Annotated in this window: 48 protein-coding genes and 1 pseudogene (1 of these 49 running past the window's edge); 27 read left to right on the forward strand and 22 right to left on the reverse strand. The window is 69.9% G+C overall.

Annotation, left to right across the window (positions count from 1 at the left end):
- Positions 1-192 precede the first annotated feature (192 nt).
- Together ACWCRB_RS21745 and ACWCRB_RS21750 are read left to right on the forward strand one after the other, a co-directional pair.
- Entirely contained in the window at positions 193-516 is a 324-nt protein-coding gene (locus ACWCRB_RS21745) for a nuclear transport factor 2 family protein (RefSeq protein ID WP_450402145.1), read from the forward strand.
- A gap of 58 nt (positions 517-574) precedes the next feature.
- Positions 575-1,597 (forward strand): aldo/keto reductase, encoded by a 1,023-nt coding sequence (locus tag ACWCRB_RS21750; RefSeq protein ID WP_450997599.1) that lies wholly within the window; start codon positions 575-577, stop codon positions 1,595-1,597.
- A gap of 73 nt (positions 1,598-1,670) precedes the next feature.
- Here the strand turns inward: ACWCRB_RS21750 and ACWCRB_RS21755 are convergent, their stop codons facing one another.
- From ACWCRB_RS21755 to ACWCRB_RS21770, 4 genes are all read right to left on the reverse strand, one after another.
- On the reverse strand, positions 1,671-2,360 hold the full coding sequence (locus tag ACWCRB_RS21755) for an ABC transporter ATP-binding protein (RefSeq protein ID WP_450997600.1): 690 nt from the start codon (positions 2,358-2,360) through the stop codon (positions 1,671-1,673).
- 52 nt (positions 2,361-2,412) lie between these two features.
- A complete protein-coding gene (locus ACWCRB_RS21760; protein ID WP_450997601.1) occupies positions 2,413-3,915 on the reverse strand; it encodes an ABC transporter permease in 1,503 nt (500 codons plus the stop codon).
- A 459-nt stretch (positions 3,916-4,374) separates the two neighbouring features.
- Positions 4,375-5,127 (reverse strand): SDR family oxidoreductase, encoded by a 753-nt coding sequence (locus ACWCRB_RS21765; RefSeq protein WP_369030774.1) that lies wholly within the window; start codon positions 5,125-5,127, stop codon positions 4,375-4,377.
- Positions 5,127-6,128, reverse strand: a complete 1,002-nt coding sequence (locus tag ACWCRB_RS21770) for a Gfo/Idh/MocA family protein (RefSeq protein ID WP_450997602.1) — start codon at positions 6,126-6,128, stop codon at positions 5,127-5,129. The genes ACWCRB_RS21765 and ACWCRB_RS21770 overlap by 1 nt, the downstream gene beginning before the upstream one ends.
- A gap of 134 nt (positions 6,129-6,262) precedes the next feature.
- Between ACWCRB_RS21770 and ACWCRB_RS21775 the strand changes: the two genes are divergently transcribed.
- Together ACWCRB_RS21775 and ACWCRB_RS21780 are read left to right on the forward strand one after the other, a co-directional pair.
- Positions 6,263-7,588: a multidrug effflux MFS transporter gene (locus ACWCRB_RS21775; protein WP_450997603.1), complete on the forward strand. Its 1,326-nt coding sequence runs from the start codon at positions 6,263-6,265 to the stop codon at positions 7,586-7,588.
- Positions 7,540-8,724, forward strand: a complete 1,185-nt coding sequence (locus ACWCRB_RS21780; RefSeq protein ID WP_450997604.1) for a serine hydrolase domain-containing protein — start codon at positions 7,540-7,542, stop codon at positions 8,722-8,724. The genes ACWCRB_RS21775 and ACWCRB_RS21780 overlap by 49 nt, the downstream gene beginning before the upstream one ends.
- A gap of 12 nt (positions 8,725-8,736) precedes the next feature.
- Here the strand turns inward: ACWCRB_RS21780 and ACWCRB_RS21785 are convergent.
- The 3 genes and pseudogenes from ACWCRB_RS21785 to ACWCRB_RS21795 form a co-directional block, all read right to left on the reverse strand.
- Positions 8,737-9,341, reverse strand: a pseudogene (locus tag ACWCRB_RS21785) (class I SAM-dependent methyltransferase).
- A 40-nt stretch (positions 9,342-9,381) separates the two neighbouring features.
- Positions 9,382-10,719: a hypothetical protein gene (locus ACWCRB_RS21790; RefSeq protein ID WP_450997605.1), complete on the reverse strand. Its 1,338-nt coding sequence runs from the start codon at positions 10,717-10,719 to the stop codon at positions 9,382-9,384.
- 128 nt (positions 10,720-10,847) lie between these two features.
- Positions 10,848-11,216, reverse strand: a complete 369-nt coding sequence (locus tag ACWCRB_RS21795; RefSeq protein ID WP_450997606.1) for an amphi-Trp domain-containing protein — start codon at positions 11,214-11,216, stop codon at positions 10,848-10,850.
- Positions 11,217-11,397: 181 nt separating this feature from the next.
- Here ACWCRB_RS21795 and ACWCRB_RS21800 point away from each other — a divergent pair, with 181 nt between their 5' ends.
- The 13 genes from ACWCRB_RS21800 (at position 11,398) to ACWCRB_RS21860 (ending at position 34,774) form a co-directional block, all read left to right on the forward strand.
- A complete protein-coding gene (locus tag ACWCRB_RS21800; protein ID WP_450997607.1) occupies positions 11,398-11,724 on the forward strand; it encodes a carboxymuconolactone decarboxylase family protein in 327 nt (108 codons plus the stop codon).
- A 36-nt stretch (positions 11,725-11,760) separates the two neighbouring features.
- Positions 11,761-13,191 (forward strand): DUF2252 domain-containing protein, encoded by a 1,431-nt coding sequence (locus tag ACWCRB_RS21805; protein ID WP_450997608.1) that lies wholly within the window; start codon positions 11,761-11,763, stop codon positions 13,189-13,191.
- A gap of 23 nt (positions 13,192-13,214) precedes the next feature.
- Positions 13,215-15,914 carry a LuxR C-terminal-related transcriptional regulator gene (locus tag ACWCRB_RS21810; protein WP_450997609.1) on the forward strand — a complete coding sequence of 900 codons (2,700 nt, stop codon included), beginning with the start codon at positions 13,215-13,217 and terminating at the stop codon, positions 15,912-15,914.
- A gap of 366 nt (positions 15,915-16,280) precedes the next feature.
- Positions 16,281-16,799, forward strand: coding sequence for a hypothetical protein (locus ACWCRB_RS21815; RefSeq protein ID WP_450997643.1), 519 nt, complete (start codon positions 16,281-16,283; stop codon positions 16,797-16,799).
- A gap of 54 nt (positions 16,800-16,853) precedes the next feature.
- Complete coding sequence (locus tag ACWCRB_RS21820; RefSeq protein ID WP_235479603.1) at positions 16,854-17,051, forward strand: hypothetical protein; 198 nt, start codon at positions 16,854-16,856, stop codon at positions 17,049-17,051.
- Between the two features lie 133 nt (positions 17,052-17,184).
- Positions 17,185-17,649: an SHOCT domain-containing protein gene (locus ACWCRB_RS21825; protein ID WP_450997610.1), complete on the forward strand. Its 465-nt coding sequence runs from the start codon at positions 17,185-17,187 to the stop codon at positions 17,647-17,649.
- A 30-nt stretch (positions 17,650-17,679) separates the two neighbouring features.
- Positions 17,680-18,147: a DUF7144 family membrane protein gene (locus ACWCRB_RS21830; RefSeq protein ID WP_450997611.1), complete on the forward strand. Its 468-nt coding sequence runs from the start codon at positions 17,680-17,682 to the stop codon at positions 18,145-18,147.
- A gap of 97 nt (positions 18,148-18,244) precedes the next feature.
- Complete coding sequence (locus ACWCRB_RS21835; protein ID WP_450997612.1) at positions 18,245-19,624, forward strand: diacylglycerol kinase family protein; 1,380 nt, start codon at positions 18,245-18,247, stop codon at positions 19,622-19,624.
- A gap of 118 nt (positions 19,625-19,742) precedes the next feature.
- A complete protein-coding gene (locus ACWCRB_RS21840) occupies positions 19,743-21,599 on the forward strand; it encodes an endo alpha-1,4 polygalactosaminidase (protein WP_450997613.1) in 1,857 nt (618 codons plus the stop codon).
- 60 nt (positions 21,600-21,659) lie between these two features.
- Positions 21,660-22,658: a small ribosomal subunit Rsm22 family protein gene (locus ACWCRB_RS21845; RefSeq protein ID WP_450997614.1), complete on the forward strand. Its 999-nt coding sequence runs from the start codon at positions 21,660-21,662 to the stop codon at positions 22,656-22,658.
- Positions 22,659-23,098: 440 nt separating this feature from the next.
- Positions 23,099-26,638: a LamG-like jellyroll fold domain-containing protein gene (locus tag ACWCRB_RS21850; RefSeq protein WP_450997615.1), complete on the forward strand. Its 3,540-nt coding sequence runs from the start codon at positions 23,099-23,101 to the stop codon at positions 26,636-26,638.
- 71 nt (positions 26,639-26,709) lie between these two features.
- Entirely contained in the window at positions 26,710-33,606 is a 6,897-nt protein-coding gene (locus tag ACWCRB_RS21855) for a polymorphic toxin-type HINT domain-containing protein (RefSeq protein ID WP_450997616.1), read from the forward strand.
- A gap of 517 nt (positions 33,607-34,123) precedes the next feature.
- On the forward strand, positions 34,124-34,774 hold the full coding sequence (locus ACWCRB_RS21860) for an RDD family protein (protein WP_450997617.1): 651 nt from the start codon (positions 34,124-34,126) through the stop codon (positions 34,772-34,774).
- Positions 34,775-34,868: 94 nt separating this feature from the next.
- Here ACWCRB_RS21860 and ACWCRB_RS21865 read toward each other — a convergent pair whose 3' ends face one another.
- From ACWCRB_RS21865 to ACWCRB_RS21885, 5 genes are all read right to left on the reverse strand, one after another.
- Positions 34,869-35,432, reverse strand: a complete 564-nt coding sequence (locus ACWCRB_RS21865; protein ID WP_450997618.1) for a DUF1062 domain-containing protein — start codon at positions 35,430-35,432, stop codon at positions 34,869-34,871.
- 239 nt (positions 35,433-35,671) lie between these two features.
- Complete coding sequence (locus ACWCRB_RS21870; protein ID WP_450997619.1) at positions 35,672-36,328, reverse strand: DinB family protein; 657 nt, start codon at positions 36,326-36,328, stop codon at positions 35,672-35,674.
- Between the two features lie 51 nt (positions 36,329-36,379).
- Positions 36,380-37,552 carry a methyltransferase domain-containing protein gene (locus ACWCRB_RS21875; RefSeq protein ID WP_450997620.1) on the reverse strand — a complete coding sequence of 391 codons (1,173 nt, stop codon included), beginning with the start codon at positions 37,550-37,552 and terminating at the stop codon, positions 36,380-36,382.
- Entirely contained in the window at positions 37,549-37,728 is a 180-nt protein-coding gene (locus ACWCRB_RS21880) for a hypothetical protein (RefSeq protein WP_450997621.1), read from the reverse strand. The genes ACWCRB_RS21875 and ACWCRB_RS21880 overlap by 4 nt, the downstream gene beginning before the upstream one ends.
- On the reverse strand, positions 37,725-37,946 hold the full coding sequence (locus tag ACWCRB_RS21885; RefSeq protein WP_450997622.1) for a hypothetical protein: 222 nt from the start codon (positions 37,944-37,946) through the stop codon (positions 37,725-37,727). The genes ACWCRB_RS21880 and ACWCRB_RS21885 overlap by 4 nt, the downstream gene beginning before the upstream one ends.
- Positions 37,947-38,052: 106 nt before the next feature.
- Between ACWCRB_RS21885 and ACWCRB_RS21890 the strand changes: the two genes are divergently transcribed.
- On the forward strand, positions 38,053-38,880 hold the full coding sequence (locus ACWCRB_RS21890; RefSeq protein ID WP_450997623.1) for a helix-turn-helix domain-containing protein: 828 nt from the start codon (positions 38,053-38,055) through the stop codon (positions 38,878-38,880).
- Positions 38,877-39,086, forward strand: coding sequence for a DUF397 domain-containing protein (locus ACWCRB_RS21895; RefSeq protein WP_450997624.1), 210 nt, complete (start codon positions 38,877-38,879; stop codon positions 39,084-39,086). Before ACWCRB_RS21890 ends, ACWCRB_RS21895 begins: the two co-directional genes overlap by 4 nt.
- A 54-nt stretch (positions 39,087-39,140) precedes the next feature.
- On the opposite strand, the gene ACWCRB_RS21900 is transcribed toward ACWCRB_RS21895, so the two are convergent.
- Complete coding sequence (locus tag ACWCRB_RS21900; protein ID WP_450997625.1) at positions 39,141-40,172, reverse strand: ArsR/SmtB family transcription factor; 1,032 nt, start codon at positions 40,170-40,172, stop codon at positions 39,141-39,143.
- A 187-nt stretch (positions 40,173-40,359) separates the two neighbouring features.
- Here ACWCRB_RS21900 and ACWCRB_RS21905 point away from each other — a divergent pair, with 187 nt between their 5' ends.
- From ACWCRB_RS21905 to ACWCRB_RS21920, 4 genes are read left to right on the forward strand one after another with little or no spacing between them, the layout of a single operon-like run.
- Positions 40,360-41,316, forward strand: a complete 957-nt coding sequence (locus ACWCRB_RS21905; RefSeq protein ID WP_450997626.1) for a hypothetical protein — start codon at positions 40,360-40,362, stop codon at positions 41,314-41,316.
- The gene (locus tag ACWCRB_RS21910; protein WP_450997627.1) at positions 41,313-41,831 is read left to right on the forward strand and encodes a hypothetical protein; all 519 of its coding nucleotides are present in this window, start codon (positions 41,313-41,315) and stop codon (positions 41,829-41,831) included. Before ACWCRB_RS21905 ends, ACWCRB_RS21910 begins: the two co-directional genes overlap by 4 nt.
- 15 nt (positions 41,832-41,846) lie before the next feature.
- Complete coding sequence (locus ACWCRB_RS21915) at positions 41,847-44,000, forward strand: glycoside hydrolase domain-containing protein (protein WP_450997628.1); 2,154 nt, start codon at positions 41,847-41,849, stop codon at positions 43,998-44,000.
- 11 nt (positions 44,001-44,011) lie between these two features.
- Complete coding sequence (locus ACWCRB_RS21920) at positions 44,012-44,689, forward strand: hypothetical protein (protein ID WP_450997629.1); 678 nt, start codon at positions 44,012-44,014, stop codon at positions 44,687-44,689.
- Between the two features lie 439 nt (positions 44,690-45,128).
- Here the strand turns inward: ACWCRB_RS21920 and ACWCRB_RS21925 are convergent, their stop codons facing one another.
- Together ACWCRB_RS21925 and ACWCRB_RS21930 are read right to left on the reverse strand one after the other, a co-directional pair.
- A complete protein-coding gene (locus ACWCRB_RS21925; protein WP_450997630.1) occupies positions 45,129-45,548 on the reverse strand; it encodes a cytidine deaminase in 420 nt (139 codons plus the stop codon).
- Positions 45,549-45,732: 184 nt separating this feature from the next.
- Positions 45,733-45,981, reverse strand: coding sequence for a DUF6243 family protein (locus ACWCRB_RS21930; protein ID WP_450997631.1), 249 nt, complete (start codon positions 45,979-45,981; stop codon positions 45,733-45,735).
- A gap of 110 nt (positions 45,982-46,091) precedes the next feature.
- On the opposite strand from ACWCRB_RS21930, the gene ACWCRB_RS21935 reads away from it, so the two are divergent.
- Both ACWCRB_RS21935 and ACWCRB_RS21940 read left to right on the forward strand, forming a co-directional pair.
- Positions 46,092-46,733, forward strand: coding sequence for a TetR/AcrR family transcriptional regulator (locus ACWCRB_RS21935; RefSeq protein WP_450997632.1), 642 nt, complete (start codon positions 46,092-46,094; stop codon positions 46,731-46,733).
- 177 nt (positions 46,734-46,910) lie between these two features.
- Entirely contained in the window at positions 46,911-47,663 is a 753-nt protein-coding gene (locus ACWCRB_RS21940) for a bifunctional DNA primase/polymerase (protein ID WP_235479623.1), read from the forward strand.
- Between the two features lie 22 nt (positions 47,664-47,685).
- Here ACWCRB_RS21940 and ACWCRB_RS21945 read toward each other — a convergent pair whose 3' ends face one another.
- From ACWCRB_RS21945 to ACWCRB_RS21975, 7 genes are all read right to left on the reverse strand, one after another.
- Positions 47,686-48,729, reverse strand: a complete 1,044-nt coding sequence (locus tag ACWCRB_RS21945) for a hypothetical protein (protein WP_450997633.1) — start codon at positions 48,727-48,729, stop codon at positions 47,686-47,688.
- Positions 48,650-49,561 (reverse strand): iron uptake transporter permease EfeU, encoded by a 912-nt coding sequence (efeU, locus tag ACWCRB_RS21950; RefSeq protein WP_450997634.1) that lies wholly within the window; start codon positions 49,559-49,561, stop codon positions 48,650-48,652. Before efeU ends, ACWCRB_RS21945 begins: the two co-directional genes overlap by 80 nt.
- Positions 49,562-49,564: 3 nt before the next feature.
- Positions 49,565-50,854 carry an iron uptake transporter deferrochelatase/peroxidase subunit gene (gene efeB / locus ACWCRB_RS21955; protein WP_450997635.1) on the reverse strand — a complete coding sequence of 430 codons (1,290 nt, stop codon included), beginning with the start codon at positions 50,852-50,854 and terminating at the stop codon, positions 49,565-49,567.
- 24 nt (positions 50,855-50,878) lie between these two features.
- Positions 50,879-52,021: an iron uptake system protein EfeO gene (gene efeO, locus ACWCRB_RS21960; RefSeq protein WP_450997636.1), complete on the reverse strand. Its 1,143-nt coding sequence runs from the start codon at positions 52,019-52,021 to the stop codon at positions 50,879-50,881.
- Between the two features lie 220 nt (positions 52,022-52,241).
- Positions 52,242-53,066 (reverse strand): heme ABC transporter ATP-binding protein, encoded by an 825-nt coding sequence (locus tag ACWCRB_RS21965; protein ID WP_450997637.1) that lies wholly within the window; start codon positions 53,064-53,066, stop codon positions 52,242-52,244.
- 109 nt (positions 53,067-53,175) lie between these two features.
- Positions 53,176-54,261 carry a FecCD family ABC transporter permease gene (locus ACWCRB_RS21970; protein ID WP_450997638.1) on the reverse strand — a complete coding sequence of 362 codons (1,086 nt, stop codon included), beginning with the start codon at positions 54,259-54,261 and terminating at the stop codon, positions 53,176-53,178.
- Positions 54,258-55,289, reverse strand: a complete 1,032-nt coding sequence (locus ACWCRB_RS21975; RefSeq protein ID WP_450997639.1) for a heme/hemin ABC transporter substrate-binding protein — start codon at positions 55,287-55,289, stop codon at positions 54,258-54,260. The genes ACWCRB_RS21970 and ACWCRB_RS21975 overlap by 4 nt, the downstream gene beginning before the upstream one ends.
- Positions 55,290-55,451: 162 nt before the next feature.
- On the opposite strand from ACWCRB_RS21975, the gene ACWCRB_RS21980 reads away from it, so the two are divergent.
- Positions 55,452-56,918: an HtaA domain-containing protein gene (locus ACWCRB_RS21980; protein WP_450997640.1), complete on the forward strand. Its 1,467-nt coding sequence runs from the start codon at positions 55,452-55,454 to the stop codon at positions 56,916-56,918.
- Positions 56,919-56,973: 55 nt separating this feature from the next.
- Positions 56,974-57,671: the 5' portion of an HtaA domain-containing protein gene (locus tag ACWCRB_RS21985; RefSeq protein WP_450997641.1), read on the forward strand. The gene runs 832 nt beyond the window's last position; only the first 698 of its 1,530 coding nucleotides appear in the window; its start codon is at positions 56,974-56,976; its stop codon lies off the right edge, out of view.

Consider the following 57,671-nt stretch of genomic DNA (forward strand, 5'->3'; position numbering starts at 1 on the left):
ACACCCCACACAACAACCATCTCCCCCCCACTCTGTCGGTTGTTGTTGGTGTCTGTGCGGGGGGGGGGGCGCGGGGGGGGGGGGGGGGGCGGCGCCCCCCCCCCCCCCCCCAAGGATGGGACGGGTAGGGGCGGCGGGGGCGAACAACCCTTCGGGTGGCGGGCGCCCGGGTGCGGTGCCAGTCTGGCCCGCATGACGATTCAGACCGCCAAGCTCAGCGACCCGGCCGTCCGGGCCTTCGTCAGCGCCGTGAACGCCCACGACCGCGAGGCCTTCCAGGCCGTCCTGGCCCCGGACGCGACCATGTCCGACGACGGCTCGGACCGCGACCTCGCCGACTGGACCGAGCGCGAGATCTTCTCCTCCCACGGCCACATGGACGTAGCCAACGAGTCCAAGGGAGGCCACGTCCTCGTCGCCAACTACAGCAACGACACCTGGGGCGAGATGCGCACCAAGTGGACCTTCACGGTCGACGACGGCCGCATCCTGCGCTTCGAGACGGGCCAGGCCTGACACCCGTACGCCCGCCCCCTTGCGCTGAAGTGGACTCCAACTCCTAACGTCTCCCGTTATGGAGATCACGGAGACGACTGCGACCACGGAGACCTTCGCGCACCCCCGCACCCTCGGCCGCACCGGCATCGAGGTCAGCCCCCTCGGCTTCGGCTGCTGGGCGATCGGCGGTGAGTGGACGAGGCCCGACGGACAGCCCCTCGGCTGGGGCAAGGTCGACGACGACGAGTCCGTACGGGCGGTCCGGCGCGCCCTCGACCTGGGCGTCACCTTCTTCGACACGGCCGACGTCTACGGCACCGGCCACAGCGAGCGCGTCCTCGGCAGGGCCCTCGGCAAGCACCGTACGGACGTCGTGGTCGCCACCAAGTGGGGCAACCTCTTCGACGAGCGGACGCGGATCGCCGACGGCCAGGACGACAGCCCCGAGTACGTGCGCCGCGCCCTCACCGCCTCCCTCGCCCGCCTCGGCACCGACTACGTTGACCTGTACCAACTGCACCTGTCCGAGGGCGACTTGGATGCCGCAGCCCAACTCCGGGACGTCTGCGAGGAGTTGGTGGCCGAGGGGCTCATCCGCGCCTACGCCTGGAGCACCGACGACCCGGCCCGCGCCGCCCTCTTCGCCCAGGGCCCGCACTGCGCCGCCGTACAGCACTGCCTCAACGTCATGCAGGACGCCCCCGAAATGCTCGCGCTCTGCGAGGAGTTGGGGCTCGCCAGTATCAACCGCAGCCCGCTGGCCATGGGACTGCTGACAGGCAAGCGGGCCGCAGGGCAGGCCCTGGAGGCCGGGGACATCCGCAACGCACCGCCCGCCTGGCTCCCGGGCTTCACCCCCGGCACGGGCGCCGACCCGGACTGGCTGGCCCAGGTCGACGGACTCCGCTCGATCCTCACCAGCAACGACCGCACCCTCGCCCAGGGCGCCCTCGCCTGGCTCTGGGCCCGCAGCCCCCACACCATCCCCATTCCCGGCTTCCGCTCAGTGGCACAGGCCGAGGAAAACGCCGGCGCAATAAAGAAAGGGCCGCTCACCGCAGCCCAGTTGACCGAGATCAACCAACTACTAGAACGGTGAGCGACCCAACCCGCTTTTAGGGGCGCGGGGAACTGCGCGACAAGCCCCCACCGGCCCGCAGCCAAAAAACCACCTAACTGACGTACTGATCCTGCTCAGTAACAGTCAACTGACCCGCCTTGATAGTCGCCACGCGAGGCGCGCGCCGAGCGATCGACGAGTCATGCGTAACCATGATGAACGTCAACCCATGCTCCCGCCACAACCCTTCCAGCAGCGCCATGATGTCGTCCCGCGTCCCCTCGTCGAGGTTCCCCGTGGGCTCGTCCGCGAGCAACACCTTCGGCTTCTTCACCAGCGCCCGCGCGATGGCGACGCGCTGCTGCTGACCACCGGACAGCTCGGTCGGCGCATGGGACAGCCGGTCGCCGAGACCGACCGAACTCAGCGCCTCGGCCGCCCGCTCGCGCCGCTCGGCGGGCTTCACGCCGAGCGGTACGAGCGCCGTCTCGACGTTCTCCTGCGCGGTGAGCGTCGGGATGAGGTTGAACGCCTGGAAGATGATGCCGATCTTCTCGGCGCGCAGCCGCGTCAGCTTGGCCTCGCTGATCGAGCCGAGGTCGACACCGTCCAGCTCGACACTGCCCTCGGTCGGCCGGTCCAGGCCGCCGATCATCTGCAGGAGGGTGGACTTGCCGCCGCCGGTGGGGCCCTGGATGACGAGCTGGTCGCCGTCCTCGATGACGAGGTCGATGCCGCGCAGCGCCTCCACCGTCTCCTTGCCCCGCGTGTATCTCTTGGTGACACCGGTGAGCTTGTACATGAACGACTCCGTGACGTACGGGAATTGGGGGAGTTGTGAGGAGAGCCGGAGGTCAGGACACGCTGCGCAGCGCGTCCGCGGGCCGCATCCGGGATGCCCGCCAGCCGCCCATCGCCCCGGCGATCAGACCGCCGGTGATGGCGAGGCCCGCCGCGAGCGCGATCGTGGTGAGGGAGACCGGCGCCGAGAGGGCGATCTCCATCGTGTTGGCCGCGGACTGCTGACCCGGGCCGCCACCGCCGCCGGGGCCGCCACCCATGCCGCCACCGCCACCGCCGCCCGTGTTGCCGAGCTGTGCGGTCAGCTTCGGGCTGACCGCGGTCACCGCGTACGCCGCCGCGAGGCCGAGGCCGATGCCGAGCGCGCCGCCGATCAGACCGTTCACGACGGACTCGCCGACGACCTGCCGGGTCACCTTGCGCGAGGGCCAGCCCAGCGCCTTCAGCGTGCCGAACTCACGCACCCGGCGGGACACGGCCGAGGAGGTGAGCAGCGCGGCCACCAGGAACGCCGCCGCGAGGACCGCGATGGACAGCCACTTGCCGACGCTGGTCGCGAGGTTGGAGGCGGTGGAGAGGGAGCCGGAGACGGTCTCCGCGAGGTCGGCGGAGGTCGTGACGGTCGTACCCGAGATGTTCTTCTGGATCGTCGACTTGACGGTGTCGATCTGCTTCGAGTCGGTCGCCTGGACGTAGATCGTGCTGACCAGGTTCGCGGAGTCGCCGAGGGTCTGCGCCTGCTTGAGGGGCAGGTAGACGTCGGTCGTGGACTCGCTGCTCTCGGGCGTCGCGATACCGATGATCGTGTACTTCGTACCGGAGATCGTGATGGTCTTGCCGACCGTGTACTTGTTCTCCTTGGCGTACGACTTGCTGAGCACCGCGACCTTCGCGTTGGCCTGCGCCGTCGTGAACGTCTTGCCGCTGGTGATCGTCGTGGTGGCCAGCGGGCCCAGCTCCTGGTTCGTCACGTCGATGCCCATGACGGAGTAGGAGTTGACGTCGAACGAGGCGCCGCCGCCCTGCACCTGCGGCGGAGCCGTGCTGCCGGAGTTGCCGCCCTGGCCGCCACCGGGGCCGCCCTGCTGACCGGAGGACGAGGAACCCGACGACGACGAGGTGTCGGTCTTGGCCTCGCCCTGGGTGAAGGAGCCGTCGACCTTCGTGACGTTGAGGCTCAGCGCGCCCACCGCCGCCGAGACGCCCTTCTGGTCGGCGACCTTGGTGACCAGCGCCGACTTCAGGGTCTGTCCGCCCTGGGTCGTCACACGGTCGCTGCTCTGGGTGTCGTCCGAGTCGTTCGAGCTGGCGTCGAACTCGAAGTTCGGCCGGTCCGACTGGCTGTTGCCGGTCGGCGCCGTCCTGGCCTTGGTGACCGTCATGTCGGTGCCGAGGCCGTAGAGCGACTGCAGGACCTTTTCCTGTGCCTGCTGCATGCCGGCCGACACCGAGTTGACGGTGATGACCAGCGCGATACCGAGCGCCAGACCCATGGCGATGACCAGAGCCGCCTTCTTGCGCCGGCTCAGCTCACGCTTGAGATAGATGCCAAACATCCCGTTCCTCAAAGGTTCTTGGCGCCCCATGTGGGCGCTGCCACAAGCTAGGGAGGAACCTTTGTGGAGAACTGGGTAAACGGTGTGGGGGGACTGAGAAATCGGGGCCGAAACACTCACGAAGAATTAAGGCGCGTCGCACGTCGCGCGGCCCGTTTCCGTGGTGCTCATGTGCCCGAGCACACGACAGCCGCCCCATGACCCGGTGCGTACCCCGCGGTCCCACGCGAGGTCCACCCCCACCCGGATGCGCCATGGAGCGGCTGTCGCCTTCCCCCCTCGGTGTGGTCCGTTTCGTACCGCGTCGTACTGTGCGTACTACCGGAACCTCGGAGCATCAAGTGTGAAGCTCTGATGGAGAAGGCGTGTCGAGCATATGCCTGCGACCGGCCCGAACGCTACGGAGTAATCAACTCCACTTGTGCAGGTTGATACTTCGAACATGTGCATGGGTGCCGCTCAGCCGCGCCCCGCATACGGCATCGTCGTCGCCAGAACCGTAGCGAACTGCACATTTGCCTCCAATGGCAGCTCTGCCATGTGCCGTACGGTGCGCGCCACGTCAGCCACGTCCATGACGGGCTCCGGCGCCACCTCACCGTTCGCCTGCAGAGCGCCCGTTTGCATTCGCGCGGTCATGTCCGTCGCCGCGTTCCCGATGTCGATCTGCGACACCGCGATCCGGTACGGCCGTCCGTCCAGCGCCAACGCCTTGGTCAGGCCGGTCAGCGCGTGCTTGGTCGCGGTGTACGGCGCCGAGTGCGGCCGGGGTGTGTGCGCGGAGATCGACCCGTTGTTGATGATCCGGCCGCCCTGCGGATCCTGCTCCTTCAGCTGCCGGTACGCCGCCTGCGCGCACAGGAACGCCCCGTTGAGGTTGGTGTCCACGACGTGCCGCCACGCCTCGTACTCCAGGTCCTCGAACGCCACCCCGCCGGGACCGAACGTCCCCGCGTTGTTGAACAGGAGATCGAGCCGCCCGAACCGCTCCCGCACGGCCGCGAACAGGGCGGCCACGTCGTCGGGTCGGGCCACGTCGGCCCGTACGACGAGAGAGTCACCGTCCGGCGCGAGCGCCGCCGTCTCCTCCAGCCGCTCGGTACGGCGTCCCGTGAGCGCCACCGACCAGCCGGCGCCGAGCAGTTCGAGGGCGACGGCGCGCCCGATGCCGGAACCGGCGCCGGTGACGACCGCGATCCTCCCTGCGCTCATCAGGCGGCCTCGCCGGGGTAGCGGACGCCGATCTGCTCCCGGATGGTGTCCATCGTCCGCATGACGGCGAGGGTGCCGGCGAGCGGGACGAGCGGGGACTCGGTCTCGCCGGCCCGCAGAGCACGCATCACCTCGGCGGCCTCGTGCCGGAAGCTGTTGCGGGCGCCGTGGTCCGGGGCGGCGACGAACTCCTCGGGGTCACGGCCGTCGCGGTGCAGGACGAACCGGTCCGCGAAGAAGAACCCGTCGGGTACGTCGATCCGGCCCTTCGAACCGGTGACCGACGCGCCGATGGACGTACCGCCGACGATGGAGCAGTGCACCGAAGCGAGAGCGCCGCTCTCCCAGGAGAGCAGTGCTCCCGTCTGGAGATCGACGCTCTCCGCCGAGAGCACTGCTCTAGCCGAGATGCCGTCCGGCTCCCCGAGCAGCAGCTGAGCGAACGACACCGGGTAGACCCCCAGGTCGAGCAGCGCCCCGCCGCCCTGCGCCGGGTCGCGCAGCCGGTGCGAGGGCGGGAAGGGGCCTTCAAGCCCGAAGTCGGCCTGGACGGTCCGCACCTCACCGATGGCACCGTCGTCGACCAGCGCCTTCAGCCGCCGTATGACCGGGTTGCAGTAGGTCCACATGCCCTCCATCAGGAAGGCGCCGTGCTCCTTCGCCAGCGCGACCAGTTCCTCCGCCTCCCGCACGTTCAGCGTGAACGCCTTCTCGCACAGCACGTTCCGCCCGGCCTCCAGACACAGGCCGGCGGCGGCCCGGTGCGCCGAGTGCGGAGTGGCGACGTACACCACGTCCACGTCGGTGTCCTCGGCCAGCGAAGCCCAGTCGCCGTAGGCCCGGGGGATCCCGAACCGTTCCGCGAACGCCTTCGCGGAGGCCTCCGACCGGGAGGCGACCGCCACGAGTTCCGCGTCGGGCAGGTCCACCAGATCCGCGGCCATCGCAGCCGCGATCCCTCCCGTAGCCAGAATTCCCCACCGCACGCGCTCAGCCGACATGCCAGCCCCTAGTCCCGTGATCTCCATGAACCCTCTGAACCCACTACGGCCTCTGTGACCTCGAACACGCTGTACGAACAGCCTGTTACGAGCTGAGAGCATAGGTGGCGGATTACTCGAAAAGGGAGGGGCGCATGCCCGAGCGTGGCCGAACCGCGCGGGACGAGAAGAGTTCCCAGGGAGGGACACGGGGAGAGATACCCGCACCCGTCCCCCTACCGAAGGCCCCCGCCCGCTCCCTCCGCCGCACCGGCATCCTCGTCACGTTCGTCCTCGGCGGGCTGACGGCGACGCCTCCGCTGGCGATGGACATGTACCTCCCGTCCCTCCCCGAGGTCACGACCTCGCTGAACGCGCCCGCCGCGAGCGTCCAGCTGACCCTCACCGCGTGCCTGGCGGGCATGGCCCTCGGCCAGCTCCTGATCGGCCCGATGAGCGACAGATGGGGCCGCCGCCGCCCCCTCCTGGCGGGCCTGGTCGTGTACGTAGTGGCCACCGTCCTGTGCGGGATCGCCCCCAGCCTGGAGTTCCTGGTCGCCTTCAGGCTGGTCCAGGGACTGGCGGGCTCGGCCGGGATAGTGATCGCGCGGGCGGTCGTACGGGACCTGTACGACGGCGACGCCATGGCCCGCTTCTTCTCCACCCTCATGCTGATCTCGGGGGTCGCCCCGATCATTGCGCCGCTCATCGGCGGCCAGATCCTGCGCGTGACGGACTGGCGGGGCGTGTTCGCCGTCCTCACGGTGGTCGGGATCGCGCTGGCGGTGCTGGTCTGGTTCCGCCTCCCCGAGACCCTCGACCCGGCGGACCGACACAGCGGCGGGGTCGGCGAGGCCCTGCGCTCGATGCGCACCCTGCTCGCGGACCGCGTCTTCACCGGCTACGTCCTGGCGGGCGGCTTCGCCTTCGCGGCCCTGTTCGCGTACATCGCCGCGTCCCCCTTCGTCATCCAGGAGATCTACGGCGCCTCCCCGCAGACGTTCAGCCTGCTGTTCGGCGTGAACTCGATCGGGCTGGTGATCGTCGGCCAGATCAACGGCAAGGTGCTGGTCGGCCGGGTGTCGATGGACAAGGTGCTGGCGGTGGGCCTGGCCGTCATCACCCTCTCGGCTACGGCGCTCCTGCTGATGGCGACGGGCGTCTTCGGCGAGGTGGGCCTGCTCCCGGTGTCGGCGGCGCTCTTCGTCCTGATGTCGGCGATGGGCCTGGCGATGCCCAACACCCAGACGCTGGCCCTGCTGCGAACACGTCACTCGGCAGGCGCCGCATCGGCCCTCCTGGGCACCACCTCCTTCCTGATCGGCGCGGTCGCCTCCCCACTGGTGGGCATCGCTGGCGAGGACACCGCCGTCCCGATGGCCGTCGTCCAACTGGCGGCAGCACTGGTGGCGGTCGGCTGCTTCGTGGGAATGTGCCGTCCTTGGAACGGACGTACGACCCTGGAGGGAGCGGAGAGCTGAGCGCCGCACCGAGACTGCGCGTCGACACCCCGGAACGGGCCGGCCTCGACCCCGAGGAGATGCGTCACCTCGTACGAGAGGTACGCGCCCTCACGACCGGCGAGCGCCCATGGGCCCCGGCCGCGGTGGTGATCGTCGGCCGCGGCCCGGTGATCGCGGTGCGGGAGGCGGCGGGCTGGGCGGTGCGGTACGCGTCGTACGACGAGCGCACGGACACGGGAGTGGAACTCCCGCCGGAGGCCAGGACCCCGGCAACGATGTCGACCCCCTTCGACCTGGCCTCCCTGACGAAGCTCTTCACGGCGGTGGCGGCGGTGCAGCAGCTGGAGCGCGGCACGCTGGGCATGGACGCGAGGGTCGCCGCGTACCTGCCGGACTTCACGGCGGCGGCCGAACACGACATCACGGTCCGCCAGCTGCTGACCCACACCTCGGGCCTGCGCCCCGAACTCCCGCTGTACGACTGCCCGGACGACGCGGCGCGCAAGGCACTGCTGAGAGCGGAGGCCCCGTCGTCGAGCCCGGGTGTGTACGCGTACTCCGACCTGAACATGCTCCTGCTCCAGTACGTCCTGGAGCGCATCACGGGCCGCACGCTGGACGTCCTGATCCACGAGGGCATCACCCGGCCTCTCGGCATGACGGCGACCGACTTCGGCCCCTGCCCCGACGCGGCGGCGACCGAGGACCAGCGCAGACCCTGGGCCAAGGCGGAACGGGGGATGGTACGGGGCGAGGTCCACGACGAGAACGCGTGGGCGCTGGGTGGCGTGGCGGGCCACGCGGGCCTCTTCTCCACGGCCCACGACCTGGCGGTCTTCAGCCGCTGCCTGTTGGCCGGCGGCGCCTACGGCCCGGCGCGCATCCTGGGCCCGGACTACGTGGAGCTGCTGCTGACGCCGCCGGGCCTGGGCTTCGCGGTCGACCAGCCGTGGTTCATGGGGGAGTTGGCGGGCAGGGGAGCGGCGGGCCACACGGGTTTCACGGGCACGTCCCTGGTCCTGGACCGGGCCACGGACACGTTCGTCGTGCTGCTCGCCAACGCCGTTCATCCGAAGCGGAGTTGGGGGCGGGTGGGGAACGGGCCGAGGGTGGGGGTGGGGGATCGGGTGGCTCGGGGGGTGCGGGGGAGGTGAGGGCGCGTGTGGCTACGGCCGCTGTGCGAGGAACACGAACTCCCGGCCGGGGCGGTCGGGTGCGTCGCGCACATCCGTCACTTCACAGCCCTGGGCCAGCAACTCCGCCTCGATCTCGGCCCGTTCACGGAAACGCAGCGTGGAGTCGGAGGTCAGCACCTTTCCGTCCTCGGCGAACAGGAAGGTCCAACGGAAGCTGACGAGCGGCCCGTTGAGACTGGTCAGCTCGACCCAGCTCTCGACGGCGCCGACGCCGGGTATGTCGGTCACCCGGTACGAGGAGTCACGGTTCCACTGCTCCCAGGCACGCTTCGCCGGATCCCAGGTCTCGAAGACGGCAGGGCTGTCGCGTCGCCGTGGATCCAACGGACGCGCTCGGCGCCGGACTTGGCACGGGCCACGTCGAGGGAGGCGAGGGCGGGGTCGACGCCGATGACGTCGATACCGCGGGCGGCGAGGAGGAGGGCGAACACGCCGGTGCCGCAGCCGATGTCGAGGACGCGGCGGGCGGCGAACTCCTCGGCGATGTCGACGTACGCGTCCAGGTCGCCGCGATCCGGGTCGAGGGGGTCGTAGACGGCGGCCAGACGGGGGTGCTGGAAGACCTCGTTGGGCATGGGGTGACGGTAGCGGGGGCAGGGGTGTGCGGGCACGACCTCATTCGCCGCCCTCCGGCCGTTGTGCCGCCCGCTCGGCGTCGGCGGTGGCGCGGCCGGTGGCGGCGAGGAGGGCTACCAGGGCGAGAACGACGAGCAGGATGACGACCAGCAGCAGGATGGTCAGGGCTGTCGGGTGGTTCCACAGTGCGAAGATCAGGCACACGATCAGCAGGGCGGCCACGGCGATCCACCGGCGGTGGGTCTGGGTCCAGGTCCCCACCCGGCCGGTGCGGACCTCGTGGACGTAGGCCCACTGCGCCGCGGAGCCGGCGGCACGCTCGGACCTCCCTCGGACGGCGCGCGGCAGCCGTCCGGGACCGATCAGGTAGGCGCCGAGCGCGATGACCACACCGAGGACGATCGCCGTGCGCAGACTGACGCGCAGGAAGTGCAGCAGGGTGTCGAAGACGGCTGCCGCGGCGGCCTCCGACTGGACCTGGGGCGGGAGATGGTCCAGGTAGTAGCGGCGGACGACGACCAGGACGACGGCCACGACCAGGCAGGCGAAGGCCGCGCCGAGAGCCGTACGGGCCAGCGCGCGGCGGCGCCGGTGGGCCAGCAGCACGCCGGCCGCGCCGATCACCACGACGATGACGGGGAACCAGCGCCCGATCACGTCCAGCAGGTGAGCGCCCTTGCGGATCTTCTTCAACTCGTCGGACTGGAAGAGGACCATCTGCTTGTCGACGTCGGGGATCTTGGCGGCCGGGGACACCCCGGCGTCCACGAGCGCCTGCTTGACCTGGTCGACGGCTTCCCCGACGTCGAGGGTGACCGTCCCGCTCTCCACACCCACGGCGCCACGGCCCTCGCCGGTGAGCGCGTGCACGACGGTGTTGTGGGCGGCCCGGTTGGCGTTCGTCCAGATCCGCTCGAAGCGGTCGCTCGCCACGAAGCGGGTGGCCACCTTCTCGACCGTGCCGTTGACCGCGCTGTCGAGCTGTGGGCCCAGTCCCTTCACCGCCTGCGCGGCGCGGGGCGGCAGCCCCTGCGTCTGCAGCCATGCGGCGATGTCCGCGGCGGCCCGGCTGCCGTCCACCCGCACATCCGCGGCCTCGGTGATGCGCTTGACCGCCGCGGCCTCGATCGCCGGATCCGAGGCCAGCGGGGAGACCGTGTCCACGTAGCGGTCGGTGTCCAGAGCGATGTCGTGCACCCACACCGTGAGCAGTGCGACCGGCACGAGGATGCACGTGAGCACGATCAGCACCGCCGAGACGGTCTTCCGTACGATCCGCGCGGGCGCCGAGCCGTGCTTGGTCCCGCTCCCCGACGCGTCACCCCCGCCGGTCTCCGGGACGGCAGCAGGCTCGGACGGCTCGTGGGGGCTGGTCATGGCTGCTCCGGGGCTCCTGGGGAACTGGTCTGCCTCCATCTCCGCCGCTGCACGGCGAGACGGCCCGCCCAGGAGGGCCGTACGGGCGAAGCACGGTCACCCGCCGGGAGTGGCAGCCCCGGCTCTGCTCAGCGGGGTTTCGCGGCGGACCGCTTCGTGCCCTTGCTCCTGCCGGTGCCCGTGCCGCTGCGAGCAGGCTTGGCGGGCACGGTCTTGCGCTTCGGGGCCTTCTCCGCACCCGCGGCCGCCCGCGCCGGCGCCTTCCGGGGCCGTGCGGTCGGCCACTTGAACTCGACCTCCAGCTCGATCTCGCCGTTACCGATCTCGACCTCTATCTCGCCGCGAAGCTCGTCGGGGATCCGCAGGCTCAGCGTTCCGAAGCCGAGTTCCACCTCGGCTTCCCCGCCCTCCCGCAACGCGGCTGCGAGTGCCGTGAGCTGGTCGGCCGCCTCAAGGCGTGACAACGAGCGCTTCTGTTCGAACTTGAGGTCCTTCATGAACGCCTCCGATCGGATGAAAAGGATGGATAGCGCTCATTGTCATGCCATGTGCGTGTTTGGACACTCCAGGCGTCTCCATGCCTCTCCATGCCTCTCCATGCGCGAGAGTCGGAGGCGATCTAGGGTTGAAGGGAACCTCGGAGGAACCCCCGAGCCTCTCACCAGGAGGGCATGCGACATGTCCACTGCATCCGAAACCCCTGTCCTGGACACCCTCGCCGCCATGACGGTCGACTCGTTGGAGCGCTGCGGCCTGGCCCCGGACACGCTCATCCTCACGCGTATCGCGGCACTCGCCGCCTCGGACGCCCCGCCCATCTCCTATGTGGCCCATATCGACCCCGCCCTCAGAGCCGGCCTCACCGCCGAACAACTGCAGGACGTCCTGGTCGCCATCGCGCCCATTGTCGGCACCGCCCGCGTCATGACGGCGGCGGGCAACATCGCCACGGCACTCGGCATCGCCATCGCCGTCGCCGATGCCGAGATCGGGTCCCAGGGCTGAGAGCGGACGCCCACCCCTGTTTCAGGAGGGCCTTCGATGTCCCAGAACGCGACCACGGCGATGCGCGCCGTGCCTCACGCCACGCCCGAGGAACGCGCGGCTCTCGGCAAGGGGGCGCGGCGCCGCTCGCCGCGGTCGGGGCACGCCGTGTACAAGCCGCCCGCCGACCGGCCGGACCCGTTGTCGATCCTGGAGGCGCAGTCCGCGGCGAGGGTGCCCGAGCTCGTCCCGATCCGCTACGGCCGGATGACGGAGTCCCCGTTCCGCTTCTACCGGGGCGCCGCCGCGATCATGGCGTCCGACCTGGCCGCCGGTCCGCGCTCAGGACTCACGGCCCAGCTGTGCGGGGACGCGCACATGCTGAACTTCCGTCTGCTCGCCTCGCCGGAGAGACACCTGATGTTCGACATCAACGACTTCGACGAGACTCTGCCGGGCCCCTGGGAGTGGGACGTCAAGCGCCTGTCGGCGAGCCTCGTCATCGCGGGCCGGGAGAACGGCTTCGACGACGCGCAGCGCGCCCGCATCGTGAGCTCCACGGTCCGTTCGTACCGCGAGGCGATGATCCGCTTCGCGGAGACGGGCAACCTCGACGTCTGGTACGCGAAGATCGGCGCGGACTTCCTCGAGTCCCTGGCCTCGGACCGGCTCCACAGACGTGGTCGGAAGAACCTGGCCCACGCGTTGGCGAAGGCACGTACCCGCGACAGCCTGCAGGCTTTCGACAAGCTCACCGAGACGGTGGACGGCCGGCCCAGGATCGCGGCGGATCCGCCGCTGCTGATCCCGGCCGGCGACCTGCTGCCGGACATCGAGCGCAGCGCCCTCCAGCGCCAGTTCCGCGGTCTCGTCGAGCGGTACGGCAGCACGCTGGCCTACGACCGGCGTGCCCTCCTGGCGGACTACCGACTGGTCGACGTCGCCCGCAAGGTGGTCGGCGTCGGCAGTGTCGGCACCCGATGCTGGATCTTCCTCCTGCTCGGCCGGGACGGTCAGGACCCGCTCTTCCTCCAGGCCAAGGAGGCCGACACCTCCGTACTCGCCGCACACGTCGGCGCGAGCCGGTACCGCAACCAGGGTGAGCGGGTGGTCTCGGGCCAGCGGCTCATGCAGGCCACGAGCGACATCTTCCTCGGCTGGGAACGGGTGGACGGGATCGACGGCAGGCAGCGCGACTTCTACGTCCGTCAACTGCGCGACTGGAAGGGCATCGCCCTGCCGGAGAGGATGCGGCCGAAGACCATGCGGGCGTTCGGCGAACTGTGCGGGGTCACCCTGGCGCGTGCGCACGCACGGTCGGGCGACCGGATCGCGATCGCCGCGTACCTGGGCGGCGGCGACTCGTTCGACAGGGCACTCGCCACCTTCGCGGAGGCGTACGCCGACCAGAACGAGCGTGACCATCAGGCCCTGGTCGACGCGGTACGCGCGGGCCGGCTGCCCGCGGAGGAACCGGAGGCGGCCTGACGGGGAAAAGGTCGGTGCCGCCCATGACGTGGCCGACGGACCGGGTGGTGAACGCCGTGGCCGAGGTTGACGAGGACGCGCGAGGACCGGCCGTTCCGTGTGCCGATCCCCTGGGAGACCCGTTTCTGCGCACCAGGTTCGCCCTCCCCGCCAGGCCCGCCACGTTCCTGCGGCGGCAGCGGCTCGTCGACCACCTCGACCACGCTCTCGGGACACCGTTGACGCTGCTCAACGGCGCGGCCGGAGCCGGCAAGACCCTGCTGGCCGCCGACTGGGCCGACGGACTGCGGTCCCCGGTCGCCTGGCTCACCGTCGAAGCGGGGGACCGGCGTCCCGGGGTGTTCTGGGCGTACGTCGTCAAGGCCCTGCGTGCCTGCGGTGCGCTGCCGCCCGGCCCGGTGGGGTTCCCGGCGGACGCGTCCCGGGTGGACGACAGGCTTCTGGCGGCGCTCGCCGCCGAGCTGAACGATCGTGGCCGGCCCGTGGTCCTCGTACTCGACGAGTACGACCGCGTGACCGCTCCGGAGATCGCGGAGCAGCTGGAGTTCGTCCTGCACCACGCCGGGCGGGGGCTGCGCCTCGTCATCGTCAGCCGCACCGAACCGCTGCTTCCGCTGCACCGTTACCGGGCGGCCGGCGAGCTGACGGAAATCCGCGCCGCCGAGCTGGCCTTCACCTCCGAGGAGGCGGTCGCACTGCTGGAGCTGCACGGTCTGAATCTTCCGGTGCACGCCGCGCGCGCCCTGGTGGAGCGCACGCGGGGCTGGGCCGCAGGCCTGCGCCTGTCGGCCCTCGCCGCCCGGGAGAGCGCCGACCCGGAGGTCTACCTCAAGGAGTTCGAGGCCGACCGGAGCGCGATCGCGGACTTCCTGCTGGCCGAGGTCCTCCGTGGGCAGCCGGCGGAGACACAGGACCTCCTGCTGCGTGTCAGCGTCCTCGATCGTTTCTCTCCCGAGCTGGCCGACGCGCTGACCGGCCGCACCGATGCCGAGCCCCTGCTCGTCGGGCTGCACCGCGCGAACGCGTTCGTCGAGTACCTCGGGCACTCGTGGTACCGCCTCCACCCGCTGTTCGGGGAGATACTCCGGGCCCATCTCCGCGTGCGCCTGCCCGGGCTGGAACCGGAACTCCACCGGCGGGCCGCGCGGTGGCTGCGGCATTCCGGATTCCTGCCGGAGACACTCGCCCATGGCACCGCCGCGGGCGACTGGGACTTCGCCGCCGGTGTCCTCGTCGACGAACTGGCGATCGGCCGGCTCTTCACCGGCCTGCGCGAGGGCGACCTGGCCCAGGTCTTCTCCGACATGGGGCCCGAGGCCAGGAGCCCGGCCACGGACCTCGTACGTGCGGCCCGCGACCTGGCCCGGTGCGACGTGGACCGCGCTCTGGCCCGCCTGCGCCACGCCGAGGAGCGGCTGGCCCCCGAGGAGTCCGGACCGGCGCCCGACGTGACGCACGACCGGGCGGCCGCCCAGCTGAGCTGCGCGCTGCTGGAGGCCCTGGCCGCCCGGCTGACCGGTAGTTCCCAACGGGCCGAGAAGGCCGCCGAAGCGGCCGACGGACTGTGGCGGGAAGTCCCGGCGCGGCTCCTGGACGAGCATCCCGAAGTGCGCGCTCTGCTCCTGACCCATGTGGGATCGGCGTGTCTGTGGGCGGGGCGGTACGAGGAGGCGCGCGCCGCTCTGACCACCGTGGCCGGCCTGCGCGGCAGCGCCTCCACCCTGCTGCCCCGGGAGGAGTCGATGGGACACCTGGCCCTGCTCGACTATCTGAACGGCTGGCTCGGCCGGGCGGAGCGCAAGGCCCTGGCGGCGGTGTCCGAGACGGAGCGGGTCGGCCTGCCCCAGCCGTCCGGCTCCGGCCTCGGACAGCTGGTCCTCGCCGCCGTGGCCGTCGACCGCCATGAGCTGGACCGGGCCCAGGCCCTCCTCGACGAGACGGCCCGGCTCCCCGCCGGCGCGCGGGATCCGGTGCCGACGGCGGGGCGAGCCCTCGCCACCGCCCGCCTCCTGCTGGTCAGGGGCAAGGCACGGGCCGCCGTCGAGGCGGCGGACCCGGTCGTCTCCGCCGCCGTGGCCTCCCCCTGGGCGGCAGGCCATGAGGCGCTCGTCGCCTCCGCCGCCCACCTGGCCGAAGGACGGCCGGACGAGGCCGCCGAGCTGCTCCAGGACATGTCCGGCGACCAGCCGGCGTGTGCGGTGGAGGCGGCCGCGATCCAGATCGCCGCAGGGCGTCCCGAGGCGGCCCTGAACCTGCTCGACAGCATCCGCACCCACGGCCGGACGGGTCCGGCGGTGACCGTGCGGGCGGCGGTGGTGAGGGCTCAGGCAGCGGAGCGGGCGGGAGACACCGCCACCGCCCGCGGGCTCATGGCGCAGGCCCTCCTCGACGCCCGGCGCGAGCGGCTGCGGCGTCCGTTCCTCGACGCCGGACCATGGATCCGGCCTCTCCTGGCCACGGCCGGGCTGCGCGAACTGGCAGCGGGCTGGCTCATGCCCGGCCCGGAGACCCCGCCCTCGCTGCCCCTCGTGGTGGAGCTCAGCGGACGCGAGCGCGACGTCCTTGAGCGGCTGGCCCGGATGATGTCGACGGAGGAGATCGCCGCCGACCTCTACGTGTCGGCGAACACGGTGAAGACCCACCTCAAGAGCGTGTACCGGAAGCTGGCGGTGAACCGGCGAAACGACGCGGTGCGCCGCGCGCGCGACCTCGGGCTGCTGTGAACGCACGCCGGTGAGTGCGAGCGGCCCCCCTCGGCAGGACATCGCGGGACCCGGGCCTCCCCCGTGACGGGTGAGGCGGGCGGCGCGTGCTTCGGATGCGATGAGGGGGCGGGACACGCGTCGGTGGACGGCCCGAAGGCGGCGATCCTCGCAACCGGCGGCATCACCCTCGCCGGTTTCCCGGTCACGCCGCACCTGCCGACCGCACAGCGAGGCCGTCCGCAGCGGCCGGACGCCGGAGCCCCGGCCGGACGCCGAAGCTGCGGCCAGACGTCGAAGCTGCGGCCGGACGTCGAAGCTGCGGCCGGAGCGACCGGACCGACGCGCCGAGTTCCGAGGGAGCCGCCTGTGTCCAGGACCAGAGCCATGACCGGCCCGGGGGCCACGGCCCGCGGTACGCGCCGTGCCGAACGCCGGGCACGCACGGACTACACGGGCGGCGTCTACGGATCCATGCTCGCGGCCTCCGTGGTGATCGGCGCGGGCTCCCTCGGCTCGTACCCCCGAACCGAGCTGGTGCTGCTGCTGGTGCTCACCGGAGTGGTGTTCTGGGTCGCGCACGTGCACGCCCAGCTGTTCGGGGCGCACCTGGCACAGCAGGGTCTGGACCGCCGGGTCGTGCTGCGGGTGTGCCGTGACGAGTGGCCGATCGCCAAGGCCGCCGTCCCGCCGGCCGCCGCGGTGGCTGTCAGCCCGCTCCTGGGGCTGGACGTGCGAGGTGCCCTCTGGCTGGCTCTCTGCGTCGCCGTGGCCGGCCAGGTGGGCTGGTCCGTGGCCGCGGCGAGCCGCGCCGGTGCTTCGCCGCGGCTCATGGCCGCCACCGCGTCGGTCAACCTGCTGCTCGGCCTGCTGATCATCTCCGTCAAGATCGTTCTGACCCATTGATCCCGATCCCGGGTGCCGTCCGCCTGTCCGAAGCAGTCCACGGAAGGACAGCTCGTGCGCTACGAATTCCGAGTCGAGGGACACCTGTCGGAAACGCTGGCCAAGGCGTTTCCGGAGCTGGGCCACGTGGTGATGTCCGGCCAGACCATCCTGTTCGGCCCCGTCGTGGACGAAGCGCACCTCTACGGACTGCTGGCCCGCTGCCAGTCGCTGGGACTGCGGGTCCTGGAGATGCGCCAGCTGCCGGAGTGACGGGCCGGGCGCTGTGGTGAACCCGCGGCGCGCACACTCACCCGCGCCGGGTGAGGCGCCCGGCACCTGGCGTGGGCACGCTGAATACGTCACAGCACTGCGGCCGGGCGAACGCCCGAGACGGAGGACGGACATGAGCGCGCAGACCTACCTGGCGTACGACTTCCCACTGCTGAGCGCCTTCTGGACCATGCTCTGGTTCTTCCTGTGGATCATGTGGTTCGTCCTGCTCTTCCGGATCATCACCGACATCTTCCGCGACGACACCATGAACGGCTGGGCGAAGGCCGGCTGGCTGGTGTTCTGCGTGGTTCTGCCATTCCTCGGCGTGTTCGTCTACGTGATCGCCCGAGGCAAGAACATGGGCCGCCGTGAGATCAAGCAGGCGCGTGCGCAGCAGGAGGAGTTCAACGCCTACATCAGGCAGACCGCGGCCGGCGGCGGGACCAGCAGCGTCGACGAACTCGCCAGGCTGTCGGAGATCCGCGCCCACGGCGACATCACGGACGAGGAGTTCCGCAGGGCGAAGGAGCTGGTCCTGACCGGCCACGGTCCGGCGGAGTCCTCGGGCTCCACCCCGTACGCCTCCGGTCGCTGAGTATCCGGACCACACGAATCGAGGCACAAGATGACTGCGACACACACCAGCCAGGGAAGCGCGGCGAAGCAGGAATGGGCGAGCGGCCTGACGGCCTTCGCGGCCGTCATGCTCTTCCTCGTCGGCCTGCTCGACATCTTCCGGGGCATCATGGCCATCGCCGAGGACGACATCTTCCTCACGACGCGCAACTACGTGTTCGAGTTCGACCTGACCGGTTGGGGCTGGGTCCACCTCGCCCTGGGCGCAATCGCCGTGATCGTCAGCTTCGGACTGTTCGGGACCGCGACCTGGGCGCGCGTCGCCGGCGTGGCCATCGCCGGACTCGTCATCATCGCCAACTTCCTCTCCCTGCCGTACTACCCGGTGTGGTCGGTCGTGATGATCACCATCTCGGGCTTCATCATCTGGGCCCTGTGCGTGGTCCGGCGCGGCAGCCTCTACGACGCGTCCGAGCAGCGCCCGACATACGAGGAGCGCCCGTCGCACAGGGTGTGAGGCGGAAGAGAACGAAGAGAAGAAGAGAAGAAGGGGCCGACAGGTGAGATCCCACGGCGGCGGGACGAGGGGATCGGGTACGGCAGGATCCCCGGCCGTGCTCGGGGGCAGTGCCGGACGGGCCCGTCTCGCGGTGCTCGCCCTGCTGGGAAGCATCCTGGTGCCGCTCGTCGCCGCCGGTCTGCGGAGCGTGCTGTGGGTGCTGGTCGGCATCGCCGGACTGGCGCTCGCCGCCGTCGGGGTGTGGTGGGCCCTGGCGCACACCGGTGCGCTGCGTGTCCTCGGGGCAGCGCTGTCGGTGGCCGCGCCGGTCACCGTCCTCGCCCTGTATGCCGCGTACGACATGCTGTGGCCGGCCCTGCTGTCCCTGGCCCTGTGGGTGCTGTCCGTGACGGTGGCCCGTACGGCCCTGAGCCCAGGGCCCACCGCCTCCGAACAGGCCGAACAGACCGGACAGGCTGTAGCCGAGGCGCCCCACAGCCCCTGGATCCTCATGAATCCGCGCTCCGGCGGCGGCAAGGTGGGCCGATTCCACCTGGTGGAGAAGGCCAGGGCGGCCGGCTGCCGGGTGGTCCTGCTCGAAGGGGGCCACCAGGATGTCGCCGAACTGGCCCGGCGGGCCGTCACCGAGGGGGCCGATCTGCTGGCGGTCGCGGGCGGCGACGGCACCCAGGCGCTCGTGGCCGAGGTCGCGGCACGCCATGATGTGCCGTTCCTGGTGATTCCCGCCGGTACCCGCAACCACTTCGCCCTCGACCTCGGCCTCGACCGCGACGATCCGGCGGCGGCCCTGGAAGCCCTGACCCACGGCGTCGAACTCCGCATCGACCTCGGATACGCCGCGGACCGGGTCTTCGTCAACAACGCCTCGTTCGGCACGTACGCGTCCGTCGTCACCGACCCCGCCTACCGGGACGCCAAGGCCCGCACCACGCTGCGCACCCTCCCCGGCCTCCTCACCGGCGAGGGCGCGTCCGGACTGCGGGCGCGGGCCGACGGAGAGTCCGTCGACGATCTTCAGGCCCTCCTCATCAGCAACAATCCCTACGGACGCGCTGTCGACGCGGCCCGTCCGGGGCGCAGGAAACGACTGGACTCGGGCCTGCTCGGCGTGGTGTGCGTGCGGGTCGGCAACACCGCTCAGGCGGCCCGCCTGGTGCGCGGCGCGCGCTCCGGGGGACTCATCAGGCTGAGCGCCGGGGAAGTGACGGTCGAAGCCGACACGGACACCCTCCCGGTCGGCATCGACGGAGAGCACGTCGTTCTGCCGTCACCCGTCGTGTGCCGCAGCGACCCCGGGGCACTCCGGGTGCGCGTGCCACGCCGTCGCCCGGGCACGTCACGGGCGGGCGCGGCGACGGCCGACTGGCCGCGCGTGGCACGGCTGGCGTTGGGCTCCCTGCCCCAGTTCCCGGGCCGGGGACAGCACGAGCCTTCCGGCCCGGGGCGGGTTCGTGGCGGCGGCCGCGACAGCTGAGACCTCGTCGGGCATGGGGCGTAGGGGATCGGGGATTCGGGGAAACGGCCCCCGTATTACTCTGATCACCTTCAACGAACGGCTTTCGAAGCCTGGCACACGGGAAAGGTGACCGGTGATGTCGCTGAGCCCCGGCGATCCGGACTCCATCGGCGGCTACACGCTGGTCGACCGGCTCGGTAGCGGCGGCATGGGTGTCGTGTACCTGGGCCACTCGGAATCGGGACGGCGGGTCGCCGTCAAGGTCGTGCACGCGCAGTACGCGCTGGACGAGGAGTTCCGGACGCGGTTCAGGCAGGAGGTCGCGGCGGTCCGCCGGGTGAGCGGGGCGTTCACGGCCCCGGTGGTGGACGCCGATCCCGACGCCCAGCAGCCGTGGATGGCGACCCTGTACGTGCCGGGCCGCACGCTGTCGGACATCGTCGCCAAGGACGGCCCGTTGCGCGGACGCGAGTTGCGCGTCCTCGCGCTGGGCCTGGTCGAGGCGCTGCGGGACATCCACCGGGCAGGTGTGGTGCACCGCGACCTGAAGCCCAGCAACGTCCTGATGGCCGACGACGGGCCGCGCGTCATCGACTTCGGCATCTCCCACGCCGTGGACAACGAGGCCCTCACGGTGACCGGTCGGCTGATCGGCACCCCGCCCTTCATGTCCCCGGAGCAGTTCGCCGCGCCGCGTGACGTCACCGCGGCCTCGGACGTCTTCTCACTCGGGTCGCTCCTGGTGTACGCGTCCACCGGCAACCGTCCGTTCGACGGCAGCAGCCCTTACCTGACCGGCTATCAGGTGATGTACGAGGCCCCGCACCTGGACGGAGTCGCCGAACCGCTCCGGAGCATCGCCGAACGCTGCCTGGACAAGGACCCGGCCGCCCGGCCCGGACTGGCCGAACTGCACGGACTGCTCCGGGGGTTGGGGGACTCGGCCGCTCCGGACGCACCGCCAGGAGCGGCCGACGTGGCGGAGGCCGACCCCGGGGTCTCCCGTACGCCCTCCGGCCCGGGAGAACCGGCCACCGCGCCGGGAACGCAGAGAACGCAGGGAACGGCGGGAACGAACAGGGCCCGCACCGGGAACAGACGCCGAGGGCGGAGCATCGTCGTCGGCCTTGCCGCTGGGGTGGTGGTCGTCACCGGTCTGGGCATCACGGCCCTGAAACTCGGATCGCACAAGGACGGCGACTCCCAGCCACCCTCTGCCGCAGCCTCCCCCTCCCCCTCCCTCTCCCCCTCCACATCTCCCGCCGCCCGTGCGTCCGCGACAGCGGTGACCCTGCCGCCGAAGGATGTGCCGTGGGACTACCAGATCGGCGGCGCGTACCCCCTGCCGACCGGCGTGCGGGTGGTCAGCCGCAGCTATGAGGACGCGTCCGCGCAGGGTGCGTACAACATCTGCAACATCAACGCCTTCCAGGTGGAGAAGGGCGCGGAGGGCGACTGGAGCCCCGACCTGCTGCTGCGCGACGCCAACGGGGACGTCGTCTACGACCAGGACTGGGGCGAAGCGGTCCTGGACATCCGTACGGACGCCAAGCGGCAGCGCGTCGCGGCCAGGCTGGACACATGGATCGACGAGTGCGCGGCCGGCGGGTACAAGGCCGTCGAACCCGACAACTACGACTCCTTCACCCGCTTCCCGGAGTACCTGACGGCCGACCAGGCCAAGGCGCTCATGAAGCTTCTGGTGGCGCACGCCCACGGGAAGGGTCTGGCCGTCGCCCAGAAGAACACCGCCGAACTCCTGCGCGACCGGGGGTCGGTGGGCCTGGACTTCGCCATCGCGGAGGAGTGCGGGCAGTGGGACGAGTGCGGGGAGTTCGCGGACGCGTTCGACAACAACGTGCTCGTGGTCGAGTACACGGCGCAGGGCATGACCAAGGCGTGCTCCAGCTGGAGCGGGCAGCTGAGCATCGTCCGCCGCGACCCGGAGGTCGAGCCCAAGGGCGCGAGCGACTACCTCCGCGATCCCTGCTGACGGTCCGGCGTCCCCGGGGACGGCCGTTCCGCCCCTCGCCCCCACCTCTAGAATCTCCCCGTGCACACTCCCGTTTCCCCTGCTGACGCCCTGCGCGCCGCCCTGGCCGGTCTCCTCGACGGACTGCCGCCGAAGACGGCCGCGCAGGCGGTCGAGCGGCTGATCGCCAACTATCGGGGGCGGACGCCGACCGACGCGCCCGTGCTGCGGGACCGTTCCGACGTGGCCGCGTACGCCGCGTACCGGATGCCGGCGACCTTCGGGGCGGTGTGCTCGGCGCTGGACGCCTTCGCGGAGGCCGCGCCCGGCTGGGCACCCGGCAGCCATGTCGACGTCGGGGGCGGGACCGGGGCCGCGACCTGGGCGGTGAACGCGGTCTGGGAGGGCGTACGGCCCGTCACCGTGCTGGACTGGGCTGAGCCGGCGCTCGCCCTCGGGCGGGAGATCGCCGCCGCCAACCCGGAGTTGAAGGGGGCGGAGTGGCAGCGCTCTCGGATCGGAGCGGCGCTCAGAATCGAGAGCACTGATCTCGTCACGATCTCCTACGTCCTCGGGGAACTCACGGAGGCCGACCGCACCTCCGTGGTCGACGCGGCGGCCGGCGCCGCCCAGGCCGTCGTCGTCATCGAGCCCGGCACCCCCGACGGCTACCTCCGCGTCATCGAGGCCCGCGAGCGACTCGTACAGGCCGGCTTCCACGTCGCCGCCCCCTGCCCGCACAGCGCGGCCTGCCCCATCGTCCCCGGTGAGGACTGGTGCCACTTCTCGGCCCGGGTCAGCCGATCCTCCCTCCACCGCAAGGTGAAGGGAGGCTCCCTGCCGTACGAGGACGAGAAGTTCAGCTACGTCGCCGCGACCCGCTTCCCGGTGACCTCGGCGCCCGCCCGTGTCGTGCGCAGGCCCCAGATCCGGAAGGGCCAGGTCCTGCTCGACCTGTGCGAGACAGAGCCCTCGCTGCGCCGGACCACGGTCACCAAGCGGCATGGGCTGCTCTACCGGGCCGCGCGTGACACGGACTGGGGGGACGCCTGGCCGCCGGTGGGGGAGGGCGGGGACTAGCTCTGCCCCTGAGCTCTGCCCCGGGGCATCGGCATGAAGCGAGTAAAAGAAAATTCTCCGCTTCCCCCTGCCCGCTCCACGAAGGGTCGGTATTTTTCTTTTTCTTGTCGATCCCTTGGGTCCCTGAGTCGTCAGGGGTAATCCTCTTTGGGATTCTTTTGCGTTTCTATGCCCTCCCCGTCGCGCATCCTGCTCCTTCCTTTTACCCGCCCGATGTGACATGTGGGTGGAATTGTTCGATTTCGCGCCGCCGGGAGCGGTTGACGTGAGATGACCCCCCGAGCTTTGATCACCCGGCTGTGAGGAACCTGTAAAGCAAGGCGGGGGTTATGTGGCGGGGTGGGGGACGAGCCTGGCTCGTAGCGTCGGTACTTCTTGTGCCCATGTTGGGCGTCGGCAATGGCCAGGCGGTCGCCGCGACAGCGTCGGAGGCCTCGGCGGTGGCAGCCGATACCGGTGATCTGTCGCCCGAGGCGATCGCATCGGGGAAAGCCGCCGAATCCGGTTCGCCTGTCGAGGTAAGCGCGGAGACGACTCCCACGCAACTCGTCAAGGCGCAGCCGGACGGCACATTCACCGTCGAATTCGATCCGGTACCGGTGCGGGTGGAAAGGGCGTCCGGGTGGGTGCCCGTCGACACCACCCTGGAGACGACCTCGTCCGGCGAAGTCGTACCGAAAGCAGCCGCGGCCGACGTCACCTTCTCCGGGGGAGGATCCCTCGAAGCTCTGGCGAGCATCAGCCAGGGTGGGAAGACCTACCGGGTCGACTCGCCGTGGACACTGCCCGCACCGACGTTGTCGGGCTCCACGGCGACGTACGCGGATGTCATGCCTGGGACGGACCTGATCGTCCAGGCCACGCCGGACGGCTTCAGCGAGAACCTGGTGGTCAAGTCACGGGAAGCGGCCCAGGCCGAGGAGTTGTCGAGCATCAGGTTCCCCGTCTCGGTCGACGGTGTCTCCGCCCATGACACGGACTCCGGCGGCGCCGCGTTCGTGGACGGCCAGGGGCGCCCGGTGTTCACCACGGGTACGGCCCTGATGTACGACTCCTCGGCCCCTGCACCCGCCCCGGCCGCGGCCACGTCGTCCAAGGTCTCGAAGACGTCGTTCACCGCCACAGCCGCCACAGCCGCCACAGCCGCCACGTCCGCCACGTCCGCCACGTCCGACGAGGCCGGGAGTGCGGATGCCGATGCGTTGGACGGTCCGGCTCCCGGAGCCAGGTCCACCGCCATGGACCTGACGGTCTCGGACGACGCGCTGACCCTGAAGCCCGACCAGGCGTTCCTCGACGACCCCGACACCACCTACCCCGTGGTGCTGGACCCGCAGACGACCAGCGCCTCGCTGACCGGGTGGACGACGGTGTGGTCGACCTCGCCCTCCACGTCCTTCTGGAAGACCTCGCACTCGCTCGGCGTCGGCTACGACGCCTGGGTCGACAACAAGAAGGCGCGCTCGCTGTACCAGTTCGACACCCACACCCTGGGCGGCAGGAAGATCCTGTCGGCGACCTTCACGGCGCTGGAGGTGTGGTCGGCGAACTGCACGGCCAAGTCGGTGCAGTTGTGGCGCACCGGGTCGATCTCGTCGTCGACGAAATGGTCGGCGCAGCCGTCGTGGGCCGCGCAGGTGGACTCGGTCAGTGCCGCGAAGGGGTACTCGTCCTCCTGCCCGGGAGGAAACGTTTCCTTTGATGCCACCAGCGCGGTCAGTTACACGGCCGGCCAGTCCGCCTCGGCCACCACCCTGGGGTTGCGGGCGGCCGACGAGAACGACGAGATCGCGTGGAAGCAGTTCGCCTCCCCGTCGGACACCAAGCCCACCCTGTCGGTGACGTTCGTGTCCAAGCCGAGCGCCCCGACCGGGGTGAAGATGTCGAACCCGAACCTGGCATGCGCCGCGAGCCGCGGTACGGCGGCGGTGATCCGTGACACGACGCCCACGCTGGCGGCGGCGCCGAAGTCGGTGGACGGTTCGCAGTCGACGTTGCGCCCGAACTTCGAGGTGTACCGCTACGACGCGAGCGCCACCGATCCGTCGGCGGGCTCCGGAAGTCCCTCCGCGTACACGGCCTCCGGCACCGCCGGAACATGGACGACACCGGCCCTGACCAACGGGCAGACGTACTGGTTCCGCGCCCGCAGCCAGTACAAGTACTCCTTCGACGGCACGACCGGCTACATGTACTCGGCCTGGAGTCCCGGCTGTTGGTTCCGCGTCGACACCACGGCTCCCGTCCAGCCGGACGTGGACTCGACGACGTACCAGGAGTGCGCGAGCCCGGACAGCCCCGACGACTGCACGGCCTACGGAGGTGTCGGTGTCCCCGCGTCCTTCACCCTCAAGGCCAACGGCGCCTCGGACGTGGTGAAGTACACCTATCAGTTGAACGACGACCCGGTGCGGACCAAGACCTTCACCACCGCGACGAGCAGCTACACCGTCTCGCTCGTTCCCGACGTGCGCGACCTGAACACCCTCACCGTGCAGACCTGGGACTCGGCGGGGAACATCTCCTCGCAGAGCTACACCTACAACTTCAAGGTCTCTCCCGGCACGGGTCCGGTCTCGCAGTGGTCCATGGACGAGGGGACCGGTACGGCGGCGGCCGACGCGATCGGCGGCAGGACCGCGACCCTGGCCGGGTCCGCGACCTGGTCCGACCACGCCCGGCTCGGCAAGTCGGTGCAGGCCAACGGCACTTCCTCGTACGCGGCCACCGCCTCCTCCGTACTGGACACCACCAAGAGCTTCACCGCCTCCGCGTGGGTCCGGCTGACCGGCACCTCCCACAACGCCGTGGCCCTGTCCCAGGCGGGAACCAACGGATCGGCGTTCGCCCTCTACTACTCGACCTCCTACAACGCCTGGGTCTTCAACCGGTACGCCAGTGATGTCGCGGCACCGACGATCGTCCGCTCGATCTCGACCATGACCCCCGAAGTCGGCGTCTGGACCCATCTGATGGGCGTGTACAACGCGCAGGACCAGACCATCCAGCTCTTCGTCAACGGCGTTCCGCAGGGCGACCCCGTCGCCTACACCACCGCCTGGCAGTCCACCGGAGGACTGCAGATCGCCCGGGGCCAGTACGGCGGCTCGTTCTCCGACTACTTCCCCGGCCAGGTCGACGAGGTGGCCGTCTGGAACCGCACCCTCTTCGAGCAGGAGATCGCCGACCTCCAGGCCATGACCGACGCGACCAGCGGCCAGGCCCGGCCCGCGCCGGCCGGCGACTGGGCCATGGAGGAGACCTCGGGCACCAGTGCCGCCGACTCCTCCGGCTACGGCCACACCGCCACCGTCGGCTCGGGTGGCACCTGGACCACCGACACCGACGGCGGCAGGGGCAACGTCCTCTCTCTGGACGGGACTTCGACCGCCGACGCCACCGCCTCCGGCCCGATCGTGGACTCTCAGGGCGACTTCACCGTGGCCGCCTGGGCCAAGCTGGACGCGGCGGCGCTGTCCGACACCTCGGTGGCCCACCACATGCGGATCGTCACCCAGTCCGGTGGCGTACGCGACTCCTGGGGCCTGTGGTACGACCAGACCGCGGGCTCCACCCAGGGCATGTGGGTGTTCGGCCGCACGACCGCCGACACCACGAGCGGCGCCGTCGTGACGGTGCCCGCCAACATCGCCTCGGCCCAACTCGTCGACCCCGGCGAGTGGACCCTGCTGACCGGCGTCTACGACGGTGCCCACCACCAACTGCGCCTCTACGTCAACGGAGTCCGGCAAGGCGCCCAGGGAGACACCGACACCGACGACGACACCGGTGACGGCATCGTCTTCACCCAGCCCTGGCAGGCCACGGGCACGTTCAACATCGGCCGCGGACGCGTCAGTTCGGGCGCGTACAGCGACTACGCGCACAGCCTCGTGGACGACGTACGCGTGTGGACCGGCGAGATGTCGGACACCGCGATCCACCAGATGTACACCGACGAATTCCGCATCCCGCTGTGACGGCGGCGGCCCCTCTCACGGGCGAAGCGGCAGACCTTCAGCGGACTTTCACACGAACGGGGAGTGCAGTCATGGGTGGGCTACGCCGGACACGGCTGTGGGTCGTCACTCTCACCGCGGGCGCCCTGGTGGCCGCAGGGCTGGGCACAGCCCCGGCCGCCTGGGCGACCGAGCGGCACGGCCACCACACGGTGGACGTGCCAGAGGCCAGGAAGGGCACCGCCGTGCCCTTCCGGACCAGGACCCTCGCGAAGAAGGACCCTGCCCAGGCCGCTGCCGCCCGCACGGCCGCTCAGGTCGCGAAACCGGCCGTCTGGCCCACGGCCGCGACGGCCACGCTGCCCGTCGCGGCCGGGGCGAGCGCCGCCAGGACCGCATCGGTCGGACGGCTGCCGCTGAAGGTGAGCGCCCCGGCCAAGGGCGCGGCTCCGGCGAAGGTGACCGTCAAGGTGGCTGCTCACGGCACCGCGACCGCCCTCGGTGTCAACGGCACGGTGCTCTCCGTCGCCCGTGCCGACGGCCGCAAGGGCACCGGCAAGGCCCGGCTCACGCTGGACTACTCCGGCTTCGCGAACGCCTTCGGCGGTGACTACGCCTCCCGCCTCACCCTGGTCCGCCTGCCCGCCTGCGCCCTGACCACCCCGAAGCTGAAGAAGTGCCGGACGACGACACCGGTCGCCACCACGAACGACGTCGCACACCACACCCTGACCACCACGGCGACGGTCGGTTCTGCCACCTTGACCACGTTCGCCGCGACCGCCTCCGCCGCCAAGTCCGGCGCCGGTTCCTACCAGGCGACCTCGCTCAACCCCTCGGCGTCCTGGAACGCGGGCGGCTCCAGCGGTGACTTCACCTGGTCGTACCCGCTGTCGGTGCCCCCGTCCAACGGGGGCCCCGCGCCGAACCTCGCCATCACGTACGACTCGCAGAGCGTCGACGGCCGGCTGCCCTCGACCAACAACCAGCCGTCGTGGGTCGGCGAGGGCTTCGACCTCTCCACGTCCTACATCGAGCGCTCGTACGACTCCTGCGACGACGACGGCCAGTCCGGCAAGAACGACGAGTGCTGGGCGACCGACAACGCCACCCTCGTCCTCGGCGGCAAGTCCAGCCCGCTCATCAAGGACAAGACCTCCGGTACCTGGCACCCCAAGACCGACGACGGCGAACGGGTCGTCCGCTCCACCGGAGCCGTGAACGGCGACAACGACGGCGAGTTCTGGACCGTCACCACCCAGGACGGCACCCAGTACGTCTTCGGCAAGAACCGTCTCCCCGGCTGGGCCACCGGGGACGCGGTCACCAACTCCACCTGGACCGCCCCGGTCTTCGGCGACGACTCCGGCGAACCCGGCTACGACCAGGGCACCGCCCTCTCCGGCCGTGCGCTCACCCAGGCCTGGCGCTGGAACCTGGACTACGTCGTGGACCCGCACGGCAACGCGATGTCGTACTGGTACACCAAGGAGACCAACTACTACGCCAAGAGCGGCACCACCACCGCCAACGGCACGGTGTACGACCGCGGTGGCTACCTGAGCCGGATCGACTACGGCATCACCGCCTCCACGGTCTTCGGCACCGCCCCGGAGAAGGTCGCCTTCACCACCGCCGAACGCTGCCTCGTCACCAGCACCGAGACCTGCGCCTCGCCCACGTCGGCCACGGCCTCGCACTGGCCGGACGTGCCCTTCGACCAGATCTGCGCCTCCGGCAAGGTGTGCGACGCGACCGGACCGACGTTCTTCTCCCGCAAGCGACTCACGGGCGTCACCACCAGCGTCTGGGACGCGAGCCTGGCCACCCCGGCCTACCGGTCCGCCGACAGCTGGGCCCTGGACCAGTCCTTCCCCGACCCGGGTGACGGCACCTCGGCCGGCCTGTGGCTGAAGTCCATCACCCGCACCGGCAAGGACGGCGGTTCCGTCGCCATGCCGCCGGTCACCTTCGAGGGCATCCAGCTCTACAACCGCGTCGACACCACCCACGACGACATCGCCGCACTCGTCAAGTGGCGTGTCCGCAAGGTCACTTCGGAGACCGGCTCGGTCCTCACCGTCAACTACTCCGACCCGCAGTGCGTCGCCGGTACGACCATGCCGAGCGCTCCCGACTCCGACACCCTGCGCTGCTTCCCGACGTACTGGCAGCCGCCGTACACCACCGATCCCCAACTGGACTGGTTCCACAAGTACGTTGTCACGCAGGTGACGGAGTCGGACCCGACGGCCGGTGCTCCGCTGAAGGAGACCGACTACACGTACAACGGCTCCCCGGCCTGGCACTACGACAGTGACAACGTCACCTCCCCGGCCAAGCGCAAGACCTGGTCGCAGTGGCGCGGCTACGGCAGCGTCACCACGACCACGGGCGACGCGCAGTCGACCCGTACGAAGACGGTGGCGACGTACTTCCGTGGCATGGACGGCGACAAGCAGTCCGACGGCAGCACGCGCAGCGTCAAGGTCACGGACTCCACGGGGACCGCGGTCACCGACTCCGATCCGCTGGCCGGCAACGTCCGGGAGTCGATCGCCTACAACGGCTCCGCCGAGGTGTCCGGGACGATCACCGACCAGTGGATCCACCAGACCGGCACCGACGGCACCCGCGCCTCGGGCTACACCCGCGCCCACGCCGTCCACAACCGCACCGATCTGTCCTCCGGCGGCACCCGGAACACCACGGTCACCACGACCTACGACGACTCGACCGGCGCGGCCCTGACGGTCGACGACTCGGGCGACAGCGCGGTCACCGGCGACGAGCAGTGCACCCGCACCACCCTCGCGAGCAACACCACCGACTGGCTGATGGCCTTCCCCGTACGGGTCGAGACGGTCGACGTGGCCTGCGGTGCCACGACCCAGCGACCGGACGACGTGATCTCCGACGCCCGCACCCTCTACGACAGCCAGGCCTACGGCACCGCCCCGACCCTCGGCGACGAGACCTCCACCCAGCGCCTGTCCTCGTACTCCGGCGGCAGCCCGGTCTACCAGACGGTCTCCACCAGCCATTTCGACACCCAGGGCCGGGTCGACTCGGTCAAGGACACCAACGGGGCGACCGTCAGCACCACCAAGTACACGCCGACCACCGGCGGCCCCCTCACCAGCACGATCACCACCGACGCCAAGACGTACTCGACGACCACCGACTTCGACCCCGCCCGGGGTATCGCCACGTCCGTCGTCGACCCGAACAGCAAGCGCACCGAGTACACCTACGACGCCCTCGGCCGGGTGACGGCCCTGTGGCTGCCCAACCGGTCCAAGGCCGCGGGCCAGTCCGCGAGCCTCGTCTACACGTACACGATCTCCAAGACCGCGGCCTCGGCGGTCTCCACCGGCAAGCTCAACAACGACGGCACCACGTACGACACCACGTACGCGCTGTACGACGCGCTCCTGCGCCCCCGCCAGACCCAGACCCCGGCACCGGACGGCGGCCGGGTCGTCGCCGAGACGAAGTACGACAGCCGGGGCCTGGCCGTCGAGGCCGATGCCGACTACACCGACGCCACCGACGCGTCCGGCGCGCTGGTGAACATCACCTCGGCCGTCCCCGCCCAGACCCTGACCACCTACGACGGTGCCGGGCGCGCCACGGCCGCCGACTTCTACGCCAACGGTGCCAAGCGGTGGACGACGTCGACGTCGTACGGCGGCGACCGCACGACGGTCACCCCGCCGCAGGGCGGCATCGCCACCACGACCCTCACCGACACCCTCGGCCGCACCACCGAGACCCGGCAGTACGACAGCGGCAGCCCGTCCGGCCCGTACACGTCGATCAAGTACGCCTACGACGCGAAGAGCCGCCTGAAGTCGGTCGTCGACGACGACGGCAACACCTGGTCGTACGGCTACGACCTGCTGGGCCGCAAGACCAGCGCCACCGACCCGGACGCAGGTACGACCACCACCGCGTACAACGAACTCGACCAGGTCGCCTCCACCACGACTGCCGTCGGCACCTCCGACGAGAAGACCCTCAGCTACACCTACGACGCCCTCGGCCGCCGGACCGACATGTACGACGGCACCACCAAGGACGCCACCCACGAACTGGCCAAGTGGACGTACGACTCGATCCTGAAGGGGCTGCCCACCTCGGCGATCCGCTACGTCGGCGGCAGCGCGGGCAAGGCGTACATCAGCCAGGTCGGCACCTACGACTCCCTGTACCGGCCGACCCTGACCCGGGTCACGATCCCCTCGGTCACCGGCGAGGAGGCACTGGCGGGCTCGTACACGTCGACGATCGGCTACAACCTCGACGGCACCGTCCAGGTGACCTCGGACCCGGCCGCCGGCGGCCTGCCCAGTGAGTCCCTGGAGTACGGCTACAACAGCCTGAGCATGCCGACGACGCTGAACGGCGCCACCGGCTACGTACAGAAGACGGCGTACACCAAGCTCGGTGACATCGGACAGGTCACTCTCGGCGTCTCCTCGTCCGACACCGCCAAGTGGCTGCAGGTCACCAACACCTACGAGGACGGCACCCGCCGTCTGCAGCGCGAACTGGTCACGGACGACGCCCAGACCGCCCCCGTCCAGGACACCACCTACACGTACGACGACTACGGCAACCCGACCAAGACGGCCACCCATGCCGACGGCACCGACGACGTCCAGTGCTACCGCTACGACGGCCACGACCGCCTCACCCAGGCCTGGACCGCGACGGACGGCTGCGCCGCAGACGCGTCGACCGCCGTCCTGGGCGGCCCGGCACCGTACTGGCAGAGCTTCTCCTACGACGACCTCGGCAACCGCAAGACCCAGACCGACCACGCGACAACGGCCGGTGCCGCCGACACCACCACGTCGTTCGTCTACCCGCCGGCCGGTACGAGCCAGGCCCACACCCTCACCTCGTCGACCACGACCACCGGCAGCACGTCGACGACCGACTCCTACACCTACGACGCGTCCGGCAACACGCACACCCGCACCCTGAACGGCCAGACCCAGACCCTCGACTGGGACGCCGAGGGCCACCTCGCCAAGGCCACCGACGCCGACGGCACCTCCGTGTCGTACCTGTACGACGCCGACGGCAACCGGCTGCTCTCCCGCGACGACTCCGGCACGACCCTCTACCTGGGCGACACCGAGGTTCGCCTCGCCAAGGGCACGACCACGACCACCGGGACGCGGTACTACACGTGGGCGGGGCAGACCGTCGCCGTCCGCACCAGTGCGGGCAGCCTCCAGTGGCAGGTCACGGACGCCCACGACACGGCCGAGACAGCCGTCGACGCCACCACGCAGACGGTGACGCGCCGCCGCCTCGACCCCTTCGGCAACCCGCGAGGCACCCAGCCGACGTCGGCCGCGTGGCTCGGCGACAAGGGCTTCGTCGCGGGCATCCAGGACACGACAAGCGGCCTGACCCACCTCGGCGCCCGCGAATACGACCCGACGATCGGCCGCTTCGTCTCGGACGACCCCGTCCTGGAGCTGACCGACGCCCAGCAGATCGACGGCTACACCTACGCCGCCGACAACCCCCTCACCAGCAGCGACCCCAGCGGCCTCGAAATCGGCTCCCGGCCGAACTCCTGCCAGTACGACCTCGCCAACTGCGACGCCGCGACGCAGAAGGCGGTGGGCTACGACTCCGGCACCGGCACGGCCAGTGGGGGCACCAGCAGTGGCGGTGGCGGTGGCGGTGGTGGTGGGGGAGGCGGTGGCGGAAGCTCCCACCACAGCTGCGGCTGGTCGCTGTCCTGCTACGGCTCCAAGATCGTCCACAAGGCCTACCACGCCGTCCAGCAGCACCCGGTCATCGCGGCTGTAGTGGCCACGGCGGTTGTCGTGGGTGTGGTCGCCTGTGTCGTCGCGACGGCGGGCGGCTGCGGGGCGGTCCTGGTGGCGGGCGCCGAGGGCTTCACCGCGGGCGCGGAGATGGGCAGCCTCGGCGGAGCCGTGGTGGGTGCCTCGGCGGGCGTGATCGGCGAGGGCGGGGCTGTCATCGCCGGGGCAGCGGGCATCGCTGGGGCGGGTGCGGCGGCCGTGGCGGAGGGAACCGAGACAGCTTCCGCCGCCAAGGCAGCGACGAGTTCCGGGGCCAAGGCCGCGGACACCGCGGCGGAGGGGACCGCCGGCTCCGGTGTGGCGAGTGGCGCCGACCGTGCCGAAACGGCCGCACCTCGCAGCGGCGCCGCCCAGTGCACCCACAGTTTCCTGCCCGCCACCAAGGTCCTCATGGCCGACGGCCACGAGAAGAAGATCAAGGACATAAAGCAGGGCGACAAGGTCCTGGCCACCGACCCGCAGACGGGGAGGAACCAGTCACGCACTGTCGAAAAGCTGATCACTACCAAGCACGACAAGGACTTCGCCACCATCACGATCCGCGACGGCGCCAAGTCGTCGAAGCTCGTGGCGACGGTGACCCACCCGTTCTGGGTCGATTCCGCAAAGGACTGGATCAACGCCGGCCATCTCAAGCCCGGTATGACCCTGCACACGGCCTCGGGTGCGTCAGTCGCGATATCGGCTGTCACGATCTGGCACCGTCCACATCTCACGAACGATCTGACGGTTGCTGTCACGCATACGTACTACGTGGTGGCGGGGGCCACGCCGGTTCTGGTGCACAATTGCGGCACTGGCGACGACTTGATCCACGTGTACCGGGCTGCGCAGCGGGGAAATGGCGAAGATGAGCTTGCCAATGGACTCAACCCGAGCCGCCACGCTGGAGGAAATGGCTTGGCCTACGTGGGTTCGGAGGATGTCGTCATCAAGGGCTATGCCGACTATTCGGTCGGTACACATGAAGACTTCTACACCAAGTTCACCTTCAATCGCTCAGACTTCGAGAAGAATTTCGGTACAGGCCTCGATTATGAGGGCGGCCCTGGGAAGGAATGGGAGATACCTCATGCAAAGATTGAACTTTTCAATCAGCTGACGATAGGAAAGGAAAAGCTGTGGGCTCCATGGTAGAAGGGCGGGACATCCATGACCTTCCTGTGTCGGAGTGGGGTCAGATCGGCTCTGACCTCGTCGGGAGCGTCGTTGATGCGAGAATCCTGTGTGTCCATCCATTCGGGGTGGGTGTGGAGTTGACTGTGCAGGGTGCCTACGGTCACGTCAATCCTCCGCGTGTGACGGATGACCGTTTCACGATCGAAGAAACGACAAAGCATATAGGCGAAGTTCGGAGGGCTCTCGTGTTGGCTGCGGATCCAGGTCGGCAGCCCACTCTGTCGCTTCGTCCGTCTCAAATCCCGGCCACCTGACAAGGTTGTTGCGTGTCTTGGTGGGTGAGCTCGGTGTCGTGGAGCATGTGATTACCGGAGCTTTTTATGCGCTCGAATGCTCCAGATCGGCTGACGCGGGTCAGGCGGAGTTGGTGGCCAAGAACCTGTATGAAGCGGCCGATTATGTGGCTGTTTCAGGGCGACGGAATCTCTGACGAACTGGCGCAGTTGCGTGCATTCATTGAACGAGGGGTGGGCGAATGAACGACGTAGCTGCGGTCAATCGCGAGGGTGTGGAGGGGGTTCCCTCCATGGTTGTCAGGGCGATGGGGCGGGAGTGGTACCGGGAGCAGTTGGCCGGTATGGATCCGGTGCGGGGGACCCGGCCTGCGGGGGCTTCGGTGGAGTACGTCGGTGACGTGGCCGCTGTCGCAGCCGCGACCGGCAGTCCTGTGCTGGTGCTGGCATCCAACGGCCGCAGGATCGCGGCCCGCCTCGTGGACACGGCGATCGCTTCGGTGTTCGCCTGCCTCGGCTTCATGGCCGCGGCGGCGTCGAGTGACGGTGCCGCGCTGATCGTCCTCGTGCCCTTGGGGTTCGCGGCGGGCGGGTTGGTGTACTTCCTGCCGCTGGTGCACTGGTGGGGTACGACCGTCGGGAAGCGGATCTTCGGTCTGCGAGTGGTCCGGCTGTGGTCGGACGGAACCCTTCCGCCGTCCTGGAAGGACACCTTCGTCAGGGAGTTCGACCGCGCGGCCTTCATGTGCATCCCCGGGCTGAACCTGCTGGTCGGTGCGATCCTGCTCGCCCAGATGGCCAAGGACCGGGGAACCTACCACCAGAGCAAGTACGACCGCGCGGCGCGCACCGTTGTGGTGAGGTGGCCGGCGGTGGAGAGGAATCAGGGCTAGTCAGGCTTCGGGGGCTTCTCTGGCGGAGGCCTCCCGCTGGGTGGGGCCTGCCCGGCCCGGATCTTGCCGGACAGGCCCTTGGTCCTGGGAGGGTTCAGCGCTTCAGCGTGAACGTGAAGTCGCCGGAGAGTTTGCCGCTCAGCCGGACCGCCGAGACGATGTTGCCCTCCTTGATCAGCCTCTCGACCTCGGCTCGCGACAGACCGCAGCCTTCTGCGATCAGCCGTACCGGCCGGACCGGGATCCGCGCTGCGAAGCGGACCGATACATCGATCGCATCGGTCATCTCGCGGTCCAGGTGATGGTGATCCGGTCCGCCGGTGTCGAGGCGCCAGGCGTTGTCCCAGTCGAGGGCGATGCGATTGCGGCGCCGTACGACCGGATCCTGGAGCAACTCGGCTGCCAGGCCAGGGTCGTTGTCGTGCAGTCGGTCCAGTAGCTCGGGGTGTATGGAGCGTACGTTCAGGCGCTCCAGGACCGTGAGTTTCGTGGTCTCCCCGCAGGTTGTGCAGAGCGCGAGGAGCCAGACGTCGAGGAGCTTGTGGTTGGCGTTGACGCGGAATTTGCCGCTTGTCCGGAAGGTGTCGGACGCGCACGCGTGGCAACGGCGGCGAACGAGCGGCAGGCAGGTGGGCATGACAACCCAGTTTTCGAGCACAGAAGTACACCGGTTTCAGGGTGAGAAGTCCGCAGCAAAAAGCAGCACGGCGCACATGCCTGGATGTGCGACGCGCGACAGATCAGCACTCGGGGGGTCTCACACGGTGTACAACGGGACGTCCTTGCCTAGACGACTCTGGTCCGGCAGCATGGTAATGGCGCACGGCGGCGCCGCTCCACTGGTTTTTGATCGCTTCGCGGGCGGTGTGGTCGGCGCTGGAGAAGAATCAGGGCCGGTCAGTCACCGTCACCGTTGAAGCCGTCCGACTCCGCATCGGTGCTGTCTCCGCTGTCCTCTCGGCCGGAGGCCTCCCGTGCCGCGTGTTCCAGTCGGCTCCGGTGGCCCTCCCACCATGCTCCGTCGCCCGGTGGCATGTTGTCGTTGACCTGCATCAGGCCGACGGCCCCGTCGATCAACTCTCGCACGATGTCGGCGTGGCCGGCATGCCGTTGGGTTTCGGAGATCATGTGCACCAGGATGTGGTGCAGTGTCACCTCTCGGTGTTCCTCCGGCCACCACGGGACGTGACCGATCGCGTCGAGTGCCAGCGTCGCGATCGTGCCGTTGGAGTGTTCCCACGCTCGGCGATACAGCCCAACGATCTCCTCGCGCGACTCTTCGGCAGTGGCCCACATGTCCGAGTTGGGCTCTGCGTCCTCCGTGTACCACCAGGGCGGCGGCTCCTCGTCGAAGAACGGCCGTCCGAACGTGTCGCCGAAGTACCCCAGTTCCACACTGGCGACATGTTTGACCAACCCCAAGAGGTTCGTGCCCGTGGGGGTCAGCGGGCGGCGGATGTCATATTCCGAGAGCCCGTCGAGCTTCCACAACAGCGTTTCACGTCCGCCTTGCAGGTAACGGAGAAGGTCCGCTTTCGGATTCGGTTCGATCATGCCGGGCAGTCTTCCACCCACCACTGACAGCCCAGCAATGACAGTCGGGCTTTACGAAATCCTGCCCATGGACGCGCACCACTCCCTGCGCCACAGGTGACACTCGCCATCAGGTGTGATGCGGACCCGCGCGCCGAGCAGCGGCAACGAGCCTTGCACGTTGAGGCGTTCGCGGATGCGGTCCAGGGCGTGCCACAGGCGTTGCGGGCCGGCCTCGTGCACCTCCGGAGGGGCCGTTCCTTCGGCCGAGGCGCGTGCCCATGAACCGTCCGGGTGTGCCAAGTAGGCGGTTCTCGTCCGGTCGTTGGTCTCGTAGGCGAGTTCGACGCCAGGTGTCGTGACCTCCAGCATCGAGCGGAGTTCCCGCGCGTTCGCCACGTCCAGTACCGGATAGCGGCCCGTGGTCGTCGTCTCCCCCTGCGATGCGCGGGCGTGGGTGAACAACTCGGTGAGCGGAGGCGGGTAGTTGTCCCCGGAGCGCGTGAGCATGAAGCCGGCGGTGTCGTGTTCCACCCTGCCCAGCACATCGCCGTTCGGTTGCTTCCAGCCCGTGATGACGAGAGACGTCCGCGCGAGCGTCGTCGCGATAGGGCCGCCCGGTGCCAGAGCGGCCAGCACCGGGCGGAGTCCCGGGCCCGTGGGCAGTCCGACCGTTGCGACGATCCGGTCGTACGTGCCCGGTACGCGTTCCGTCGCGTCCCCGGTGATGAACTTGGGGTGCAGGCCCAGGGCGGCCAGGCGGGAGGCCGCCGCTGTGGTCAGGTAGGCGTCCACGTCCAGGCTCGTCACGTAGCGCTCTCCGATACGGCAACACGCGTACGCCGCCAGGCCACCGGCTCCGGTGCCCAGGTCCAGGAGCGACAGTCCCGTTCCGAGTCGTCCGTGCCGGAGCATCCGGACGACCAGGCTCGGCTGCGTCGCGGATGATGTGGGCAGCCCTTCGGGACGGTCGCCGGGCATCGCGTGGTCGGCGTGCAGACCGCCGACCCTGGTGACCAACGACCGGTCCGCGTACGCCACTTCAGCCCACGCGTCCTCGTTGCTCCCGCCCTCCCGGAGAACCCACCCGCCCGAACCGTCGGACTCCCACCAGCGCGGGACCAGTTCGTGCCGGGGGACGGCCGCCACCAACGGGCGCCACCGGGAGTCCGGGTCGGTCACCTGGTCGGCGAGTGCGCCGGCCCTCTTCTCCCAGTTCACGACGGAGTTCACGACCGCGTTCACGACTGCTCCCCGTGCTCGGCGGCAAGGTGCCGCGCACGCAGCACGCGGCAGTCGGTCACCTTGCTCGCGTCCCATTCCGTTCTGGCGACGGCTTCCGTCTGGTCGAGTTCCTGGCAGACCGGGCAACCAACGGGCTTGGTGGGCGTGTTGGGGTCGGTGTCGGTGTTGTGGGTCATGCCACCTCACCTCTGCTCCTCGCGTTCTCGCGCGCTGTTCTGGCGCTGAGGCGTTCGGCGGGTGTGGCCAGGCGGACGTGCTCCGGAACCGCGTCCCACTCCGTTCCGCCGCAGACCGGACGCAGGGACCAGTACGGGCCGGTCGTACCCCGGAACTCCCCGACTCGGCCTTCACGACTGGTGTCCACGACGAGCGTGCCGGGCGTCGGTACGTACACGATCACTCCTCTCCGTAGTCGCTCCACTACTAAGGTGTTTCAGCGTGGCCCACGGGCGGGAACCCTTCAACTTGTCAGGCGAGCACGAAAGGTTGATGAAAGAACTTTGAACCGCAAGGAGTTGGACCCGGACAGTTCGCCCCAGGCAGCCTTCGGGGCGCGCTTACGCACTGCACGGGAAGAGCGTGGCTGGACGCAGGAAGAGCTGGCAGAGCGGATGGGGTACTCCAGCACGCATCTCTCGTCGGTCGAAACCGGCCGCAAACTTCCAACCTTGCGCCTCGCGCGTAGTGCGGATTCGGTGTTCGGGACGGGCGACGTGTTCGAGCGCGCGTTTCGAAAGGTGCGGAACGCGGGGCTGTTGGAAGGGTTCCCGCAGTTCGTCGACCACGAGGCGCAGGCTGCGGAGATCCGGCTGTACGAGGTGGGTGTTGTCCCCGGTCTGCTTCAGACGCCGGAGTACGCGGCGGTCCTGGCGCAGAGTGACGTGCGGCGGGGCGCGATCACGAGCAAGCAGGCGGACGAACGCGTCGCGCTCGTCGCGGAACGGCAGGCCACGCTTCTGCGGACACCCCCGCCGATGGTCTTCGTGGTGCTGGACGAAGGCTGCATCCGGCGACCGATTGGCGAACCCGCCGTCATGGGCGCTCAGTTGGCGCGGCTGGTCGAGTTCGCCGAGCTGCCGAACACCGTCCTCCAGGTTGCCCCGTTCGAGATGGGGGCCAGGCGTCCATTCAGCTTGCCGCTCTACATCGTGACTCTGCCTGACCGGTCGCTCGTGTCCTATGCAGAGTCCGCCCATCGGGGCCATCTCGAACGCGAAAGCACGTTCGTACTGCCCCTGTTGACGGCCTACCATCAGCTACAGGCTGAAGCGCTTTCTCAGGCAGCTTCTGTGGCCATGATCGAGCAGTTACGAAAGGGCACCCCGTGACGACCGAATCCCCGCGTTGGTTCACGTCCTCGTACAGCGAAAACGGCGGCGCTTGCGTAGCGGTCGCCGCAAACCTCGCCGCCACTCGCGGCGTGGTCCCCGTCCGTGACTCCAAGGACCCGAGCGGACCGGTCCTCGGCCTCCCCGCCGACGCGTTCTCCTCCTTCGTCGAGGGCGTCAAGGCCGGAGAGTTCGGCTCCGTCTGACCGACCGGCTCCGTAGACACCGCCCAGCGGCGGAAGCTCCGCAGGGCGGTGTCGTCACGTCGGCTGTGTTCCGCTGTGGGCCCCGGCCGTGGGACGGGGCGGCTCGTCGTCCGGTCGGCGTCCTTCCAGCAGGGCCTGGCCGAGCGGGGTCAGCGTGTGCCACACGGTGTTCTTCACCCGCTGGCTGATGATCAGGTTCGCGTCCCGCATGGTCGCGGTGTGTTCGCTCGCCGAGGCGGTCGAGATGCTCAGCCGCCGGGCGAGCTCCCCTCCTGTGGTGCCGTCGGACGCCGCGATCTCCTCCAGGAGCGCCGCGCGAGTACGTCCTAAGAGGCGTCCCAGAGCGGCCGGCCGCGGTGTCCCGGAGTCGTCCGTGAGCAGTTGGAGGCTCCGGTTGGCGGGGTACACCAGGACCGGGTTCAGGTCACCGTCCCGGAGCGTGATGGGGCGGCCCCAGCAGAAGTACGAGGGGATCAGGAGCAGTCCCCGGCCGTTCAGGACCAGATCCTGACGTACCGGGTAGTCCACCCTGAGCACCGGCGGCTCCCAGCGGGCCAGCGGATGGATGCTGCCCAGCAGCCGTTCGACGCCGCCGTCCAGGAGGTCGCGCGCCCGCAGGGCCCGTTCGCCCTCGATCACCGTGCGGATGCGGTGCCATGGGCGGCCGAGTACCCGCTGGTGGTAGCGGCGTACGGCGCTGCCGAGCCCGCGCATCGTCTCCGGCTCGCCCTGGGCCAGCCGACGTATCCATGGGGTTGCCTGGCGCCGGGCGGGCAGCAGGGCAAGTTCGCTGCGCAGCCGGGTGCGGTCGACGCTCGTGATGGCGTCGACGGCGGACTCCAGGGTGGTGCCCGCGCCCGGCGTCAGGAAGTCGGGCGAGTAGCCACGCGGTGGCGCGAGCCGGCGCAGCAGGGAGATCGACGGGTCGAGCGGGTCGGGGACCGTGGCCCGCCAGGGCCCGAACACGATGTGGTCCGGTGAGCCGCCGAGCGCGTGCAGGCTCAGCAGCATCTCCCAGGCCGGATCCGGCGCCGGGGCGAGGCGGACCCGCCCCAGATCCTCAGCAGAGAAGTAGATGTTCAGCACAGGCAGAGCCCCCCGAGGCGACTGGTTGTGCAGTAAGAGTGCGGAGCGGGTGCGAACAGTTGCACCGTCGCGTTCACAAGGGTCCCGTGAGCCCGGTCTTTCGGCTGAGACCGAAAGTGAATGCGCCCCGAGAGCCCCCCGGACAGCCTGAAGGCGACCGAAGACGTACGGGCAGGGGGGAGACCTGGTGCGTGGATTTGCCGCGCTGTCACTGATGCCACTGCTGTTGCTCGCGACGCTCACCGCCTGTGGACCGGGTGACGCGACCGAGCCGCCCGAGCCCGCAGCCTCTGACGCGGTGCTCCCGCGGCAGGCGACCACCGGTGAGCTGGTGACGCTGAGTCTGGCCGAGGACATCCTGGAGCGGCGTTGCATGGCCCGCGCCGGGTTCCACCTGCCGACGGCACCCGAGCCGGCCCGGACCGGTACCGAGCCGCCACCGATGGCGCTCGTCCTCGCCGACGTGCCGTGGGCCCGCGAGCACGGCTACGGCTCCCGCGTCCGTACTCCCGGGGAGATCGCCCGACTGCGGGCGAACGACCCGGTCGGGGACTACCTGCGTGCACTGACGCCGCCTCGGCGCGCCGAGGCACTGCGCGCCTGGCAGGGCGGCGGCGTGGACACCGTCGAGGTCACCCTGCCGGGCGGCGCCACGACGGGGCGCAGCACCCGGGGGTGCACCAGCGAGGCTCGCGGCGAGTTGTACGGCGACTTCCGCACCTGGTTCGGCGCGGACGCCGTGGACCGCGATGTCACGGCGCTGGCTATGAGCCGGACGCAGACGGACCCCGCGTACACGAAGGCGCTGCGCCGCTGGTCGGACTGTGTGGCCGGGCGCGGACTGCCCCACGAGTCGCCGGGGGCCCTGCGGGCCGCGCTGGGCGACTCGGCGCCCGTCGCCAAGGAGGTCGAGTACGCCGTCGCGGAGGCATCCTGCGCCGTCGGCTCCGGCCTGGCGGCGGTCGCAGGGGACGTCGAGGAACGGCATCTCGCCGAGGTGCGCGAGCGGTATCGCGCCGATGTGACCAACGCCCGGCGGATGCGGCTCGCCGCACTGCCGAAGGCGGAGCGGATCGTCCGCGACGAGGACGCGTCGCGGCACAACACCCAGAAGAACAACACCCAGAAGAGAGGCACGACATGAAGCGGTACGTACGAAGCATTCTGGCGACGGCGGCGGTGATCGGGCTGGTCGCCGGAGCGGCTCCCGCCATGGCCGCCACGGACGCGGGCCCGTCGACGGCGGCCAGTGCCCCGACCCCGGTACGGCCCGGCGCCGACCTCAGCGCGCTGGCCGCGGCCGACAGCGCCGACGGCTACCTCTACGCATGGGACCTGCCCAACTTCCAGGGGGACTGGTGCAATTGGGACCGGGACGACGAGTGGTGGGGAGACGCGTGCGGCGGCTTCAACGACCGCGCCACGTCCCTGTGGAACAACGGGTTCCCCGGCAACTTCAGCGAGGTCGCGCTGCGCCGGGACGTGAGCCCGAGCACCAACCAGTCGTCGTTCTGCATCGAGGCGGGCAACTACTACGCCGATCTGTCGCTGGGCTACGAGAGATTCCTCGACGGCGGCTGGGCGGACAACGCGATCAGCGGACACCGGTGGTTCACCGACGACGCGGACTACATCCACGACCCGCACTACGCCTGCTGACCGGAGCGAGGAACCATGACCTACATCCTCAACGAGCGCCACACCTGGGGGCCGTACGCCCCCTGGTACCTGAGAGCGCACGCATCCGCACCCCCCGAGCCCAACACGAATCCGGAGAACAAGTGGCTCGGGCACATGGGCGTGTTCCTGCACTACCTCGGCTCCGGCAGCACCAGCAACCTGCTCACGGAGGAGGACTGCCGCCAGGCGGTCGCCGATGTCTACACGGACCACAAGCTCGGCGACGAGTACAACGGAGACATCGCCTACAACTTCCTCGTCTGCCCGCACGGCCACATCTACGAGGGGCGCGGATTCCAACGCGGCGAGGCGAACGCCGGTGAAGCCGGCAGCATCGACGGCGTGGGGCGCAACGAGGGTTTCTACTCGATCCTTGGCATGATCCGCTCCGCGGACGTCGCGGGCGAGCCCATGCTGCGAGCGATCAGGGACCTGATCTTCTATCTGCGTCACCACGCCACCCCGCGGACCGGGAACAGGATCTTCCCGCACTCTTACGGCTACGACACGGACTGCCCCGGCGAACTGCACATGTACGCGCGGCCCGGATCGGTGGTCGACCCGTCCGCGCCGTGGCGGGCGCTCCCCGACATCTACGTGTCCCGGACGCAGAGGTGGGTGAACAAGACCTACGAGACGGCACCCGGGTACGTGGCCTGCGCCGAAACCGGCTACACCGGCTGGAACACTGTCCTCGCCCTCACCCAGGGACTTCAGCACGAACTCGGCATATCTCCCACCGTCCAGACGTTCGGCCCCGGCACCTTCAGCGCCGTGAAGAACCGTGCGCTGCTGCCGGATTCGGAGCCGAACCAGAATCTCCTGCGCCTGTACAACGGGGCGTTGTGGTGCAAGGGCTACTGGGCCTCCCCCTTCCTGGTCGGATGGGGCACGGACTCCCAGACGTCCCTTCAGCAGCTCTACGGCGACATGGGCCTGGACTACGGGAACGTCGGGCAGCGCGTGGCCATGTGGCCGCACGTGCTGAAGTCCCTGCTGCGCATGGACCAGTTCCGCCTCGTGCCAGGCGGCGACCCCCACGTCCGGGCGATCCAGCAGCGGCTCAACTCCCGCTATGTCGCGGGCATCGGCATTCCCGCGATGAGTCTGGTGCCCTGCGACGGGATCTACTCCCGCGATGTCCAGCAGGGGCTCATGATGGCCATCCAGTACGAGATCGGGATCGCCCTGGGCTCGATCAACGGATACTTCGGGCCCGGGACACAGGCCGCCCTCAAGGGAAGGGGATCGGCGGCTCTCACGGGCGACCTGCGGTACCTCTTCCGTGCCGCGTGCTACTTCAACTCACCGACGTACACGGCGAACGGCCAGGCGCGCTACCTGGCGGCGGACATCGGCACCGATGCCCAGACCGGCACGCACCTGGGCTGGCTCCAGTCCTTCCAGAGGTTCTCGCAGATTCCCGTCACGGGCCACAACGACTACACGACGTGGGCGCAGCTCCTCGTGTCGTCCGGGGACACCTCCCGCGACGCCACCGGCTGCGACTGCATCACGGAGATCACCGCGCAGCGGGGGCAGTTGCTCAAGGCCAACGGCTACTCGATCGTCGGGCGCTATCTGGACGAGCACCTCGCCCCGGGTGACGACGGCTACCTCGGCAAGGCACTCAAGCCGGGCGAGCCGCAGACCATTCTGAACGCCGGGCTGAGGTTCTTCCCGATCTTCCAGTACAACGGCACGGAACTCGGCAACTTCACCTACGACAAGGGCTACGACCAGGGCAAGAAGGCCCACCAGAAGGCCGTGCAGCACGGGATCGGTACCGGCACCTGCATCTACTTCGGGGTCGACTACGACGCCACCGACGAGGAGATCACCAGCCACGTGGTGCCGTACTTCAACGGCGTCAGGGCCGGGCTCACCGAGCTGGGCGGCCGCTACACGTTCGGCGTCTACGGGTCCCGCAACGTGTGCGTCCGGGTGTCGAAGGACGCCGGGGCCCGCTGGTCGTTCGTCTCCGGGATGTCCTGGGGATTCTCCGGGAACCTCGGCTTCCCGCTGCCGGAGAACTGGTCGTTCAACCAGATCCACGAGTACGAGTTCCAGGCGGGCTGGGGCCTGGACCACAACATCTGGCGCGACGGCAGCGATCCCGGTGTGTCCGCCGTCGGCCAGGGCGAATGAGGAGGAAGCCGATGATCTCCAGACGCGGTCTGCTGCGTGTCGCCGCCGGCACCGGTGTGCTCGCCGTGGTGTCGGGCACGTCGATCACCTCCGCCTCGGCCGTCGAGCCGTCCACCGGGCAGTGGTCCGGCGAGGTGTCCGCCAACGGCTGGCGGATCGACCCCGCCTCCGTCACGGTCCACCACATCCAGGGGTCCGCCGCCTCCCTCGGGCTGCGGCGCGGTGACGCCGGGGCGGTGCTGCTGCACGTCGCGCGCCGATGGCACTACGAGATCGCCGCGCTCGACACGGGCGAGGGCGGTGGTGTCACCGGCCACACAGCACGGCGCACGGTGGGGGCCGACTTCGAGTCGAACCACCTCTCCGGGACCGCTGTCGCTCTTCACCCCACCGCCTATCCGCTCAACGGAAGCGAGGGACTCTGGCCGTATCAGGAGACGATCGTGCGGGACATCCTCGCGGACTGCGACGGCACGGTCGTCTGGGGCGGCGACCTGACCCCGGTGAAGGTCTCGCACTTCCACATCGCCGCCCGCCCCGGCGACAGGGCCCTGGCGCGTGTCGCGGCCCGGCTGGAACCCGGCCGGTCCGATGCGCCCCGGGCCCAGACAGCGGGCACGGTCGCCGACCCGGCCGCCCCGTCCCGCAGAACCATGGCACGCCGCCTGCAACGGGCTCAGGGCGACTGAGCCGGAGAGGAAGGAGAGCGGGAGCCAGGGCCTCGACCGGCCCGTGGCTCCGGCTTGTTGCTCAGGGAACCGGCGTCGTGGCCTCCCGCGGGGTCCGCGAGGAGGCGCTCGTAAACGGCGTCCGGCGGCGGACGGACCTCCGCCCGGGGATCGTGGGTCCGGTCGGGCCCGTTCGCGACGGCAGCCCGTACCTCGGGCGAGGGGTCGCCCGCGAGCCGGGCCCGCTGTTCGGGTTCCGCCTGGCCGCTCATCGCGAACATGGCTCGTGCCCGCGGGAGCGGGTGGGCGAGGATCGTCGCCACGGCCGACTCGGGGAGCCCCGGCCGACGGGCGGGCCGTGGCTCCCGTCGTCGAAGGCGACCATGTCTCAGTTTCCCCGAACGCTCGTTCTGTGCGCAGTCGCTTCGGACACCTTGTACGCCGCTGACCCGCCGCGCCGCTACTCGGCGTCGAGATCGAGTTGATGATCCGCCCAGACATACGTCTCGGGGAGCAACTCGGTGACCGGGACCGCTCGGAGGGCGTCCGCCTTGCCGACGATGACCCTGAGCGTCGGGAAGTAGTCCAGGAGGACCTGGCGGCATCGGCCGCACGGCGGGACGACCCCCCGCTCGCGGTCGCCCACCGCGACGATCGTGTCCAGGTCGTACGCGCCCTGGGCCGCCGCCGTACCGATGACCACCAGTTCCGCGCAGGGGCCTCCGGTGAAGTGGTAGGCGTTCACCGCCGTGACGATCCGGCCGTCCCGGGCGCGGGCCGCTGCCGCCATGGTGTGGTTGTCGCCCCGGCACCGCGTGCGGGCGATGTGCGCCGCGGCCTCGATGAGTTCGTGGTCCACGGGGTGGGGGTGCGTGGTCATCGTCTCCGCTTCTCCTTCTCCGTGGCTACGGCGGCCGACGATCACGAGTGTCGTCGCCGCCAGGATGCCCCACAGAGCTGTCGAACCGTCCGCCCGCTCATACCGTAGTGCTAAGGCAGCTGCGCACCCTGGCCCACGGCGGCCCGCACACCACAGGCGAGACGGCCCACGCCGAGCGGCCCGGTCACTGATCCGGTGAGTCGCTGACTTCCGCCGTGTCCGCTGTAGCCGCCGTCTCCGTCGTACGTCCGTCCTGCGCGCCCTCTTCCTCCGCGCGCTTCTCCTGCAGCTTGCGCACCAGCTCCCGTTTCTGGGCCTGCGGGTCCGTGCCGCCGCCCACCTGCTTGCCCCGGCCGCCGCCTCGCAGGGCGCTGCGGCCCAGGTTGCTGCGGGTGCCGCCGACTCCGAGCATGTTTCCGCCGCCTCGTGCCATCGCACATCTCCTTCTGCTGCAGATGAATGACGATACGTATCGTCTCGCCAAGTCGGACTCTCTCACCTTCCGCGAGACGCTCCGTCTTGTCAACCTGATAAATTGCCGACATGGTCCAGAAGTCCACCCCCGCCAAGCCCGCCCCCGACTCCACCCGCCGCAGCGAGAAGTCCCGCCGCGCCATCTACGAAGCCGCCCTCGCCCTCATCGGCGAGGTCGGGTACCAGAAGACGACCATCGAGGGCATCGCCGCCCGGGCCGGAGTCGGGAAGCAGACCATCTACCGGTGGTGGTCCTCCAAGGGGGACGTCCTCATGGAGGCCTTCGTGGATCTGAGCGAGCAGGCCGCCGAGGCCGCCGCGCCCGGCCAGGCGTACGTCATCCCCGACACCGGCGACCTGGCCGCCGACCTCAAGGCCGTCCTGCGCCTCACGGTCGACCAGCTGCTCGACCCCGTGTTCGCGGTCCCCTCCCGAGGCCTGGCCGCCGAGGGGCTCGTCAACGAGGAACTCGGCCGCAGATACGTCGCCAAGCTGCTCGAACCGTCCCTCCAGCTCTACGTCGACCGGCTGCGCGCCGCCCAGGAAGCCGGGCAGGTGCGCGCCGACATCGACCCCCGTATCGCCCTGGAACTCTTCGTCTCCCCGCTCGCCCAGCGCTGGCTCCAGTACACCGGGCCGATCTCGTACGAGTACACGGACTCCCTCGTCGACTACGCCCTCCACGGGATCGCCTCGCCCAGTGCCAAGTAGGCCCAGGATGGCCGAAAACGGCAGGTGTCAAATCCTGCTAATCAACCGGAAAACGGCCGATCCCACCTCCCGTACGCCTCGTCCCACCTACCCCGGATGTCGGCTCCGGCCTCCCGCAGCGCAGGATGGTGGGACCATGGAGCAGGCTGTCCGCACAACAGCGAGGCGAGGCGATACATGAGCGCGGAGTTCGGCGGTCGTACGACGGGCCGGCAGGGCAGGATCTCCCAGTGGCTGCGTGGCCGCCGAGCGGATGCCCACGAGGCCGCCGCCGGCGCCGAGCGCGGGCGCCGTGAGGAACTGCTGCTCGCCGCCGCCCGTGCGGGACTGCCCCTCGCGCCCGCCGCGCACCCCTCCGCCTACCGGTGTTCGTGCGACCGCGTCGGCTGTCCCACGCCCGCCCGGCACCCGATCTCCTTCGCCTGGCAGACGCAGTCCACCACCGACCGCGCCCAGATCGAGCGATGGGCCAGGCATCAGCCGCAGGCCAACTTCATCACCGCGACCGGCATAGTCCACGACGTGCTCGACGTGCCCCTCGAAGCGGGGCGCGAGGCGCTGGAGCGGCTCCTCGGGGCCGGTATCGAGGTCGGGCCCGTCGCCGAGAGCGACGACGGTCGGCTGCTGTTCTTCACGCTCACCCGTGGCACCCCGGACGACGAGGACGAGTGGTGGCCCTGCGAGTTGGACTGCCACCCCGAGACCGCGGACGAGCATCCGGGCCTGCGCTGGCACTGCCGGGGCTCCTATGTCCTCGTACCGCCCGCCCGGTTGCCCGGTGACCAGGGCGTGTACTGGGTACGCGGACCGGAGTTCGCCCTCCCCGACCCGCTGAGCCTCCTCGAAGTCCTCACCGACGCCTGCGCCCGGTACGCCGGCGAGGAGCCCGACCACGACCACGCCGCCACGGCCTGGCCCTCCCGAGGCTGAACCCCCGCCACAACAGCCGGAGTTACTCTCCCTGCGCCGCCGTCAGACCCTGGATGCGGCTCAGGAACTCCACACCCTGGCCCGCGGCACCCTTGCCCGGGTCGAGGACCGCCTGGTTCGAGACGAACTCCAGGGTCAGCGACTGCTTGATCTCACCCGTCGTCAGCGCCAGCACACTGTCGCTCGGCTCCGGGATCGACGTACCCAGCGCAGCCGTCTGCTTCTCGTAGTGGTGCGTGGCGAAGAAGACCAGCGCGCCACCGTCCGCCGTCCGCAGACCCAGCGGGGCGAAGTCGTCCTTGCCGAGCGGCTCGTCGATGTACTGCGTGACGAGCCCGGGCTTGATGGCGCTCTTCTTGCGCTGCTCCACCCAGCCGCTCGTGTGCACCCCGGGCGCGAAGACGTCGCCGGTGCCGTCCTTCAGATAGGTCGCGTAGTCCGCGCTCAAGTCCTTGGGCGCGACGGCCAGTTCGGCCGAGTTCGCCGTCACCGGCTCCGCGAGACCGTCCTTGTCCGTCTTGAACGCCGGTACGTCGTCCGGGGCGACCAGCGTCAGATACGCCACCGCCCACGGCTCGGCCACGTTGCTGCGCGTGAACACCAGCAGCCAGCGCGAGTCGTTGCCCTTGTTGGCGTCGGCGTCCGCGACGAACCAGCGCGGCCAGCCCGCCTTCTTCGGGATCGCGAACCTGGTGTCCGTGAACTCCAGCGGTACGTGCGACGGGTTGCCGGCCGGGCTGTTCTCGCGCCCCGCGTTCAGCCGCGCTGCGTCGATCGCGCCGAGGGCGCCGGTGACGTAGTCGGCGTCCAGGGAACGGTCGTTCGCCTTGTCCGCCTTGTTGTACGCGGCCGTGAAGTCCTTCAGCGCCTCGGCCGCCTCCGCCCGGGTCGCCGCCGGGACCACCTCGCGCTCGCCGTGCACCACGACACAGCCGCTCGCGGCCAGCGACAACACGGTCACCGAGGCCGCTACAAGGGCACTCCGGTCAAGACGACGTCGTGGTGTCCGAGGACTTCGAGGCGTCCGAAGAGTCCGAGGGCTGCGCCCCCTGCTCAACCTGCTCATCAGCTGGCTTCACCTTCCCCTTCCCGGAGGCGAACCCTACCGGGGCGAGGAACAGCGCGAGCGTCGGGATCAGGTACAGCGCCCACACCGTGACCTGGAGGACGGTCGGGTCGGGCTGGAAGTTGAGGACGCCCTTGAGGAGCGTGCCGTACCAGCTGTCCGGCGGGATCGTGTCGCTGATGTCGAACGCCTTGTTGTTCAGGCCCGGCAGCCAGTCGGCCTCCTGGAGGTCGTGGAAGCCGTACGCCAGGACGCCCGCCGCGACCACGACCAGCATGCCGCCGGTCCACGTGAAGAACTTCGACAGGTTGATGCGCAGGGCGCCCCGGTAGAAGAGGTAGCCGAGCACGACCGCCGACGCGATGCCCAACAGCACGCCGATCAGGGGCCCTTCGGTGCCGTCGCTGGACGCCCGCACCGACGCCCACACGAACAGCGCGGTCTCCAGGCCCTCCCGGCCCACCGCCAGGAACGCGGTCGCGACCAGCGCGCCCGTGCCCATCTGGAGCGCCGCGTCCAGCTTTCCGTGCAGGTCCGCCTTGAGATGCCGGGCCGTACGCCGCATCCAGAAGACCATCCACGTCACCAGGCACACGGCGACGATCGACAGCGAGCCGCCGAGCGCCTCCTGCGCCTCGAACGTCAGCTCCTGGGAACCGAATTCGAGCGCGCAGCCGAAGGCGAGGGCCAGCGTGATGGCGACCCCGATGCCGATCCAGATCGGCTTCAGGGCGTCCCGGCGGTCCGTCTTCACCAGATAGGCGATGAGGATGCAGACGACGAGACTGGCTTCCAGCCCCTCGCGCAGACCGATCAGATAGTTCGCGAACACGGGCTAGGCCCCCTCAGTGAACAGTGCGCGGCCCCACCAGTCGTCCTTGTCCCGGACGCCCGGAGGGATCGCGAAGACCGCCGAACCCACGTGCTGGATGTACTCGTTGAGCGCGTCGGTCGCGAGATTGCGCTGCACGGGGATGAACCCCTTGCGGACGTCCCGCTGGTACGCGAGGAAGAACAGGCCCGCCTCAAGGCGGCCGAGACCGTCCGTGCCGTCCGTGAAGGAGTAGCCGCGGCGCAGCAGGGTCGCCCCGTGGTTGGAGTCGGGGTGCGCGAGGCGGACGTGCGCGTCGGGCAGCATCGCCTTGAGGAACGGCTCGTCGCGCTCCTTCGCCTTGCCGACCGGGGCGCCCTCGCCCTTGTCGCGCCCGATGATGTCCTCCTGCTCCTGCAGCGAGGTCCGGTCCCAGGGCTCGATGTGCATCCGGATGCGCCGGGCGACGAGATACGAACCCCCGTCCATCCAGGCCGAGTCGGCGTCGACGTCCGTACCGTCCACCCACACGAACTTCTTCAGCCGGGCTGTCTCGGTGCCCGCTATGTTCCGGGTGCCGTCCTTGAAGCCCAGCAGGTTGCGCGGGGTCTGTGCCTCGGGGGTGGTGGAGGACGTCTTCCCGAAGCCGAGCTGCGACCAGCGAACCGAGACCTTGCCGAAGCCGATCCGGGCCAGGTTGCGGATCGCGTGCACGGCGACCTGCGGATCGTCCGAGCACGCCTGGACGCACACATCGCCGCCGCTGCGGTTCTTGTCGAGGTTGTCCCCGGGGAACTGCGGCAGGTCGACGAGCGCGGCGGGCCGCCGCTCGGCCAGCCCGAACTTCTCGAACAGGCCGGGCCCGAACCCGACCGTCAGCGTCAGCCGCGACGGCTTCAGCCCCAGCGCCTCACCGGTGTCGTCCGGCGGAGCCACGGCCAGCCCGCCGTACGCGCCCTCGCCGACCGTCTGCCCGGCGGTCATCCGCCGGGCAGCGGCCGTCCAGTCCTTGAGCATCTGGACGAACTCGGCGCGGTCGTCGGTCTCCACGTCGAACGCGGCGAAGTGCAGCCGGTCCTGCACCGGCGTCGCGATCCCCGCCTGGTGGCCGCCGTGGAAGTCGATCGCGCCGCCCGTCTCGGCGGCGACCGTCTGCACGTCGTCGCCGCCACGGGTCACCGCCACGGCCCCGCCGACCGCGGCGGCCCCGAGCGCGAGCCCGGCCCCGCCCCAGCCGATGAGCGCCCGCCGCGAGGTACTGCCCGCAGGGGTCTCGGGTGTCTCCGTCACGTCGTCTGTCATGTCGTCCGCCATGTCGATGGACTCCTCTTGCTTCTTCTACTTCACGACGGCGGCGGCGAGCTTGGACAGCGGCTCGGCGAGAGCGTTCACCGCGTCGGAGAGCTCCTTGCGCTGGGCGTCGGTGACCTTGTCGTACGAGGTGAAGTCGTACGAGTTCTTGTCCGCGCGGTACTTGTCGAGCAGCGTGTTCAGGGCGGCGAACTGCTTGTGCAGCTCCGTGACCAGGGCCGCGTCGTTCTCCTTCGCGACCGTCTTCAGCAGCTCGTACGACTTCTCCGCGCCCTCGACATTGGCCTTGAAGTCGACGAGGTCGGTGTGCGAGTAGCGCTCCTCCTCGCCGGTGACCTTGCCGGTGGCGACCTCGTCGAGGAGCTCCTTGGCGCCGTTGGCCATGGAGGTCGGGGTGATCTCGGCCTTGCCGACCCGCTTCTGCCAGTCGGTCAGGTCGGTGATCAGCTGGTCGGCGAGGGTCTTGTCCGCGTCGGTGATCTTCTTGTCCTGCCAGAGGGACTTCTCCAGCCGGTGCCAGCCCGTGAACTCCTGCCCGGCCTCCAGACCGTCGGCGCGGACGTCGACCTTGGGGTCGATGTCACCGAAGGACTCGGCGACCGGCTCGGTGCGCTCCCAGCCGATGCGGGAGGGCGCGTACGCCTTCTTCGCGGCCTCGATGTCGCCGGCCTTGACCGCCTTGGCGAAGACCTCGGCGAGCGGCACGGTGGCGTCCGCCTGCTCCTGCGCGTACTTGCGGTAGGCGGCGACGGCCGCGTCCAGACGGGGGTCGCGCTTGGCGACCGTACCGCCGGTGGCCTTGACGGCCTGGCGGATGCCGTCGCCCTTCATGCCGGGCTTGCAGGCGATCGTGTAGTCGCCGGCCTTCACCTCGGCGGTGACCTTCTGCTTGGTGCCGGGGCCGATGTTCTCGCGCTCGGTGACGATCCGGTCGTCCGGGAAGAGGACGTAGACCTCGGTGACCTTGGAGCCCTTGTTCGCGATGTCCAGCTCGATGTGCCCGGCCGGGAACTCCTTCTTCGACACCTCGCACTTGTCGTCCGTCGCGGTGACGCTGATGACCCGGTCGCCGTCGCTCCCGGAGCTGCCCTTCTCCGTGCAGCCGGTGACGGCGGCCAGCGCCGCCGCGGTGGCGGCTGCGGTGACGACGGAGAGTCTGACGGCACGCATACGGGCTCCTGGGTGAAGGTGAGTGGCGAGAAATCGACGTGTCCGGGCTCACAGAAGTTTGGTGAGGCGGCCCTAACTTACCTAAGGCTTGCCTCAGTGATACCCGGACATTCGGTGATTCAGCTCTCACAGGCGCCGTAAGGCCACGCTCCGATCACGGCAACCCAATCGCTCACCAAAGGGGACGTAAAGACGACCCCATTCACAGGTAATGCACAGGTCAAGAATCCCGGACCGGCGAGATCAGGACAGCTCCGGTACGCGGATGCGGAAACACCTCGATGGCCTGCCGGTACACGTCCGACAGCAGCCGCTCCTCGAAGACCCCCTCGGGCGTCCCGTCGGCCACCACCCGCCCGGCGCTCAGGATCGCCACCCGGTGCGCGTAGGCCGCCGCGAGTCCCAGATCGTGCAGTACGACCACCACGGCGTCCCCGGCCCGTGCCCGCTCCCGGCACACCCGCAGCACCAGCTCCTGGTGCCGCAGATCCAGCGCGGCCGTCGGCTCGTCGAGCAGCAGCAGCGGCGCCCGCTGGGCGAGCACCCGGGCCAGCGCGACCCGGGCCCGCTCACCCCCGCTCAGCGCGGAGAACGGCCGCACGGCGAACCCGGCCACCTCGGCGGCCCCCATCGCCTCACCCACGGCCACATCGTCCTCGTCCTCCCGCTCGGTCCCGGCCCAGGGCGCCCGCCCCATCCGAACGACCTCCTCAACGCTGAACGGAAACGAAAGCGAGGCAGCCTGCGGCAACACGGCCCGGCGCAGCGCGAGCTCAGCGGCCTGCCACTCACCGGCGTCCCGCCCATGAATCCGCACAACTCCCGAGGCGGCCGGCAGATCCCCGGCAATCGCACCCAACAGCGTCGACTTCCCGGCCCCATTGGGCCCAACCAGAGCCAACACCTCCCCGGCCCGGGCGATCACGTCGACACCCGAGAGAACCTCCCGCGAACCAAGCCGAACATGCAGCCCTTCGACTTCGGCGAGAACGTCCCCTGGTTCGGCGGGGGGTGGGGGAGTCGGACGGGAGCGAAGAAGTCTCACGGCAAGCTTCCTAGAGGTCGAGTTGGAAAAGGGCGGTGCGGATCCCCACCTAGGGGCGCGGGGAACTGCGCGACAAGCCCCCACCGGCCGCCGGCCGACAAACAACCCTTCACGCCCACCCCCCTTGCCTCCGCCGAGTCCTCCGAAGCAACCAGAAGAAGAACGGACTACCAAGCAGCGCAGTCAACACACCCAGCGGCAACTCCGCCGGTGCAGCAACCGTCCGCGCCACCAGATCCGCGGCAAGCAGAACCACCGCCCCCGCCAGCGCAGCGCCCGGCACAAGGAACCGATGCCCCGGCCCCGCAGCCATCCGCAGCAAATGCGGAATCACCAGCCCGACAAACCCGATGATCCCCGAGACCCCGACGGCCGCCGCAGTCAACAACGCGATCACCAGAATCAACACAACCCGCATCCGCTCAACATCCACCCCCAGATGCCGAGCAGGCCGCTCCCCGAGAGCCAGAAGATCCAGCCGACGCGTATAAAGAGGCGCGATCACCAGACCCACGACCGCGAACGGCAGCACCGCCAACACCTTCGACCAGGTCGCCTGCGCAAGCGACCCGAGCTGCCAGAACGTGATCTGGTTGACCGCAGCCGTGTCCGCGAAGAACAGAAGCAACCCGATCAGCGCCCCCGCGAACGCGTTCACGGCGATCCCGGTGAGGATCAGAGTCACGACCTCCGTACGACCACCGGCGCGAGACATCGAGTACACAAGAAGGACGGTCGCGAGCCCCGTCACAAACGCGACAGTCGGAATCGTCACCGTGCCAAGGAAGTTGAGGCCGAGCGAGATCGCCCCCACCGCACCGACCGCCGCCCCCGACGAGACGCCGATAATGCTCGGCTCGGCAAGCGGATTGCTGAACATCCCCTGCATCAACGCCCCCGCACACCCCAGCGAGGCCCCCACGAGCAGCGCGAGCACGATACGAGGGAAACGGACGTTCCACAGAACAGACTCGGGAACACGCTCCAACTCGGCCCCACCGAGCCCGACTTTGTGCAGCACCGAGCCCAACACATCACCCGTGGGGATCGGATACGCCCCGAGCCCGGCGGCGACCGGAACGAGCACGAGCAGCGCGACGACGAGCCCGACGGTCAGCAGCCACGTGCAGCCACGCACCCGACGTACGGGCGAGGCCTCCTCGGCGGCCTCAACCACCTTGTCCAGCAAGGTCATTGCGCATCTCCGTCGCTGTCGGCGTAGAGCTGGGCCACGATCGACTTCAGCACCTGGTCCGTACGCGGCCCGTAGTTGAGGAGCACCCCGTCCTCGATCGACACGACCCGGCGCTCCATCCCGGCCGGGGTCTGCGCGACACCGGGGATCTCGACCATCCCGTCGATACCGCCGACGGACTCAAGTCCCTTGGTCATGACGAGAATCGCGTCCGGCGCGGCCTGCGCGAGCGCCTCGGTCGTAATGGCCGTGAAGTCCTTCTCGAGCCCCGAGTCCGCGCCCGCGTCGATCGCCCCGGCGGCCTCCAGGAGCGAGGCCGCGCCGGAGTCCTTGCCGCCGATGAGATAGACGGAGGCGGAGCCACGCAGATAGAGGAAGGCGACGCGAGGCTTCTCGCCGCCTTCCGAAGACTTCGGAATCCCCTTGCGTACGGCGGCGATCCGGTCCTCGGAGCGCTTCGTCAGCTCCTTCCCGGCCGCCGGTACGCCGAGCGCGTCGGCGACCGCCTGGATACGCGGGCCGACGTCGCCGAGGTCCTCCGCCGGGTCGATGACGAGGACCGGGATACCGGCGTCGCGGATCTGGCCGATGGCCTCCTCGGGGCCGGTGGTCGTCTCGGCGAGGACGAGGTCGGGCTTGAGGGAGAGCACACTCTCGGCGGAGACGTCGTGGTTGCGGGTGACGATCGGCAGCTTCTCCGCCTGGGCGAAGGTGGCGGTGATGTCCCGGGCGACGACCCGGTCGCCGAGCCCGAGCGTGAACACGATCTCGCTGAGGCTGCCGGAGAGGGGCACGATCCGCTCGGCGGCCTCGACGGTCACCTTCGCCCCGTCGGACGACCGTACGGTGACGGGGAGTTGGGGTTCGGCAGGGTTCGCGAGGGGTTCCACGCGATCCGCGGCCGCCGCACTCGCGGCGGCCTTGGCCGTGCCCTGTGGACTGTCCTGCCCGGAGCCCTGGGCGCCGGCGCAGCCGGTCGCCGTGAGGGCGAGCGCGGACAGTAGTGCTCCCGCCAGTCGCGTGCGCAAGCGTCCCACGGTGCCATCCGTTTCTCTTGGATCGTCTCGGATCGACTTGGATCGACTCGGATTCTCTCGGCCCTCTTACGTTTCCGCTGGCCAAAGCTTAGGTTAGCCTTACCTTTGCTCGCTACTGGCAGTCGAATTCCGTCGGATATCGGAGGACAACCCATGCCCGCGCGCCTACGTGCCCTGGTGACCGTGTTGTGCGCGGCCGTCCTGGGGGCCCTCCTCCCGGCCGGTGCCGCGCATGCCGCGAGCCGTACCGTGCAGGGCGGCAGGCTCGACTGGGGCATCAAATCGTCCTTCCAGAGCTATGTCACCGGCCCGATAGCGAAGGGGAGTTTCTCCCTCACGGGCGGCGCGGCCACGGTCGGCGGCAGCCAGTTCCGCTTCCACTCGGCCACGGGTTCGTACGACGGCGACACGGGCGCCTTCCGCGCCGGCTTCTCCGGCGGTGTCCACTTCGTCGGCCACAAGAAGGCCGACGGGACCTACCAGCTCGACCTCACCATCAGCCGCCCCACCGTCCGGATCTCCGGCGGCTCCGGCACCCTCTACGTCGACGTCACCAGCAAGGCGAAGGACACCGGGACGGTCACGACGTCCTCGCAGGTGCCCTTCGCCGCCCTCTCCCTGGGCGGGATCGACATGCGGGGCGGCGGCAACGCGGTCACCCTCAACAACCTCCCCGCCACCCTCACCGCCGAGGGTGCCAAGTCCTTCGCCGGGTACTACACGGCGGGCACCGCACTCGACCCGGTGAGCCTCTCGGCGGACGTCCAGGCGGCGGCCACCAAGCAGCCGACGACGACACCGACGACCAAGGCCCCCACGGCCACCCCCGCCAAGTCCACGGCCCCGAAGGCGACTTCGGGCGCGATCAAGGACGGCGCCGTCGACTGGGGGGTGCGCCGCACCTTCCGCGAGTACGTCACCGGTGACATCGCCAAGGGCAAGTGGACGCTGTCCTCAGGCGCCCAGGACGGCGGCGCGCTCTTCCGCTTCCCGAGCGGCAAGGGCACGTACAAGGACGGCAAGCTGACCGCCTCCTTCACCGGCGCGGTGCGCTTCACCGGCGAGAACGGCCTCGACCTGGCGCTGAGCGGACTGCGGACGATGGTCGCAGCGAACGGCACAGGCGCGCTGTACGCGGACGTAGCGAACCCGGACTTCAAGGGCGCCGACGTCCCGCTGATCACCTTCACCGCCGCCAAGCCGACGGCCAAGAACGGCCTGGTCGCCCTGACCGAGGCGCCTGCGAAGCTCACCGAGCGCGGTGCGAAGGCCTTCGGCGGGATGTACAAGGCGGGCACGGAGATGGACCCCGTCTCCCTCGCCGTCACCCTCACCGACGACGCCGAACTTCCCGCCCTGCCCGACCTGGGCAGCGCGGGCACCGGGACGGAGACGTCCGCGACACCGGAGGCGACGGCCAAGTCCGCCGCACCGGACACGGAGAACGCCGCGAGCGACACCGACACCGGCGCCGACTCCGACGACGGCTCACCGCTCCTGCCCGTCGGCCTGGCGGCCGGCGCCCTGCTCCTGGCGGCCGCGGCCTACGCGGTCGTCGTCCGCAGGCGCAAGGCCCGCACGGCCACCGCCACCGCCGCCGACGCGCCGGACGGGTCCTGAACCCCCTTACACCGTCCGCCAGTCGGCGGACCGTCCACTAGGAGAACCACCACCCATGTCCGCCTCCTCCAGACGCCCCCTCGCTCTCGCCGCCGCCGTGGCCACGGCCGTCGCCCTCGGGGCCACCGCGCTCGCCACGACGGTCGCCTCCACCGCCTCGGCCGCCGAAGTCCCGCTCAGCGGCTACGAGTTGACCTGGGGCATCAAGCAGTCGTACCGCACCTACGTGACCGGAATGGCGGCCGGCACCTTCACCCCGGCGGACGGCGCCTCGCAGGCCGCGGACAACGGCGCGTTCACCTTCACGGAGGGCACGGGGACCTACGACTCCACCGCCCACACCGTGAACCTCGGATTCAAGGGCAGCCTGAAGATCGCCTCCACGCTGCACGGCTTCGAACTCACCCTGTCCGACGTCAAGTTCGACAGCAAGGCGGCGAAGATCACCGCCGACGTCACGAAGAGCGGCACCACCCAGGACGACGTCCCGCTTGCCGACGTCACGGTCAGCCAGGCGATGACCGAGATGGCGACCAAGCTGACGGCGGAGGCGGCGACCGTCTTCGGCAGTTCCAGCTACAGCGGGGCGGCGGGCGACCCGCTGACGGTCGTGAAGAAGACGACGGGGTCCACGACCCCGTCCGGATCCGCGACCCCGAGCGCGTCGAACTCGCCGTCACCGTCCCCGACTCCGTCGGGATCGACCTCTGCCTCTGCCTCGACCTCGGCATCCCCGTCGCCGTCGCAGAGCGA

The organism is Streptomyces sp. NPDC002156 (genome assembly GCF_053593675.1).

Coding starts and splice junctions, on each gene's coding strand:
- ACWCRB_RS21745 (WP_450402145.1), top strand. CDS start 193: ATGACGATTCAGACCGCCAAGCTCAGCGACCCGGCCGTCCGGGCCTTC.
- ACWCRB_RS21750 (WP_450997599.1), top strand. CDS start 575: ATGGAGATCACGGAGACGACTGCGACCACGGAGACCTTCGCGCACCCC.
- ACWCRB_RS21755 (WP_450997600.1), bottom strand. CDS start 2,360: ATGTACAAGCTCACCGGTGTCACCAAGAGATACACGCGGGGCAAGGAG.
- ACWCRB_RS21760 (WP_450997601.1), bottom strand. CDS start 3,915: ATGTTTGGCATCTATCTCAAGCGTGAGCTGAGCCGGCGCAAGAAGGCG.
- ACWCRB_RS21765 (WP_369030774.1), bottom strand. CDS start 5,127: ATGAGCGCAGGGAGGATCGCGGTCGTCACCGGCGCCGGTTCCGGCATC.
- ACWCRB_RS21770 (WP_450997602.1), bottom strand. CDS start 6,128: ATGTCGGCTGAGCGCGTGCGGTGGGGAATTCTGGCTACGGGAGGGATC.
- ACWCRB_RS21775 (WP_450997603.1), top strand. CDS start 6,263: ATGCCCGAGCGTGGCCGAACCGCGCGGGACGAGAAGAGTTCCCAGGGA.
- ACWCRB_RS21790 (WP_450997605.1), bottom strand. CDS start 10,719: ATGACCAGCCCCCACGAGCCGTCCGAGCCTGCTGCCGTCCCGGAGACC.
- ACWCRB_RS21795 (WP_450997606.1), bottom strand. CDS start 11,216: ATGAAGGACCTCAAGTTCGAACAGAAGCGCTCGTTGTCACGCCTTGAG.
- ACWCRB_RS21800 (WP_450997607.1), top strand. CDS start 11,398: ATGTCCACTGCATCCGAAACCCCTGTCCTGGACACCCTCGCCGCCATG.
- ACWCRB_RS21805 (WP_450997608.1), top strand. CDS start 11,761: ATGTCCCAGAACGCGACCACGGCGATGCGCGCCGTGCCTCACGCCACG.
- ACWCRB_RS21810 (WP_450997609.1), top strand. CDS start 13,215: ATGACGTGGCCGACGGACCGGGTGGTGAACGCCGTGGCCGAGGTTGAC.
- ACWCRB_RS21815 (WP_450997643.1), top strand. CDS start 16,281: ATGACCGGCCCGGGGGCCACGGCCCGCGGTACGCGCCGTGCCGAACGC.
- ACWCRB_RS21825 (WP_450997610.1), top strand. CDS start 17,185: ATGAGCGCGCAGACCTACCTGGCGTACGACTTCCCACTGCTGAGCGCC.
- ACWCRB_RS21830 (WP_450997611.1), top strand. CDS start 17,680: ATGACTGCGACACACACCAGCCAGGGAAGCGCGGCGAAGCAGGAATGG.
- ACWCRB_RS21840 (WP_450997613.1), top strand. CDS start 19,743: ATGTCGCTGAGCCCCGGCGATCCGGACTCCATCGGCGGCTACACGCTG.
- ACWCRB_RS21855 (WP_450997616.1), top strand. CDS start 26,710: ATGGGTGGGCTACGCCGGACACGGCTGTGGGTCGTCACTCTCACCGCG.
- ACWCRB_RS21860 (WP_450997617.1), top strand. CDS start 34,124: ATGAACGACGTAGCTGCGGTCAATCGCGAGGGTGTGGAGGGGGTTCCC.
- ACWCRB_RS21870 (WP_450997619.1), bottom strand. CDS start 36,328: ATGATCGAACCGAATCCGAAAGCGGACCTTCTCCGTTACCTGCAAGGC.
- ACWCRB_RS21880 (WP_450997621.1), bottom strand. CDS start 37,728: ATGACCCACAACACCGACACCGACCCCAACACGCCCACCAAGCCCGTT.
- ACWCRB_RS21910 (WP_450997627.1), top strand. CDS start 41,313: ATGAAGCGGTACGTACGAAGCATTCTGGCGACGGCGGCGGTGATCGGG.
- ACWCRB_RS21915 (WP_450997628.1), top strand. CDS start 41,847: ATGACCTACATCCTCAACGAGCGCCACACCTGGGGGCCGTACGCCCCC.
- ACWCRB_RS21920 (WP_450997629.1), top strand. CDS start 44,012: ATGATCTCCAGACGCGGTCTGCTGCGTGTCGCCGCCGGCACCGGTGTG.
- ACWCRB_RS21925 (WP_450997630.1), bottom strand. CDS start 45,548: ATGACCACGCACCCCCACCCCGTGGACCACGAACTCATCGAGGCCGCG.
- ACWCRB_RS21930 (WP_450997631.1), bottom strand. CDS start 45,981: ATGGCACGAGGCGGCGGAAACATGCTCGGAGTCGGCGGCACCCGCAGC.
- ACWCRB_RS21935 (WP_450997632.1), top strand. CDS start 46,092: ATGGTCCAGAAGTCCACCCCCGCCAAGCCCGCCCCCGACTCCACCCGC.
- ACWCRB_RS21940 (WP_235479623.1), top strand. CDS start 46,911: ATGAGCGCGGAGTTCGGCGGTCGTACGACGGGCCGGCAGGGCAGGATC.
- ACWCRB_RS21945 (WP_450997633.1), bottom strand. CDS start 48,729: ATGAGCAGGTTGAGCAGGGGGCGCAGCCCTCGGACTCTTCGGACGCCT.
- efeB (WP_450997635.1), bottom strand. CDS start 50,854: ATGGCGGACGACATGACAGACGACGTGACGGAGACACCCGAGACCCCT.
- efeO (WP_450997636.1), bottom strand. CDS start 52,021: ATGCGTGCCGTCAGACTCTCCGTCGTCACCGCAGCCGCCACCGCGGCG.
- ACWCRB_RS21970 (WP_450997638.1), bottom strand. CDS start 54,261: ATGACCTTGCTGGACAAGGTGGTTGAGGCCGCCGAGGAGGCCTCGCCC.
- ACWCRB_RS21980 (WP_450997640.1), top strand. CDS start 55,452: ATGCCCGCGCGCCTACGTGCCCTGGTGACCGTGTTGTGCGCGGCCGTC.